The organism is Bacteroides sp. 214 (assembly GCF_010501015.1).
Lineage (GTDB): Bacteria > Bacteroidota > Bacteroidia > Bacteroidales > Bacteroidaceae > Bacteroides.
The window spans coordinates 185,115-225,802 of the sequence record NZ_QVML01000007.1; the positions used below are offsets into that span (position 1 = coordinate 185,115).

The following is a 40,688-nucleotide window of genomic DNA, read 5'->3' on the forward strand; positions in this document are numbered from 1 at the left end:
ATTTTTAATCAATCCTTAGATATCCTTTCTGCTGTTGTAGGACTTGGAGCTGCTGCCTTAATCAATTTTGTAGGAGTCGTCGTATTGTTGAGGAAGAACTTACATTGGAACTTCCTGTTGATAAAGTTTTCCTTATTAAAGGACTCTTATAGAGACATTTTTACGATTTTCGGCAATCAGGTTGTTGTTGTTGTTGTTTCAATATTTCCATTTTATATATTGTCTTGGCTGCATCCGAGTGTGGTGACAATTGCAAATTATGCCATAAAATTAGCGCAAACTCCGGTTAATATATTGATACATATATTTGCTGTGTTACAAATAAAGTTGAATGAGCTGGCTGTATCTGAAGCATATGAACAGATGAAAAAAATTTATCTGCGCGTTACAAGTGGGGCGGTGTTATTATCTATACTGCTTGTTGTAGTACTGTATATATTAAGGTCATTCCTGATTGATTTTTTGTATGGTATCGGTGGTATGGAAGGCGAGGCTCTTTCATCTCTGAAAGAAGTCTTTGGAATATTAATTTTTAGCATCCCACTTACAATAATTGGTGTTCCTTCTACAAAATTGTTTATTGCAACTCAAGAGGTGAAGTTTTATACAATTCTTATGTTTGTGGTGAGTATAATGGGTGTAGGAATTTATTCTTATTTAATACCTCGTATAGGAGTCAATGGTTATGCATACGCATTTGTAGCCTATGAGGGCTTATTAGCAATACTGTTTTCTTTTTTTGGATACGGGATTCTAAGAAGAAGAAGTAAAAAACTACATACTCAATAAAAATAGAACTATCATGAAGATACTAATCATTAACTCTATCCTTTATTCGGTGGAAAACAATACAGTACACGAGGTTAATTCCATAAAGGATACTATGATTGTTAGTTTAGCGAATGAATTTGTTGCTAAAGAACATCAAATAACGCTTGTTGCTGCTGAAGAGTATAAACCCATTTCAGAAGAAGGCTGTTCTTTTAATATTATTTACCTGCCTTCTAATCTAAAACGGATATTCAATCCATCGCTATTACCTTTACATCTCAATTTATTTTCTTATCTGCGTAAACACAAAGAGGAGTATGATTTGGTTATTACAAGCGAAGTGTTTTCTTTTAATTCTTTGTTTGCATCTATTGTTATGCCTCAAAAAACAATCATATGGCAGGAACTGGGTAAGTATAACAAAATGATGAAAGAAATACCAGCACGCATTTGGTACAATGTGATAGCTCGCTGTTTTATGAATAAGCCACTTATTGTTGCTCGTTCTCCAGTCGCAAAACGCTTTATTCAATCGTTCAATTTACGAGTATATGAAGATATAATTAGCCATGGCTCTAATTTAACTCTTCCCAAGAGTGGTGTGTCAAAGAAGAAGCAGTTTATTGTTGTAGCACGCTTAGTGCCGGGTAAGAATATTATTTCAATGATTTCGGTATACAAAAAATACATAACGACTTTTTCAAAGAAGGACTATAAACTTTATATAGCAGGAGATGGTCCTATGCGTAATGAAATAGAGGAATATGTTTTTGCAAATGGATTGGATGGACAGGTAGTATTACTTGGTAATGTTATTCACGATAAGCTAACTGATTACTTTGCATCTTCTTTATGTATGTTTTGTAACTCATCGAAAGACTTGAATATGATTGCTATTGAAGAATCCATATCGCTAGGGACACCGATAATAACGAATACAGTACCTTATAGTGCTGAGTGGATAAAAAATAACACACTGGGTATTGCAAAAGATAATTGGGACGAACATGATATACACGAAATTGTTGAGAACAGTAAGTTGTATATAAATAACTGCATGGAATATTCACCCAAGCTATCGCGCGCATATATTGTTGATAGGTTCATTAATATCCTTAAATCACCTTCCCCAGCACACTAAGAACAGATTTATATCGTTATATTTGCAACCATAGTTACTAATAACAAGAAACACACAATATAGTGAGAGTTACATTGACGAAATTCCTTTCCGGTAAAACAGACAAAACATTATTGCAATTAGTTCGCTATACATTCGTTGGTGGATTTGCTTTTATTATTGATTTTTCTTTATTGTGGTTTTTCACAGAAATTTGCCATCTCCATTATCTTATATCAGCAACACTATCATTCCTTGCAGGTTTAATAACCAATTTTATTCTTAGCACAAAATGGGTTTTCAATAACTCGAAGGTTGCTAATAAGAAATTGGAGTTTTTGCTATTTGGACTGATAGGAGCTGTGGGACTGGGATTGAATGACTTATTCATGTGGCTACTAACTGAATATGGAAATGCACATTATTTAGTGTCTAAAATAGGAGTAGTGTTTGTGGTGTATTTGTGGAACTTCTTTGCACGAAAGTATTTATTATACAAGAATTAGAAATGGAGAAATCAAAGAAAGTAATTATCATAGGAGCAGGACCTGCGGGCGTTGTTGCCGGATATGAGTTGTTGAAAGAGGACAAAAATCTAGAGGTTATCATTCTAGAACAATCACAAGCCATTGGCGGAATATCCCGAACCGTAAAACATAACGGAAACAGAATGGATATTGGCGGGCATCGTTTCTTCTCTAAAAATGATGCAGTGGTTAATTGGTGGAACGAACTAATGCCTATGCAAGGTAGCTTGTCTTATGATGATCTAAAATTGCATCGTAAGGTAAAATTAGAAAAAGGCGGTCCCGACCCCGAAACAACAGATAGAGTTATGCTGGTGCGCAATAGGGTTTCACGCATATTCTACCGCAAAGCCTTTTTTGACTATCCGGTAAAACTGAACTTCAATACCATTAAGAATATGGGATTGATTACTACTATTAGTGCCGGATGCAGTTATTTCTATTCCGTTGTGTTCAAGAAGAAAGAAGATTCTTTAGAGAACTTTTATATCAATAGATTCGGGCGAAAGCTTTACTCTATGTTTTTCGAATCTTATACAGAAAAGCTTTGGGGAAGACATCCCGAAAAGATATCTCCCGACTGGGGAGCGCAACGTGTAAAAGGTTTGTCTATCCGTGCGGTGTTGAAAGATATTTTCAGTAAAGCGTTCTGTAAAGAACAAGATAAAAAGAAAGTGGAAACTTCTTTGATAGAACAGTTCTCGTATCCTAAGTACGGCCCCGGACAACTGTGGGAAACAGCAGCCAACGAGTTCGAGAAAATGGGTGGAAAAGTGCAAAAAGGGCGTAGAGTCGTGGGCTTTGAAACAAGCAAAGGAAAACTAACTCACGTGAAATATGAATGTAACGGCGAAATAACAACAGAGGAAGCCGATATTGTCATTTCTTCTATGCCGCTAAAAGATTTAATAGCAGGTATGCCAGCTGTTCCCAAGGATATTCATCGTATAGCATCCGGACTTCCTTACCGGGACTTTATTACCATCGGGCTGTTGGTAAATAAGTTAGCGCTTAAAAACAAAACAAAGATGCCTACACTTGGCAATATTGTTCCCGATTGTTGGATTTACGTACAAGACAATAACGTTAAGTTAGGACGTGTTCAGATATTTAATAACTGGTCTCCTTACTTGGTAAAGAACCCGGACGAAACAGTTTGGATTGGTCTTGAATACTTTTGTGCTGAAGGAGATACGTTTTGGAATATGGATGAGAAAGAGCGTACTGCAATGGCAGTAAAAGAGTTGGCTTCTATAGGATTAATAGCCGAAACAGAAACAATCCTAGACTCTCATTGTGAGTTTGTTCAAAAAGCATATCCGGCATATTTCGATACGTATGGCGAAATAGATACACTTATCGATTACTTAAATACATTCGAGAATTTGTATTGTGTAGGACGCAACGGTCAGCATCGCTACAATAATATGGATCACTCTATGGAAACGGCTTTTGAGGCTGTGAAGAATATATTCACAAACAAAAAAGATAAATCAAACATTTGGAATGTAAACCAAGAAACAGAATACCATGAAGAAAAGTAGTTATGTTATTCCGGCTATAATAGCGGTCATCGTTCTTTTCTTTTCCGTAAACAGTTCGAGTATTTGGATTGACGAGATGATAACCTATCAGACTGTGCATGACAAAAGCTTTCTTCAGTTGTTGCAAGAAATTTGGAGTGCTAACGGTGCAGGTGGAGGAATGCCCCTTTACTTTATTTTTGAGTGGATGTGGACACAACTCTTTGGCTATAGCGAAATAGCTATGCGAAGCATAAACATTCTGTTTGCTATCATTTATTTTATTGTTTCGTGGCGTATAATACGTAAAACAGAGGCTCCTTCTTGGTTTTGCGTGTTGTTTTTCTTGAATCCATTGTTCCTTTACTATATGAATGAAGCGCGTCCTTATGCAATGCTATTGTGCATCGGAAGCATTTATACTTATTTGTTGTTTTTCTGCAACTTGAACAAATACAAAACATTATTTGCATTGCATTTTGTTTTCCTGATAGGTTCATTAACGCACATGATGTTTATGTTTATCATACTAATGTACTTCGTGCAATGCATTCGTTTGTATAAAATAGGGGAGTTCAAATTCAAAGAACACCTATCAGTGATGGGAGCTTTCGCACTTCCCTACATAGCTGTATTGTATCACTATTTGACTGTAATGAGTGGTGCAAGCGAAATAGGCGGAGTAGGAAATCTCGGCACCAACTGGAAAGCCAGCATCGCTCAAATAGTCTATTATTTTGTCGGGCTTGGCGGTCTTGGGTTGTCTCGCAATGACTTGCGTGCTATGCTCTTTTCGCAGTTGTCGTGGGTACATATTGCTTGCATACTGTTCCTATTCTTTGGCTACCTCATGCTCTTTATTCATTTTGTTAAGTATAAGCTATGGAAAGATAAATTCCTAACGACTACATTTTGGGCTTTACTTACTTGCTTTGGTGTGTTCTGTGTGATGAACATCCTCTTTCAAACTCGTTTTTGGGAGCGACACGTTATCTATCTTTTACCCGCATTGCTTATACTGCTTTGTGTTATTTTAAAATCAATGGTTGATTCAAAGAAGCAGTTCCCTATGCTGGGGGCAATGTTGGTAATCTGTATGATTTCATTCTCCGGGCTTCGCATTATGTTCGATAAATATCATCAAAAAGAGGACTATAAAGGCATATCTGCGTATGTAAGCAACACCGATGCCGAAACTGTTTTCCTGCAAGGCGACTCGTTGATTTATACCTATTACGGCATAGATATGAGTAATCCAAAGTATCGGATGATAAATAATCTTGGTGAAGAAGAGTTGAAAGATGCCTCTTCGGATAAACTACTGGTTCTTTCAAGCAGAGAAGAATTTGATGCCGAAGGTCTTTATCCGAAAATGTATGAAGCTAGAGAAGCCAAATATAATTCGTTCATCGTGGTGAGGTATAATCCCTAATTTTCTAATTGATAAAACTATGACAGAAACTAAAAGCCAGCTAGTTCAAAACGGAAAAGCTGGCTTTGTTGTTATACTCTAATTTTAATCAATTTGCATCCAATTGCCAGGTGCACCACTTTGTACACAACAGTACTCTGTTTTTGTACTAGTTGATGCTGAATATACTATTATCTTATCTCCTCTTTTCCATTCTCCATAATTTGGTGGGCGGTTCATCGCAGTGAAAGATGTGACAACGATATTTTCTCCATTATACTCTATATAGTCTGCACGAGTACCATCCATGGTTGCTTGACTCCCAAGTTCAGAGATAGGTCTCCATTTAAAAGCTCCTCCACCACAAGAAATGCCATCATCTACGATAAAATAAGCTCCGGCATAATGTATATCGCAGAACTCTGTGTAACTGCCACTATATTCTCCTCTGAAAATTCTTGCTGAATGATTTCGACCCATATAAGCAGAAACACAATAAATACAACCGACTTTTCCTGCTGTTCTTACGTATTCATTAGGGATTGCGCCTAATATTTTTCTTTTGCAATCCCACATGACTAAGGCTTTATAATAATAAGTTTTTGTCTCATTACCATGCCACGGATAAAATGGGTTACCAGTAAAATCTTTAGTATTCATAATATAAATAGTTGCATCTCTTGGGGTCTCAATACGTTTTGAGGAATTTATTCGATAATTAGTTGTTATATGACAGGAATCTGAAAAATAAGAGCTATAGTTATTGAAATTATCAAAAAGCGTGTTGTCTTCCTTCATAATAGTTAACCCCATTAACTGGTTATCTCCAATATTCCCTGAATGACAGTATACTTTATAACATTTTTCAATAGACAATGTAGTCATTGAATCTATTTTAATATCAATAGGAGATTTATCATTATTATCTGGCAAACCATGTTGGTCGCCATTTATATAGTATAAGAATGAAATGTTTTTCAAGACGACTGAAGTATTGTTAGAACCGCTTGTGTATATATTCAATATAGGGGGATTCTCCTCACCGCCGTTTTGCCACATAAACATATCTTCTATTGATATATTAGAGGATTCAATTAAGACATTTCCAACTTCTAAATGACCACCAAACATCTTCATTCCACGACAATTATGAAATTCAAAAGAACCTTGAATATTTCCCTCAATAGCTCCTCCATTGCAACAGAAGAAACGGACTGTCCCAAAAGTGTGGCAACCTCTCATCAAAAAGCCATCACCTAAGAAGCCACAATCTACTACAGGAACTGTTGCATTTACTTTTTGTGTGAAAGAACATTTTTCGATATGAAAAGAATCAATGTACAAGCTATTATTTTTAAGTAAAGCCTGTGATATATCAGCAAAAAATATATTTTCAAATTTTACACTATATCCCACTTTAAATCCATTACAAACATTCATTCCAAACCCAGCAATAATTAAATTCTTAATTTCCCCATTATGAGGAAAAAAAGGATAGAATACTTCATTAGTTGTGTTTTCTTTTTGGTTAATATGAAAAACGAAATTATCAATAAAGTATTCTCCAGCAGTTTGAACGGGATAGATTTTGGTTCCCATGTAGTCTTTTCTAACAATACCATCTTCAAGAGTAAATTCTTCATATGTTCCACAATCTCCTGATATTGAAACACCTGGAGGTATTTTTATAGTTGATGTTACTTTATACTTCCCCTTTGGAATGTGAACGTGTTTGAATTTGGAACAACATATTTGAATTGCTTTTGTATCATCATTTTCATAATCTCCTTTCGCGCCAAACCATTGTGGGTATGCTTTATCTATTTTTGCGTGAATATCAATATTTGCTGTATCATTGAATATTTGATATAGTGGAGCATCTATTCCGCAATTGTTCATTTTTAGTTCTATATTACTGGGGACGTTAATACATCCACCTCTGAAAAGTAAAATACAGTTGTTGGGAATTGTATGAGTTTGCGTGAGGGTGAATAAGTTCCTAACTTCGTACATTGTGTTTGGGTTAGTTACTTGGCTTTCGAATGAAGAGTCACTTTGTAAGATTACATAATTTAGATTGTTCATTGTGATAAGTTTTTATAGTTAATGAATTTTTCAAAGATAATTAATTTTTAATAATAAGCAACAAAACATGTGTTTTTACTTGTCACAAAATAAATTCAGTAGGTGTTTTATTCATCCAGGGGGGGTAATGTACACTCCAAATGCAGTTTTACTAAATAAGCCTTCACCTTCACAAAACGCTGTAACCAAATGGTAGTAAACAAGTTACGTGTGAAGTCACCCTCTTTTATCCTTCACAGGGCTTTCACAACTAATTTTCTGACTGTATTTGTAGTAAGAAACCAGTGAGAAATGCTTCGAAAACCAGTGAGATGTGAAGCAAAAATCAGTCAGAAACTACACAGCCTAAAGCTCTTATTTCAATGCTTATGGTATTTACCTCGTCAGCCATAAGCAAATGCCCCTTCGTCCATAAGCAAACGACCCTTCAGCCATAAGCAAACAGAGTGTTTGCCATAGGCAGATGGTTGGTCTGCCTATGGTTTGTGCCCCGTCAGCTATGGTTTGTCAAAATTATGGCTTTAGGTCGAAATAGGACTTTTGGACAATACTAACTAATATGCAATTAAGTCATATTTTGAACAGAAAAGAACTAATAATAATAATTCTGTAAACAATTTCTTTATTATTGTGTTATAGTTATAATGTCCACCATAAATAGTGCGACTATTATTAATCATTAAAAACTAAAATCATGGAAACAGACAGACAAGCGAAGAATTTGTTCGGGTAAACCTCACAACCGATTTTATCGAATTCCCAGATTCAGGAACATTAAGTGCAAACACGACTTACGTAGTACGGAAAGCACACAACGTATCAACCATGACATTTCCTGCAGGTGTTACTCTTTATTTTATTGGGGGTATGCTCACGGCAACTGCTGCCAGAACCCTAACTGGGAATAGAACCCGGATTATAGCTCCTATAGAACAAATATTTTCGGACAACATTACCGTAAATGGTTCTTGGGTAATAGACCGCGCGTATCCACAATGGTTTGGAGCAAAGGCCTATGCTGTAATAAGCGACTCGGCTATTGATAGTACTCCGGCAATAAACAAAGCTATCGTGATGAAGAAGAGAGGTGAAGTGTTCGTGCCACGAGGTGTTTATCGAGTTAATGGAACGATAGAAATTAAAGCGGGTATTGCTTTGGTTGGAGAAATAGGAGAGTATAATGATGATGAGTCAGAACAAGAAAACTTGGGAACAATATTACTTCCCGGTGCATCAAGTCTGTCTAGCTATACGGATGGATACCTTGTAAGGATGAATATGTTGGGTGATACATGGGAGATTCCTTATAATAAACCTGGAACGTTGATGAAGGATTTGGTATTTCAAAATACATGGAAGAAAATAGGAAACCTAAAAGGGGTATGTACTGCGGGAAGTTTTGAGATGAATTGCTGTAGCTGGTGGTATTTTAAGCAAGTCGTTTTTAATATTTTTGTTTATTCTGATCAAAGAAAAATAGTGAAGTGTTCATATAATGGTCCATGTAGTAACGATACAGGTGATGCTTTGTATGCTTTTGACTTTAATACTTTAGGGGATGCATTGATTTTTGAAGGCAATGCAATACATTCAGTAGACCCTAAAGTAAAAGGATTGCGTGTTACTTTGAGCAATGGAGGTTCTATTTCATCTAATATTATCAATAATGATGTACTAATAGAGGCATCTAAAGGGATAACCTTTGCATCAAATCATCTTGAAGGTGGTGTGCAGGTAGAAATAAGAGATTCAAATGTAACAATGATGAATAATTTTTTATGGAAAGGAACTCGTCCAAGTCTTGTCATAAAATCATTGAGCAATGGTCAAACTCCTGTAGTGAAATCGTCTGGTGATTTGTTCTTATACTACGGAAAAGAGTTAAATGACAGTACTGATTATGATATTTCGAATATAAATGAATATGATGTACAGATAGATAATAATTGTTCGCTTGAATTTTCTCAGACTTATCGATATTGGGTTCTTAGTGGACTTATCGGAGCAATGTATATTTATGGAATTAATATCTGCACCAATGACAACGAGATAACTCAACCATTTTCTATTTTTAATGAGCAAAGTTATCTTTTGTCTTCCAGTTGTAGAATTATGCCGGGATATACTGTAATGAAAATGGCTTCGATGGATAATATGCTTGAACCTAATGCGTATGGATACGGATCTAGTTCTTATGCTAAATGGTATTTGAATAGTGGTACATATCACTACAAATATCAAATTCTATGGGATAAAACACGTTTAATAGCTGGTCAGAGCGATATATTGACATGGTACACAACTGGTGGAAGTTCAATTAATATGACTAAAAATGGCGAAGGATTATTATTTCATCTTTCAAATGCAAGACCGTGTGGAAACCAAGCTATGCTTCGTCTATACAGAGGTACAAGTACTGATTATACTCACTATATTGATATACCAGTTGCAGGAGCGATACACCTATATGAAAACGGTATCTCCGTATCAGGATTCAAATGGAAGGAATTAACACCATCGGAGAATATATTGAACGCTAACACTAACATTACTTCTATCTTTTACAAAGGTAAAAATGTGGAATGTAAGGCACCAGCACAACCCCTATATGGCACATGGCAAGAAGGAGACGTTGTTTACAACAATAACCCTAATAGACTGACTTCTTATTGGATTTATTTAGGTGGCGCGTGGAGAGAAAGACTCTAAGAAACAGTTTTTGCATTTACTTGTTCTTTTATTTAATTCTGTTTTCAAAGTAATTAACGGATTGTTAAATAGTATAGGCGTGTGCTCCCAATACTTGACGCGTCAAGTATAAAGAGTACACGCTTCAAGTATAAAGAGTTGACGCGTCAAGTATTTGGGGGTGAAATACCCCTCTCAGAAGCGCCTTAGCGCAACGTTCTTTTTGGGGGAAATAAGCAGCAATGTAAAGGGAAGACAAGCATCAACAAAGATTTCTACTTGACGCTTTAAGAACAAATACTCAAGGCGTTGAGAATATATTCTCAACGCCTTGAGTATAATTGGGACAAGCTACGGATAGAAACAAAAAAAGGAGAAAACACAACTGCTTTCTCCTTTTCTGATTTCCTAACCTATGTATCTTAATACGCAAATAGCGGATATTTCGTCATTGTTTCGTTAACACGCTTTCTAACATCTGCAATAACTTTATCGTTACCGATGTTCGAAAGTACTGTTTCCATCATTTCGGCTATTTCTTCCATAAGTTCTTCTTTTGCGCCACGGGTAGTGATAGCAGGTGTTCCTACACGGATACCCGAAGTTTGGAATGCAGAGCGAGAGTCGAATGGAACCATGTTCTTGTTTACTGTAATGTCTGCTTCAACCAATGCTTTCTCGGCAACCTTTCCGGTTAGTTCGGGATATTTGCTGCGTAGGTCAACCAACATAGAGTGATTGTCTGTTCCGCCCGATACAATATCAAAACCGCGTTTTATCAATGCGTTGGCAAGTGCCTTGGCGTTTTTCATTACTTGTTTTTGATATTCTTTATATTCGGGTTGCAAACATTCATGGAAGGCAACAGCTTTAGAGGCAATTACATGTTCCAATGGCCCGCCTTGTATGCCGGGGAACACAGCCGAATCCAGTAGTTGCGACATCATCTTTATCTCGCCTTTTGGTGTGGTCTTTCCCCAAGGATTTGGGAAGTCCTTGCCCAATAAGATGATACCACCACGTGGTCCACGAAGTGTTTTGTGGGTGGTAGAGGTTACGATGTGTGCATATTCTAAAGGATTTTTCAATAATCCGGCAGCGATTAATCCGGCAGGGTGTGCCATGTCTACCATCAACAAAGCGCCAATCTTATCGGCAATTTCGCGCATGCGTTTGTAATCCCATTCGCGTGAGTAGGCCGAGCCACCACCAATAATCAATTTAGGACGTTCGCGCAAAGCTACTTCTTCCATCTGGTCGTAGTCCACGCGTCCGGTTTCTTTCTTTACATTATATTCGCAGGGAGTATAGATGATACCTGATGTGTTTACTAAAGAGCCGTGAGACAAGTGCCCGCCATGTGCAAGATTTAACCCTAAGAACTTATCGCCAGGGTCTAGTACGGCAAGAAAAACCGCTGCGTTGGCTTGTGCACCCGAGTGTGGTTGTACGTTTGCCCATTCCGCACCAAAAATCTCTTTCAATCGGTCGATAGCAAGTTGTTCACTTTCGTCCACTACTTCGCAACCGCCATAGTAACGTTTGCCGGGATATCCTTCAGCATATTTGTTGGTAAGACAGGTACCCATTGCTTTCATTACTTGGTCACTCACAAAATTTTCCGAAGCAATTAGTTCAATTCCTTTCAACTGGCGTTGATGTTCTCTTTCGATAATGTCGAAAATCAAATCGTCTCTTTTCATTCTATAAAATGGTAATTGGGTTATGATTCTTTAATGGCGGCAAAATTAGCTAAAAAGAATGGTATACCGAACCATTCTAGAACATTATTCCTAATGAAAAGCTCAGTATGTTGTTGCGTCTGTCGAATGTAATGTTCCCGCTTTCCCTTCCTTCGGGCTTTTCGTACGTTACCGATTTGGAAATATTCATCAAACCGATTTCGTAGCGGAAGTCGAAAAAAATGTGCGAAATGCGAACGCCTGTTCCCAACACAAATCCTGCATTGACCGGATACAACTCTTCCTGAATGCCATTCTGGTCAAAGTTATCAAAGCTAATCTTGTTGTTTTGTTCCCAAAGAAGTTTGATTACAGGGCCGGCAAAGACCGATAATCCATACGGTTTTTGTTTGATTATATTGTATCCATATAGTATGGGGAGCTCCAAACTGTGAATGGTGGCTTTGATGGATGCATAGTTGGGCTCAATTTCGGGATGTTGTGACCCCAGCTTGTCGAAAACAATCTCACTTCGACTCACTTGGTATACCAATTCGGGTTGCAGGTAATGTTTCTGCATGTTAATGCGCATGAAGAGCGTAGTAAACCAACCCACCCGGTAGTTGTTTTGAATATTCTTAATGGTGACATCGTTGATTTTGAAGTCATTCACCAGATATAATGAAGAATTAAACCCTGCCTTTGCTCCGAAGTCTACTGTAACACGGTCTTTTTCGTGATGCTCTTGCGCCACAACCACAGTAAACAAACTCAAAATCGTAAGGGTTAGTACAATTCTTCTCATATTGCTTCTATTTTGTTTTCTTTTTCTCTACCGACCAGCCGAACTTTCCTTTTTTATCGCCAAGTCCGAAGTAGTTACCATGCAGATATACCAGTGGGTGTGTTTCCGCCAGTTCAAACTTACCGGTTTCCTGGTTCATTGCATTTTCGTCTGCCCGCACATTAACCACGTCGGCTATAAACATATCGTGCGAACCCAGCGAAACAATCTCTTTTACCCGACACTCTATACTTAACGGAGCTTCCTTAATACCCGGCGCGCTTACAAACGTACTCTTATCGGGTGTTAATTTCATCTCCTTGAACTTGTTATAATCTTTGCCCGAACGAACACCACACCAATCGGTTGCGTAGGCAAGGTCTTCTGTCGTCAGGTTTATTACAAACTCCATATTCTTCTTGATAATACCATACGAGTGTCTTTCCGGACGTACCGAAATGTAACACATCGGCGGATTAGTGCAGAGTGTACCTGTCCAAGCAATGGTGATAATGTTATACTCTTCTTCGTTACTGCCGCAGGTTACCATAACGGCGGGTAGGGGATAGATGAGTGTTCCCGGTTTCCAATCTTGCTTCATAAAATAACAATTTCTTCTCTATTTTGTTCTTTCTCGCAATAATGGCATCTGATGACGCAGGTTTCTTTGTCAATAACATGAAAAAGCGTGGGCATCGGCTCGTTATTGGTAATACATTTAGGATTGGCACATTTGATTATTCCTTTCAAATCATCCGATAGCTGTACGTATTTCTTTTCAACCACTTCGTAGTCGCGAATGATATTCAGTTTTACATGAGGGGCTACTACGGCAATGCGGTTTATCTCTTCGTCATCAAAGAACTTGTCGGCAATCTTTATAATTCCTTTTTTCTTCAGAATTTTGCTTGTCAGGTTGAATCCAATGGTAATGTTACTTTCCATATTCTCTAGTCCGAGTAGTGATACAACGGTGAAGAGTTTGTCCGAAGGTATGTGGTCTATTACTGTTCCGTTCTCTAAGGCGGCAACTTGTAGTTCTTTATTTATCTTTCCCATAACTGTTGTTTTATTTTATAAGGATATCATCCATTGTCAACCCAAGTACGTCGCACAGTATAGCTTCGCGGGCGTAAATACCGTTTTGTGCCTGCTGAAAGTAGTATGCTTTGGGGCTTTCGTCCACATCGTAGGCTATCTCGTTTACACGGGGCAGCGGATGCAGGATGCGTAGGTTGGGACGTGTGTGTTCTAACATTTTATTGCGCAGGATATAGACGTTTTTCACACGTTCGTATTCCATAAGGTCGGTGAAGCGCTCTTTTTGCACACGTGTCATGTAAATAATGTCGGCTTCGGCAATGATTTCTTCATTGAACTCTATATGCTCCTCGTATTTAATGCCGTGCTCTTTGCAATAGAGTTTGTACTCTTCGGGCATTTTTAATTCCTCGGGTGCTATGAAGTGAAACGTGGGGTTAAAGTGCCGCAACGCCATAAGCAACGAGTGCACCGTACGTCCGTACTTCAAATCGCCTACCATATAAATGTTCAAATTATCCAGTGTGCCTTGTGTTTTGTAAATGGAGTATAGGTCGAGCATGGTTTGTGAGGGATGCTGATTGGCACCGTCGCCCGCATTGACGATGGGAACGGTAGACACTTCACTGGCATAACGGGCCGCTCCTTCGAGGTAGTGACGCATCACAATAACATCTGCGTAGCTTTCTACCATTTTTATGGTATCCTTCAACGTTTCTCCTTTAGTAGAACTGGATGATTTAGGATCCGAGAACCCGATAACTTTTGCTCCAAGTCTATTGGCTGCGGTTTCGAAACTGAGGCGGGTACGTGTAGAGGGTTCGAAAAAGAGGGTTGCGATGATTTTACCTTCCAGTAATTTACGGTTGGGTTGTTTTTCAAACTGTTTCGCCATCTCGATCATGTACAGAATCTTTTCTCTCGTCAAATCGGCAATGGTAACTAGACTCTTATTTTCCATTTTATGTAGTTGTTTGATTGTTCTGTGATATGTGTTGGTAAAGATAGAGATTATTTAGATGTCACTTGGCTGGTTAAGCGCAAAAAATGACATTATATACGGTAGAAAGATTATTAAGCCCACAATGGCTGCAGCAATGGCACATATCAGAACAGCCCCGGCTGCCAGGTCTTTCACTTTACCCAAAATGGGATGATGTTCGGTAGATACATGGTCAACAAATTTCTCAATAGCAGTATTGAAAGCTTCGGCGGCAAGCACCAATCCAAAACAGAGAATAACGGCTATCCATTCGGTAGCAGTAATAGAAAAAATAAACCCCAATGCGGTAACAGTTATTACTGCAAACAGATGAATCCACGCGTTGTGTTCGTTACGTATAAGAATGATAATACCCTGCCACGCATAGACGAAGCTACGCAACCTGTCTTTGAGTCGAAAAGGTTTATTCATATCGTTTTTTGTTTTTTAATTTCTGCTCACTTGCTTAACCCCCTTCACCGATTTCAGTTTCTTGATCAGTGCCGTTAGTTTACTGGTGTCTCCAATCATAATTGTCAGCATCCCCGAGAACAATCCGTCGTTGGAGTTTATACTGATAGAACGCAACGATGTGTCATTTTCTTTAGAGATAATGGATGTTATGTTGGTTACAATTCCGATGTCATCATGGCCTACTACGCGTAACGTAATGGGGTATTGTGCTCCTTGCGACTTTCCTGCCCATCGTGCTCTCACAATGCGATACCCAAATCGTTCGCGCATTTGTATGGCGTTAGGACAGTCCATGCGATGTACCTTGATACCTCCCGAAACTGTAATGAATCCGAACACGTCGTCTCCATATATGGGATTGCAACACTTGGCGAGCTTAAACTCTAACCCTTTCAGGTTTTGATCTATAACGAGTACATCTTCTTTTGCTGTTGTTTCGGGTAACTGATTCTGTAAATTGTATCCCTCGGCACTACGATATACAATATCCTCGTGTGCTTCGTTTTCTTTCTTTTGTAATTGAATGTACCTTTCCAGAATATCATTTACATCGAGTGTGCCATCGGCTATACGTTGATAGAATTCGGTTAACGTTTTGTGCCCCAGTTTTTTCATCACGCGCATCAATACCGCTTCATCGTACTCCATTTTGCGGTTCTTAAACTTACGCTCTAATGTTTCTTTGGCAAAGGCGTGTTGCTTGGCGGCAATTTCTTTGAGTGCCTGACGTATTTTGGTTTTTGCCCGCGATGTGGTTACTATATTTAGCCAATCTTGTTTGGGCGACTGATTGTTTGAAGTGGTAAGCTCTACTTGGTCTCCACTATTCAGTTTATGTTTCAGTTGTACGTTTTTGCCGTTTACCTTGGCGCCAATACATTTGCTACCCAGTTTGGTGTGAATATAGAAAGCAAAATCCAGTACGGTAGCTCCTTTGGGTAGCTTAAAAAGCTCGCCTTTGGGGGTAAACACAAACACCTCGTCCTCGTACAAATCCATTTTGAACTGGTCCATAACCTTCATGGAGTCATTCTCGTTCTGTTCTAAGGCTTCGCGCACAGCAGTAAGCCATTCGTCCAGTCCGCTTTCTCCTTTTACCCCTTTGTAGCGCCAGTGTGCCGCGATTCCGCGTTCGGCTATCTCGTCCATGCGTTGTGTACGTATCTGAACCTCTACCCAACGACCTTCGGGCCCCATCACAGTGATGTGTAAAGACTCGTACCCATTGCTTTTAGGGATAGAGAGCCAGTCGCGCAAACGTTTAGGGTTGGGTTGGTACATGTCCGTCACAATGGAGTAGGCTTGCCAGCATTCTTGCTTTTCTTTCTCGATAGGAGACTCCAATATAACACGGATGGCAAATAAATCGTAAATACCTTCGAAGGCTGTTTTTTGCTTCTTTATTTTGTTGTATATGGAGTGGATGGACTTTGTTCGTCCTTTGATGTCGAACTTTAAGCCCGCCTCTTTCAATTTCTTTGAAATAGGTTCGATAAACGCCTGAATGTATTTCTCGCGCGATGCTTTTGTTTCATTCAGTTTATCTTTGATGAAATAGTAGGTTTCTTTCTCTAAGTATTTGAGTGACAAATCTTCCAACTCCGATTTTACCTTATATAAGCCGAGTTTATGCGCAAGAGGAGCATACAGATAAGCTGCTTCGTTGGCTACCTTTTCGCGATCTTCGTTGTTGGGCGAGTTCTTTATCTGGCGCATGATGTTAAGCCTGTCGGCAATCATGATCAGGATAACACGCATATCTTCGGCAAAGGATAGGAGTAAGTTGCGGAAGTTTTCGGATTCTATGGCAGGACTTTTGGCGTAGAGTTCATTTGTTTTTACCAAACCTTTGATGATGCTTACGGCGTCTTCGCCAAACTCCTCGCGTACTTTTTCAATGGGTAGCGTGCCACTTTTTACTATTTCGTGCAACAATATCGCTGCCAGGAACGACCCCTTCACACCCATTTCTTCGCTTACAACAACAGCGGTTTGCATATCTCTTATCACGGGATTCATTCCGAAGTTATTGCGTACGAGCAATTTGCTGTTTACCGCACTGATAAGATGTTTTTTAATTTTGGTGACTTCTTTGGGGCTAATGGTATCTCCGGAGGATATTATCAGCTTTTTATATAAGGCAAATAGTTCTTCCTTTTCGGTTGAGGTGAAAAACGAGGGCTTGTCCATGATTATATTGCATTATCTTTCCGAGCGTAAAATTACGGTTTTTATATTACATATTTAACGATAATCAGTAAAAATGGTTTGCAAACATTTCCTTCATTCCTTCTTCGAGTGTTCGTGGCAAGTAATTCAGCTCTTTCTTTGCTTTCTCAATACTTAAACCGCTAAAACGGGGACGGGGAGTTTGTTCCTGCATCTCTATAGTGGTAACGGGCTGAATTAACGAACGGTTCAGTTGCAGAAAATCGGCAACGCGGAAGGCTATTTCGGCAATGCTGAGACACTCTGCACCGCAAATGTGGAAGATTCCATTTTGAGGATAATGGATAAGCTTTTCCACACCCACCGATATGTCGCCCACAAAGGTAGGTGTGCGCCACTGATCGGATACTACACGAATGGGGTCGTTGTTGCGTAGCTTATTGGCTACCAGTTGTAATACATTACCATGTTGCCCGGCAAGGGCTTTACCGTAAACAACTACTACGCGAACTATTGCGTAACTATCGCAAACAGAGGCTACTACTTCTTCTCCTTGCAGCTTGGTAACACCGTAGTAATTAACCGGATTGGGGGTGTCGAGCTCGGTGTATAGCCTATTAGTATTACCATCGAAAACAAAGTCGGTAGAGAGGTGTATCAATCGTGCGCCATGTAGTTTGGAGTAAGTTGCCAAGTGCTTGGTGGCGGTTACATTTGTGTGGTAAGCTTCGGCATGATGTGTTTCGCAATAGTCGGGCACCGAAAGGGCAGACGTGTTGATGACAACATCAGGCTGCACAGTATTAAAGAGCACTCTTACTTCCTCCTCAAGCCGAATGTCGGTCTGCATAAAGCGGTATCCTGCTGTGGGACGAATATCTTGATGAAGCGACGCAGCGGTAAGAGCGTAGGAATCGTTTGAAACTAAATCAGTCAAAATTCTTCGTCCGGTAAATCCGTTGGCACCAATAATAAGTATCTTCTTCATACGCTAAAAGGGTGGGGCTAAATAATGATTGTTGGTTTTCATTTCCATGCGGAAGCTAAAGCCACTATTGAACTTTAATTCAAAGCCGCCCATGAAATTATCTCTGTTCCACGGAAGCGGGTTGGTATTGGCGGCTTTGCTGCCGTCATACTTGTATTGCCCATAAGTGCTTAATGTTATTCGGTCGGTGAGTCTGAATGTGGCTTGTTGCAGGTTGTAGGTTGTGGATAACTGCCTGCCTCCTATACTAAACGAACTCAGCGTGGAAAGGGTTAACTTGTTGTCGGCTTGGAAAAGATAGCTATAATCTCTGGCCGGACTCTGAGGTAACATCTCTCTCAAACTCATCTGGGAAATGGCAATGGGCTCAAAGAGAGTCATATCCAATAGGAAATCACCAAATTGGCGGACTTGGTTGTCGAAAGTAATACGGATACTGTCTGTCGGCAATTCTTCTTGCTGAGCATATAAAGTAACAGGGAATACAGCCAGTAGTATAATAATGTATCGGACTATTCTTTTCATGGCAAATTACTTATTACCACCCCGCTGCGGGGTATATCAAACTAGACAAAAATAGTAAAAAAAAGCGCAACCATACAATCTGGTCGCGCTTTTATACTTTCTATAACATTGATTATATAATGTATTGTGTACTGATCGACTCGTTGTTCATCACCCGTCTGATTGTTTCGGCAAACATATCTGCTATGCTTAGTTGCTTAACTTTAACACACGATTTGCAGTAGGGGATGCTATCGGTGAATACAATCTCGACAAGTGCCGAATCTTGCACACGTTGCGATGCCGGGTCGGACATGACGCAATGGCTGGCAATGGCTCTTACCGACTTAGCGCCTGCTTCGAGCATTACATTGGCTGCTTTTGCCATTGTACCTGCGGTATCTACGATATCGTCTACCAATACTACATTTTTACCTTCTACATCACCGATAATTTGCATACTGGCAACCTCATTGGCTTTTACGCGCGATTTGTTGCACAATACCAATGGAACACCCAGATACTTAGAATAGGTGCTGGCTCGCTTGGAACCGCCTACGTCGGGTGTTGCAATTACCAAGTCCTCCAACTGGAGCGACTGAATGTAGGGCAAGAACACAGCCGAACCATATAGGTGATCTACAGGAATGTTGAAAAAACCTTGAATCTGGTCGGCATGTAAATCCATCGTTATCAATCGGTCTATGCCGGCAACCGACAATAAATCGGCTACTAGTTTTGCCCCGATAGATACACGCGGTTTGTCCTTTCTATCTTGACGTGCCCAACCGAAATAGGGGATTACAGCTACAATTGATTTGGCAGAAGCCCTTTTAGCGGCATCAACCATCAGTAGCAGTTCCATTAAGTTGTCGGAGTTGGGAAAGGTAGATTGAACGAGAAAAACATGAGATCCACGAATGGACTCTTCGTAAGAAACGGCAAATTCGCCATCGGCAAAATGTGTTACATTCATATTACCGAGAGGACAGTCCAAACTTGCGCAAATCTTCTCTGCAAGATATCTCGAGTTTGTGCCCGAGAATACCATAAAAGGTGCTTTATTGCTCATTGTTAGAATTGTGGTGGTTACCCGATTGTAATTTGCACGCAAAGGTATAAATTCTCTTTGCATAATAAAAAGGTTGCAAAGGAAATATTATACCATTTTCAACATTTGCTCATTTTCAATATTCTACATGTACAATTATATAACCATTCAACAACACTTCCAGGAGTGATTTATTTATAGACTATTAACTTTTAAGTTTCTATAAAAAAAGTGGTGTTTACTTTGGTTATATCACAGAAATGGCAGTACGAAAGATTTTATTTTCCGATGCAGCATTTTAAACTTTGTGTTAACCACTAAGAGTGGCAGTGGTTACCATATTGGGTGTCGGTGGTTACCACTTCGGGTAAAAATGGTAACCGTTTTTAGTCTATTTTGCACAAAAATAGAGGCGAAAAACCCCGTAGTTTCCCGCCTCTATATGTATATACTATCTGTATATCTTTGCTATACTAAAGATAACCTTTTTTCATGACATTTCCAAATCCGAATTAACGTTCTACAACCTATCTACAAGAAGATTTGTGTGATATTTATACTTTTCCAGTATTATTTTTATAACTTGCCACTGTTTATTGATAAATCGACCTAATATGGAAACAGAAAAAATGAAAGCAAAAGCAGGCAAGCTGTATGATGCCAATTTTGATCAGGAATTATTGCATGAAAGAGCTGTTTGCGCAGATACAACCTATGAGCTAAATCAGTTACGCCCATCTCAAACAAAAGAACGAGAAAGTATCCTATGCCGTTTGTTAGGGAAAACAAAAGGACAATTTACAATAATATCTCCGTTCTTCTGCGATTATGGTTACAACATCGAAATCGGAGAAAACTTTTTTGCTAATACCAATTGTGTAATCCTTGATGGTGCAAAAGTATCATTCGGCGATAATGTGTTTATCGCTCCTAATTGTGGATTTTACACAGCAGGGCACCCACTAGACAAAGATTTACGAAACAAAGGGCTCGAATATGCCTATCCTATAACTGTTGGCAACAATGTGTGGATTGGGGCAAATGTGAGTGTGCTTCCCGGTGTTACGATTGGAGATAATTCAGTTATTGGAGCAGGGAGCGTGGTAAATAAGGATATACCGGCTAATGTCTTAGCTGTAGGAAACCCATGTAAAGTCATCCGGGAAATAAGAGAGAAGGATTAAAAATCTGTTGTATTTGAAACTGGATTTCTGCCTGTTATTCTTATCATAATGGCAGCAGACTGTAAAAATCACAACTTAATATTGCTCTGAAATTGACAAATTGACAAATATTCCTTGCTGCAAAATGTTTTTTCTTCTCTTAAAACAGAAACAAAAATGAAATATAACGCATTTTTTGTTTTTTAAATTCCCGTTTACAAATCACAGAACGCATTTTCTTGTTTGAATGTTATAGTTGTTGAAAAAAAAGGGTGGGAATCTTGGGCTCAAGAGAAAGAATATTAATATATTTGCCTGAATAATTAAGATTATCTATTTATCTATTTAACAAAATTTATTAACGAATAGAAAAGTTATGAGAAAACGTTTGACTCATTTTCTGCTAGCTGCATTAATGTCTGTTACATCAGTAGCGGCATTTGCACAGGTTACTGTAAAAGGCCAAGTTATTGATGCCGAAACAGACGAACCTATTATTGGTGCAGCAGTTGTTGTTGTTGGCACCACAGTAGGTGTCGTAACCGATATCGATGGTAACTTTACGTTGAATGCACCGCAAGGCGCTACCATCCATATTACTTACCTTGGCTATAAAGAATTTAAGAAGAAGATCACACGTAGCGGACAAGAAGACCTCGGTGTTATCAAGTTGGCGGTAGATGCTTATGCATTGGACGACGTGGTGATTACCTCTTCCATCGCGGTGGCAAGAAAAACACCGGTTGCCTTGTCTACAGTAGATGCTGTATTTATTACAGAGAAGCTGGGAACACAGGAGTTTCCTGAAATATTAAAATCTACCCCCGGTGTACACGTTAACAAACAAGGTGGTGGTTACGGTGACTCTGAGCTCACTATGCGTGGCTTTGGACAAGAAAACGTAGCTGTAATGGTAAATGGTGTACCTGTGAATGATATGGAATGGGGCGGTATTTACTGGAGCAATTGGATGGGTATGAGCGATGTTACTCGCAGCATGCAGACTCAACGCGGTTTGGGTGCCAGTAAGATTGCAGCTCCTTCTGTAGGTGGTACGGTTAATATCATTACCAAAGGTATTGAGGCCAAAGAAGGCGGAAGCGTTTCTTACGCCATGGGTAACGATGGTATGAACAAAATACAGTTTAATGTATCTACAGGTTTGACCGAAAGTGGATGGGCCGTAACTTTGTTGGGTGCTAAGAATTGGGGAGACGGTTATGTACAAGGAACCAACTACGAAGGCTACAATTGGTTTATCAATGTAGCTAAGCGTATCAGCGACAAGCACCAATTACAGTTTATGGCAACAGGCGCTCCTCAAAAACACGATCAACGTGCCAGCGGAGCAGCTTTAACTATCTCAGACTGGAAAATGACTCAGGATGTATTTGGCATTCGTGATAATAAATACAATCCAACTTTTGGTTATCGCAAGAATGGTCAGGCTTACAATAGTGCTCATAATTACTATCACAAGCCGCAAATCAGTTTGAACCACATTTGGCAGATTGACGAAAAATCTTCACTTTCTACATCTGCTTATCTATCTATTGGTCGTGGTGGAGGACAATCCGGTCAAGGTAATAATGACTTCTCTGAGTACGGCTATTCTGCTTGGAATGGTGCTTACAGAGGAGTATTGCAAAACACATTCCGCAACTCTGATGGTACATTTGACTATGCTGCTATTGAAGACATGAATGCCGCTAGCGAATATGGCTCTTTGATGGTAATGTCTAAGTCAAAGAACCACCACATGTGGTATGGCTTGCTCTCTACTTATACAACCAAGTTTAATGAGAATTTCGATTTTTATGGTGGTATAGATGTTCGTTACTATAAAGGTACACACACTAATGAGATCTCCGACCTTTTTGGTGGTCAATATTATATGGACTCTCCCGACCGTAAACTGGTTAATCCAGCCAACAATGCGGCAGCTGCCGATCCTAATTGGAAATACGAGAAATTGGGTGTAGGTGATGTGGTTTATCGCGACTACGATGGCTTTGTGGCACAAGGAGGTGGATTTTTCCAACTGGAGTATAACAAAGACAAGTTATCTACTTTTGTATCTGGTTCACTTTCTAATACCAGCTATTGGCGTGTAGACCGTTTCTACTATGACAAGGAACACGAAAAGTCTGAAACTGTAAATTATCTGGGTTTCACAGCAAAAGCTGGTGCCAATTACAACTTGACAGATAATCATAATGTATTCTTTAATTTAGGTACTATTAGTCGTGCTCCTAAGTTTTCTTATGGCGCGTTTATGCAAGCTACCAGTAATAACACAACTAATCCGGACGCTGTGAACGAAAAAGTTTACTCAGCGGAGTTGGGTTATGGATATCGCAGCAAAATCTTTACTGCCAACCTTAACCTCTATTACACTAAGTGGACAGATAAGACCATGACCACTTCTACTACATTTAATAATGTAAAAGCCAATATTAATATGTCTGGTGTAGACGCGCGTCACATGGGTGTAGAAGTAGACTTAAAATTCACTCCAACGCCATGGGTGGAAATTTCGGGAATGTTCTCTTATGGCGACTGGCAATGGGATAGCAAAGCTAAAGGATATTACTTCACAGAACAAGGACAACCTATTACTAAGGATGGACAAGTTACGCAACTGATGTCAGAAGACCATGCTTGGGCTATCATTGATATGAAAGGCGTTCGTGTAGGAGGTTCTGCTCAAACTACTGCTAACGTGGGAGTTACTGTGATACCTATGAAAAATTTACGTGTAGGACTTGAATGGACTCATTATGCTCGTAACTATTCATACTATGCTGTAGACGGAACCTTGCTTAGTGCCAATAAGGAAAATAAATTGGACAATCCATGGAAGATTCCTTCCTCCAGCTTGTTTGACTTTAATGCATCATATAAATTTAAATTCAGTGGACTAGATGCGACTCTTTCTGGAAATGTCAATAATTTATTTAACTATCAGTACATTTCCAAAGCATGGAACCCGAAAGGTAAAGTTGCTACCGACGAGAACGTATATGTGTTTTATAATACCGGACGTACCTATAGTATTCGTTTGGGAGTTAGATTTTAATCAAAATTATTATGAGAATTATGAAGAAAAATATAATTGTTTCGTTGACATTGCTGGCACTGCTGAGTGCTTGTAACGATGATTATAATGACCAATTCGATATTGACAACAAAGTTACTGATGTGAAGAGTATTGCTATGACATTGAGCGCATCGGACTATGCTGTTATTGCGGGCGATGCTACCAATCTGGAAATAGCTTTGAGTAAAGACCCGGAAGAGGGTACTGGCGTAGATGCTTTGAAAGCTGTAGGTGCAAATAAGTACTTCACTCCTGAAGCATCTGCTGAAGAGTACATTCCGGCATTTATTGCTAATAAATATCCCAATGCAGATCTTGCTTCTAAGTTTACAGTAACTTATATGCAGTATCAGGCTCCATCCGGGTATTTGGCTGATTTCACCAATATTTCTACTTATCAACTTACCTCGGAAGATTACCAAACAGTTTGGGGAGATAAAGTAAAAGCTTCATTCCTTTCTCCTGCTTCAGTAAGTAAGATACCTTCTCTATTGACAAGCAATGTTAATGGAGCCGAAACGGGTGATATGGTGGTTGTGAATTACGCTTATTCTGATGTAGAACCGAGTATTGGTGGAGGATCTGGTACAACAGAACCCACTTGGACTCCGGTAGTCTCAGTGCCTGTTCGTTCTGCTGGTAAAGACTGGAACTATGTTAATTTAGGTCCTATCGATCTTTCAGAATATAAAGGTCAGACCATAAACATCGGTTTTAAATACACAAGTACAGCTACTGCTGCTGCTACCTGGGAACTGAGAAATTTCAAAGCTCTTAAGGTGCCTTATCTGGATGTATGTATCTTTAACAAACAGGAAGATGGCTCATTCAAGAAATTGGTGAAAGCCAGTGAGTTCAGTGGAGCCGGTGATTATGTAATTGCAACAATTGGTGTTAATGGTGAGTACTATCCTTTTGGTCGTTTGGCTGAAGGCAAAACTTATGGATACATGTATCCTGATCCTATTGTAGTAACGAATGGAGTGATTGCTGCTGATGCTGCTGCTGATTTCATAATTACACTAGAGGCTTCTACTGCAGGTTATAATATAAAGAATGTTCTTGGGCAGTACTTCTATATGTCAGGAACCTACGATAGTTTTAATGTGACTGAAACAGTTGGAGCAGAGGGATATGATTGGACTGTGGAAACTGCTGGTAATGCAGACGTTTTCACTATTACAAACGTAGAAAAGAATAAGTCTGTGAAGCTGAATTATTATAATGGTAGCTATTCTTATGGTAGTTATGCTGCTTCTAAAATTGAAGGTTACACTTATGCTGCTAATTCGTTAGTAAATGATGAAGGTGGTTTTACCGTTTATGATGTCAATATTGATGGCTTGTCTTTTGTTTGGAAAAATGTAGATATTTATGGCTGGAAAGCTTCAGCTTTTGTAAGTAGTGTGAATCATGCTACGGAAACTTACCTGGTATCGCCTTCAATAGAAATCACAGAAGATGCTGTATTGCCTTATTTCACTATTGACGAAGCATTCAGATATGGTGCAGGAGACGCTAGTGATATTACTATTTATATATCTACGGATTATGTGCCGGCAGCAGGAACCAGAGCTATGACACGTGCAACTGTAAATGCAAACACCTCTAGACTTTATCGCTTTGATGGTACTGTATGGAGTGAATATACTAGTAATGATGCAAAAATAACAGTAGTTGAACCTGAGGTTTATGCTTCGCTAGGAACTTCAAGCATTTCTGAACCTGATCAGATTTTACCTCTTTACTTGAGTCAGAAGTATCCTTACGCATTGGCTGGCGAACGTGCAACAGTTGTTTACAACAAGAGTGCTGATAAACCTGCGTTTATTGAATTTACGAAAGATGCCGCTACATGGATAGTAACTCCTGCTGCAGTAGAACAAGTTACTACTTTCACTAAAGATAACGATGGGATAACAGCTAAAATTAGTGTTTATATGGATGAATCTTTGTTAGGAAGCACTGGCGGATTTGTTGCGCAAGATGTAAAACTAGTTGGTGGATTAAGCTATGTATGGCAGAATACTGCTGCTTATGGCTGGAAAGCTTCTTCATTCTACAACAATACCAACAACCCAGCTGAAAGCTGGTTAGTATCACCAGCATTGGACTTCAGAAAAGGAACTGCTCCAGTTATTACCCTTGAGGAAGCTATCAATTACCTGAATGGTGCTAATGTAGAAGAGTATTGTGGCATAAAGATTTCTACTGATTATAAAGACAATGTACAGAATGCCACTTGGACTCCGCTTATTTTCCCAACTCGAGCCGAAGGTACAAACTGGAGTTTCATTAGTGTAGGTGAGATTGATTTATCGGAATATGTAGGACAGATTGCACATATTGCATTTGTTTATATGGTTCCCGAAGGTTCTACTATTGCTCCTACATGGGAATTCATGAACATTCTGGTAAAAGAGAAAACAGAGGAATAATTATCTAAATAATAAGGGTGGCAAGTTTGGAGTATAGCCAAGCTTGTCCCCTTTTTTTATCATATACATATGAAGAAATTTAATAGTTTAACGCTCATTCTTGGACTCTTAATAATGAGTCTTGTGGCTTGTGGCGAAGACCCCAAACTGCCTAATGGTTATATCGAAATCACACAAGATGGTACAACAACTATGGTATTGAAGGGTTACAACAATCCCTCCGAAGGATTTAGCGTATTGAAACCAACTGGTTTTGCTACTCCTTTCTATATCAAGGATAAAGAATTTTATGGAAAAGCTTACCGCTTTATAGTGGCTCCGGAAAAACGTTTGGACGAAATGACCACCATTCCTAAGGATGGTAATTGGCAAGAAAAAGCTTCGATCGTTCCGGGTATTGCATACTGGGTTCGCTATGGCGACTTGGTGGCTTATCGCTACATTAAGTTTCGTGTGGGTTATGTAGAGGGCAATAATGTTGGCATTGAGTATCTTGTTTCAGAGGAAATCACTACACGTCCCAATATAAACGCTAATACTTTACTCGTTGATTATGCCACGAATTGGGAAATGCCACATATAAATACATCGAATACTTTTGTGGCTCATGACCTGACTGTGAGTGGTAGTAAAGTGCTGAATTTTGCTTATGAGTGGAATGCGACAATGAATCATACTGAATGGGTAGCTTTTTCTTTCGATGAACTTACCTGTAAAGATGTTACAAAACGTACTGATGCATGGGATGTTGACCCGTTGTTGCCGGAAAGTATGCGGACTTCAAACGCTAACCATACGAATGATGGTTTTGACCGTGGACATATCTGCGCTTCTGAAGATCGTGTGTGGTCGGTAGATGCTAATAAGCAAACTTTTTATTTTAGCAATATGTCACCACAATTGGCTTCCTTCAATCAGAACTTTTGGGTAGCAATCGAAAATCAGGTTCGTTTGTGGGGACGTGCTATACCTAATACTTATGATAAAGTATATGTTACCAAAGGCGGTACAATGAATCATCTACTTAAAAACTTTACAAGTAATGTAGCTGGAGCTGATGGTAAATATCCTACGACTGATGAAAACGGATTTACTATCAAAGGGTTGGCTTGTCCACAGTATTATTTTACTGCTGTTTTGGCCGATAAAAATGGCGAATATAAAGCCATCGCTTTCCTTGTTGAGCACAAAGAAGGGCTGCCTAAAAAACCTACTGCAGCAGAAATGCAAGAATATGTAGTTAGTATTGATGAATTGGAAAGTTTTACAGGTATTGATTTCTTCTGTAATCTTCCTGATGATATAGAAAATGTAGTAGAAAGTTCGTATTCTATTGATGATTGGGCGTGGTAATATAACCCCAATCTAAAAGAATGGGTTTTCGTAAAGAATGGTTATTCATTTACGGAAACCCATTGTTTTTGATATAAACTCTTACCTTTGCATGTAGAAAACGATTCTAATTATGGCCAACGATACCTACAAAACCATATCCGACCTTTCTGAAGCCATTTTCACCGAAAAGCGTAGCAAATTTTTGGCATTCGCCATTCCGGTGCGTACTGTGGAAGAAATAAAAGAACATATCGATTTCTATCAGAAGAAGTATTACGATGCCCGACATGTGTGCTATGCGTATATGTTGGGGGCAGAGCGTGAAACCTTCAGAGCGAATGATAATGGAGAACCGTCGGGCACAGCGGGGAAACCTATTTTAGGACAGATTAACTCTAACGAGCTGACGGATATACTCGTAGTGGTAATTCGATACTTTGGTGGAATAAAACTGGGTACAAGCGGACTTATTGTAGCCTACAAAGCCGCCTCCGCCGAAGCAATTGCCGCTGCCGAAGTTATTGAGAAAACAGTGGACGAAGAAATTACCGTGGCGTTTGAATACCCTTTTATGAACGATGTGATGCGCATTGTGAAAGAAGAGGAGCCGGAGATAATCCGGCAATTCTTTGATATGGATTGTGAAATGACGCTGCGCATTCGCCAATCATTAATGCCAAAGCTACGGGCAAGACTAGAAAAGGTAGAAACAGGGCGAATTTTAGAAAAATAAGATAAACAAGTAATTAAATAGAATAAGATAATGGCATTTGAAGCAACAAAACAAGAATGGAGTGAACTATATACTTTTTTTCGTTTATTAAGTGAGGGCAGTGTACAAGTGGGTACAAAACAAGGAAAAGCAAACGAAAGTGCTGCCGCTTGGAGTATTGCACAAATAGTACGCGATGAGCACGATGGCAAACGTAACTACATCATTAATGAAGACAATATAACCATCAAAGGAGAGAATATCAGTTTAGTGGTTCCTCGCGAGTATTTTGGGAAAATAGCCGATTTGATACTCAGCACCATAAAAGAGTCGAAAGAAGATGAGGTGCCCTCGCCCGATGTGGTGGAAACTTTCTTGGATAAACTCAATATCTATGATTTGCAGGCAAAGACAGAAGACCGCACAGATCTTTCCATTGCCTTTTTCCATATTGACGCACCGCTGACGGGAGTTACTATTCGTTCGCGCATGGGGCGAATGAATCCTATCTTGGATGGGGGCAGAACTGCCAACCTGAAATTTGAACAGGTAGGAGTGAAGTTTCCTAATCCGTTAGTCAATAAAATAAATGCCATAGAATCTGCTAATGGTGTAGCCGAACGTATATTGGCTATCGAAACCAATGGTGGAGTATTGAAATACTCCGATGTTGCCGACAAAGTATTCCGTAGTAACCTGCTGATGATTGACCTGCACTTTCCGCGTATGCTGGCAGAGATGTTGCGCATTCTCTATCTGGATGACATTACGCGTGTGAGCGAATTGACTGAGGCTATCAAACAGCTTAACCCTTTGAAGATTAAAGACGAATTGATTAATAAGCATCTCTTTTACGAACACAAAATGAAACAATTCCTTTCGGCGCTGACGCTTGGCATGCGTCCGGCGAAAATTTACAATGGAGAAGATTCAGCGGTAGAAGGATTACTATTAATAAATGGAGATGGTGGAGTGGTGTTATATCATAAATCGCAAAAACAAGTGTTTGATGATTTCTTATTCTTCAACACCCGCTTTGAGAAAGGAAGCACAGAAAAAGATAAGTATGGATACTTGGAAAAAGAGAATGGAGTTTGGTTCTTTAAACTGAACGCGAAGATTGGTATAGTAAAGCGCTAGAGCCGATTAAGCTATTTTTCCGAAAAAATATTCACTATTTCTTAATTATACACTATCTTTGCGCTCTTTAATTAACAGTGTATAACAAAATGAAAAAAATCACGACAATCATTCTTTTAGGTTTAGTCGTAATGCAACCTATTCGCTTAGCAGCTCAAGAGTTTTCAATCGGTGCCGACCTAGTAACCACTTTTATGTGGCGCGGTATGAAATGTGCCGATGCTTCGTTTCAACCCTACATGACAATTGATATGGGTAAGTTCTCTTTCATGGCATGGAACAACACAAACCTGAATGATTTCGGGCAAGATGTTGACCTTTTCTTAAGCTATGAAGACAAAGGGTTTCGTATTGAGGTAGCCGACTACTTTGTAGAAGCCGCCGGCGAAAAGTTTAATTACTTCGACTACAAAGCTCATAGCACCAACCACATGTTTGATGCTACGGTTTCTTACCAACTCAGCGGAAAATTACCCATAAAGTTTTTGTGGAGTACAATCTTTGCCGGTGATGATTACTGCAAAGTAAATGGTGATCGCGCTTATTCTTCTTACTTGGAAGTTTCGTACCCCTTCACTGCCAAAGGCATTGATTTCAACGCCGAAGTAGGTATCACCCCATGGGAAGGTATGTATGCCGATGATTTCAATCTGGTAAACATTGGCTTAGAAGCTGCCAAAAAGGTGAAAATTACCGAAACAATTTCGTTGCCTATCTCTATTAAGTTTATAGCCAACCCTGCCGAGGAGCGCACTCACATAGTATTTGCTGTAAACTTCTAATAATAAAATAAGATGAAAAAGAGCGATTTTATTTTTATACTAGTTTTATGTATTATGTTCTTGCCATTTGTTTTCAGCAAGGACGCGTACAATTTCTATATGCACATGTCGGGTAATCATGCTATGATTATGGGCTTTATTCAATATGCATTGTTGGCAACCATTGGCGAAATGCTGGGATTGCGCCTTCAAACAGGTGTGTATGTAAATAAAGAGTTGGGTGTATTTCCACGTGCTTTGGTATGGGGAACATTGGGACTTACTATTGTAGCCGCTATTCGTATCTTTGGTGTAGGTACGCCGGTATTTCTAGATTATGTATTTGGTCTTGATGCAGGTACATTCAATGGTGCTATTTTTGCTCCCGAGTTTAGTGGTTTAAAACTGTTAGGCGCATTCTTCATGGCTTTCTTTATGGATGTGTTCTTTTCGCCGTTGTTTATGATTGTTTTTACAATTTATGATATGCACATCAAGCAAACAGGTGGAACTTTGAGCGGTTTCTTTACCAACAAGGTACAATACAGCAATAATCTGCAGAGTTTCAATTGGAAAGTGCAGTGGCAATTCGTGTTCATGAAAACAATTCCATTCTTCTGGATTCCGGCACATACTATTATGTATTTGATTCCTACAGAGTTTCAAGTATTGATGTCGTCTATGCTGGGAATTGTATTGGGAGTAATACTTTTCATTGCCAATAGAAAATAGAACTCATTTTTTATTTTTGAAAGATATCAGAAAGGGGTGGCACTTGTAATAAGTGTCGCCCCTTGTTTATTGATTCTTACAATATGTATATGGTGAAATATGCTTCTAAAAATGCAGTGAAAGAAGAACCATTTTTGACTTTGTTTTGATTCAAAATGAAGTCAAAACGTACTCAAAATGAAGTCAGTTTTTCTACTTATAGCATTTGATGCAAATGCCATAAGCAGAAATTCTTCTCTCGTATTTAATCCAGTATTCCGTAACGGGTTGGCAATAGTTTCCTGTCGCCCAATGTATTGTCTACCCGAGCTACATTTATCCAGAACTTATTCTCGCGTACCGAGTCAATAGGGTAATAAGCCTTTTCGCGCGAATAGCCGTGATTCCAATCACTGGAAATAGCTTCGTATTCGGGGTGTGGTGAGTTAATCAACACATTATCAGCTTTATCCGCTTCTCCTGACTTCACTTCTTGTATCTCTTGGTAAATATTCAACATTACGTCAATGAAGTTGTTCAGTTCCGCCAAACTTTCGCTTTCCGTAGGCTCTACCATTAGCGTGCCGTGCACAGGGAATGAGAGAGTGGGGGCATGGTAACCATAATCCATCAAACGTTTGGCGATGTCGGTTTCGGAGATACCGGTTTCCTCATGAATCTTTCTACATTCCAGAATAAGTTCATGTCCAACAAAACCATTTGCACCTCTGTAAACGACTCCGTATGTATCGTTCAAACAAGCTGCCATATAATTGGCACTAAGAATAGCAATGCGTGTAGCTTGTGCCAATCCTTCCGAACCCATCATCCGGATATAGCCATAAGTAATAGGCAAGATACCCGCACTACCGTAGGGAGCCGAAGAAACTTCGTTTTGTGGATTCCCAAAGAATGTATGCCCCGGCAGGAATGGTACAAGATGTTCGGCAACACCAATCGGTCCAACACCCGGCCCGCCACCACCATGAGGTGAAGCAAAGGTTTTATGTAGGTTGAGGTGGCATACATCGGCACCGATATATCCCGGATTGGTTAGCCCTACCTGTGCATTCATATTGGCACCATCCATATATACTTGTGCTCCGCAGTTGTGGATAATGTTACATATCTCAGCAATATCCGTTTCGAAAATTCCATGTGTGGATGGATAGGTAATCATCAAAGCAGCAAGGTCTTCACGATTGGCTTCCGCTTTTTCGCGTAAATCGTTCATATCTACATTTCCATTCTCATCACACGCACAGATCACAATACTGTATCCTGCCTGTATAGCCGAAGCAGGATTTGTTCCATGCGCCGATGAAGGAATTAATATTTTATTACGATGCCCCTGACCAATATTTTCAAGATAAGCACGAATCACACGTAGTCCGGCATATTCTCCTGCTGCTCCCGAGTTGGGTTGGAAACTAATGCCGGCAAATCCGGTAATTATCTTCAACTCTTCACCCAGTTTTTTGATAAGCTCCAAATAACCTTCGGCTTGTTCTACCGGTACTAAGGGATGAATGCCCATTAGCTTAGCGTTAGAGAGGGGAAGCATTTCCGAAGCAGCGTTTAGTTTCATGGTACACGACCCTAATGGAATCATGGAATGTGCCAATGAAATATCTTTTCTATCCAGGCGTTTGATGTATCTCATTAGTTCGGTTTCCGTATGGTATTTACGGAAAACCTCGTGCGTAAGGTACTTACTCTGGCGTTTAAACTCTTTTCTAATGGTGGTGGTTGCAGGAATTTTATCAATCTTAATCGCGTCTTTCTCGGCAGCTATACAGAAAATGTATAGTAAAGTATTTACGTTGGCAAGCGTTGTGGTTTCGTCCACACTTAAACCTACATCACCATTTTCGAAGTAGCGTAGATTAACCTCCTTGCTCAAGGCAATAGTGCGAATGTCTTTGGCCGATATATGTTCGGGCAATACGAAGCGCAGTGTGTCAAAGTACTGTTCATTAACTTGTATGTAGCCCAGTTTAATCATATTTTTTTCCAGGCAAGCTGCTGTTTCATGAATACGCGTAGCAATCGCTTTAATTCCTTCCGCACCATGATATACTGTATAAAAACCTGCCATGGTAGCCAATAAAGCTTGTGCGGTACATATATTAGAAGTTGCTTTGTCGCGTTTAATGTGCTGTTCGCGTGTTTGCAATGCCATGCGGTAACATGCTTTTCCGTATTTATCTTTGGATAAACCAATAATACGACCGGGCATATTACGTTTGTACTCTTCGCGCACAGCGAAGTAGGCTGCCGAAGGACCACCATAGAATAAAGGCGTACCCCAACGTTGTGTTGTGCCAAATACAATATCTGCTCCCCATTCTCCCGGAGGAGTAAGTAGTGCCAAACTCATTAAATCGGCAGCTACAGCTACCTTGCAGTTGGCTTCGTGCGCCTTTTCGGTAAAGGTGCGATAATCTTCTATGTTTCCATTTGAGTTAGGGTACTGTATGATGCAAGCATATATGTCAGGGGTAAACTCAAGATCTTTGTAATTGCCTATTTTGACAGTAATACCTTGTGGAATGGCACGCGTATTAATCACGGCGATAGTATGGGTAAATACTTTCTCGTCGATGAATATCACATTGGCGTTTGATTTTTGCTGCTCGCGAGTGCGTAGCGCAAACATCATACTAACAGCTTCGGCAGCTGCTGTTCCTTCATCCAGTAGCGAACAGTTAGCAAGGGGCATACCGGTAAAGTCGCTTACTGCTGTTTGAAAATTCATCAATGCTTCCAATCGTCCTTGTGACACCTCGGCTTGATAAGGAGTGTAAGAAGTATACCAAACGGGGTTTTCAAATACATTTCGTTGAATAACCGAAGGTGTAATTGTATTATACCAACCTAAACCAATATAGGAAGTAAACAATTGGTTCTTGGCTGCAATCTCTTCAATATGGGCAGCAAAGGCTGACTCTGTAAGTGTTTCCGAAAGTTTCAAAGGTTCTTTCAGCAGAATATTTGCCGGGATTGTCCGTTGAATTAGTTCGTCCAACGAGTTAACACCTATTTTCTTGAGCATTATCTGTTGATCTTCTTCCGTGATGCCAATATGTCTTTCGGCTAAGTGATTTGTTTTCATTGATATTTAGTTTTATAGGGTAGATTATCTAAAAAATGGATTCTCGGCTTTCTCTATACCAATTGTTGTTGGATTACCATGTCCTGGATAAACAATTGTCTCGGCAGGTAAGGTGAAAAGGCGGCTGCAAATTCCGTCTTTTAGTTCTTCGAAGTTACCGCGAGCTAAATCTGCCCGTCCAATGCTGCCTTGAAATAATACGTCGCCCGAGAAAATGCAATTGTCTGCCTTAGCATAGTAAACTAAACTCCCCGGCGAATGTCCCGGTACATGAATAGACTCCAAGGTAGTGTTACCAAAAGTAACTAAATCGCCGTCACATAAATATTTCCCCAACAGAATCAACTCTTCTCTTAGCTCAAAGCCAAACGACCGCGACTGTTGTGGAGCTTTCTCAATCCAAAATTCATCAGCTTGGTTACCCTCGGGAGAGAGTCCAAACTCTTGTTTCATAAATGTATTACCAAAGATATGGTCTAAATGCATGTGCGTATTGAGCACATGTTTCAGTGTCAGTTGGTTGGAGATGATGAAATTTTTCAGCGTTTGTTTCTCTTCGTCATAGAAACAACCAGCATCAATAACCACTGCCTCTTTGGTTTCGTCCCATAAAACGTAACAGTTTACAGGGAACATATTAAACTCAAATCTCTTTATTTTCATATGATTATATCGTAACGTATACTACTTTTTTTGTTTCGAAGAAAGGTTCCTCAAACGAATCCTTAAGATCATATATAATTGTTTTGTTCTTAAAAGGCATCGTCTCATTCTCCAATTCGCCTCCTTTCAGGCAAATCAGACCGTTTGGAAGTGCATTTGTTTGTTTTACAGCAATATTTTTGCGAATGATTTTTATCAAATCGGTGAGTGGCATTACTGCGCGGCTTACCACAAAGTCAAATTTTTCTTTCTCTTCTTGTGCGCGTGCATGTCTAAAGGTTACATTCTTCAGATTAATAGCATCTGCAACTTCATTCGCTACACGTACTTTCTTGCCGATGCTATCTACCAAATGAAACGTTACTTCGGGAAAAAGTATTGCCAGTGGAATACCAGGAAATCCACCACCTGTTCCTAAATCCATAACGGTTGTCCCGGCACGGAAGTTAATAATCTTTGCTATTCCAAGCGAGTGAAGCACATGATGTTCGTACAAATTTCCAATGTCTTTGCGCGATATTACATTAATTTTGCTATTCCAATCGGTATATAAATTCTCCAACGCATCAAATTGCTTGCGCTGCTCTTCCGTTAAATCAGGGAAGTATTTAGTAATAATGTTCATTAAAGGTAAAGTGAGGTCTATTTCTTTATTTGACTGATTATTTTATTACTAACCATCAAATGTTTGATGGCGTCGTAGGGCAATTTGATTTCTACCGCACCCATTACATAAGGAGTAAATTCGTAAATATTGTAATGGAACAGCATGCCATCTTCTTCTAAACAGAAGTTTTCGGTAGGGAACAGATCATCCATTAATCCATAACCCATATCTTTCAAAGCTTCGCGTGAAGCTACATTTTTATCCAACATTAACTGGTTCCAAAGTAAGTCGGTCAGCATCTCTTCGTAGCCTTCTGCGAAAAAATCAGTTAACCCTAATATCTTTTTTTCGGAAAGGTCTATATTTAGAAACATCGTGCGATACGAAGGATGTGCCCCACCTGTGTACTCATTGAAATGCACACTATACGTCAGTAGGTCTCCTTTATATAATAGAATTTTGCTCTCTATATCTTTGTAATAAGAGTACCATGACCTTACATAATCGGTATTGTCTTTATCTTTAATATCTTCAAGATACATGGGTTCCAACTCTTTGTGGTAAGTATCAAAGTAGTTGTTAGCATAGAGGCGGATCATATTTTGGGGCTCGCCCACATAGAGTTCATCTTCAAAACAGGCAGATGCAAAGATTTTAATAAGTGTGTCTTTCAGCACTTCGTCATTTGACTTTAGAGGATAAGCAAACTTAATGGCAAGTGTAGCTCCCGGTTTTGCTGTATCTCCAAACATGTGTGTCTCTTCGTTGAGTTCTACTTTATCAAATATCAACGCACCTGTGGCTGATTTGTTACCACAAGAAGAATAAATCAAGCTTGTGTAAACAAGAATTGCAAACAAAGTTACATATTGTTTTTTCATAAAACAGTTTCTTTTAAAAGTGAGAATTTAGTCATAAAACTATACGCACAAATATAGAATTTATTCATGACATAGCTTCTATAAAGAAATAAAAAACGGCATCTTACATGTAGATTAATTAAAACTCTCTACCTTTAGAAACTGTTTTTATAATACCTTAAGAAGTATGCCTACCAAAGAAACCTATATAGACTGGGGCACAATACCTTATGCCGAAGCTTGGGAACAGCAGACAAAACTGTTTACCTCCGTTATTGAAGCCAAGAAAAGTGGGAAGCTACATCCTGATTACCTTATTATATGTGAGCACCCGCATGTGTATACTTTAGGTAAAAGCGGAAAAGCAAACAATATGTTGCTCAGCGAGGAGCAACTGCAACGGATGGATGCAACGCTTTATCATATCGACAGGGGAGGGGATATTACTTATCATGGGCCGGGACAGGTTGTTTGTTACCCCATTCTTGATCTTGAAGCCTATGGTTTAGGATTGAAAGAGTACATACATCTTTTAGAAGAAGCTGTTATTGCTGTGTGTGCTTTATATGGCATTACGGCCGGAAGAATGGAAAAAGCAACCGGTGTGTGGCTTGATGTCGGTACTTATAAAGCTCGAAAAATATGTGCTATTGGTGTGCGAAGCAGTCACTATGTAACCATGCACGGACTCGCCTTGAATGTAAACACTAATCTGCACTATTTTAGTTACATTAACCCATGTGGATTTATAGACAAGGGGGTAACTTCTATGCAAAACGAATTAGGAAAAGTATTGGATATCAATGAAGTGAAGAAGCAACTATATACAGAAATCAAGTGCCTTTTGCAACAACGTATTTAAGAAAAATAAACAAATACACCTGTTTTTTCAAAGATAATTTGTAGCTTTGGCAGATATATTGAAAAACAACCTTATTTATGGAGCGATTTATTATTCTGATAACTTTATTCGCGGTAACTACTACTTATTCTTTTTCGCAATCAAATGACAATGATACGACATCTCTTTCGTTGGATAGTCTGTACATGGAACTTCCCGAAGTGCTCATAAAAGGTGAGCGCCCCATAGTAAAAGCCAAAGAAGGTAAACTTATATACAATCTTCCTCAACTGATGGAAGGTAAACCTGTAGATAATGCGTACGAAGCTATCAAAGAGCTTCCCGGCATTGTAGATATGGGTAGCGGATTAACACTGCTCGGCAAAAAAGTAAATGTGGTTATTGACGGAAAAGTGTCTACAATGAGCGAAGAGCAACTCATCAATCTGCTGAAAACCATCCCTGTGTCTACCATAGAAAAAGCCGAAGTAATGGCTGCTGCCCCTGCACGTTATCAGGTACGTGGCCCGATGATAAACCTTATACTTAACACCTATAGCGCCACCGCTCCTTATTTACAAGGAGAAGTCTACACCTCTTGGGTAAAGGATTACTATGCGCAATATCAGGAACGAATTAATTTGCAATTCACAGCATCGAAGTTTTCGGCGGATTTACTCTATGGTTACCATCATGGCAAGCAACGTTCGGGTATTAATAAAGAGGCGAGGCATATTGTAGATGGTATCACATATCCTATCCAAAACTCGGAAATAGCCAAAGGGTGGGGCAATACCCACACCATTCGCTATGGTATGAACTACAGCTTCGACGAGAAGAACGTACTATCTCTTGTTTACAATACAGAGATACACAACGGCAGAAGAAAGGGAACCACCACAGGTACCGAAGAGTCTTTCGTACGAAATGTCTATGACGACCAATTGCATAATTTAAAATTGGATTACACCTCTTCTTTTGGACTAACAGCAGGTAGCGAATTTACTTTTTATCAATCGCCCAGTACTCAGGATTTGCATAGCTTATTGAATAATGAAGAAATAAATGTGTATTACGAAGAAAAGCAACGCATCAACCGTTGGCGCTTTTATGCTACACAAGAACATGCGCTAAAAAATAACTGGGCCATAAATTATGGTGCAAACTACACTACCACGCTCGATAATAGCTATCAGTATTACTATGACAGTCAGACGGGGATGTTTGATCCGGACAAATCCATGCAAGCACGTAAACAAGAACACACATTTAATGTATTTGCCGGATTCAGCACCACTTTTGGTGAGAAACTATCCTTGGATGCTTCTTTTGCTGCCGAGCGTTATAAGACCACGGTTTGGGATGAGTGGGCGTTTTATCCCACACTGAATTTATCATACTATGCCGCTCCCGAGCATATCTTTCAATTCTCTTTCTCGGGCGACAAACAATATCCTCCGTTTTGGAGTGTAAATAATGCTATAGCTTATACAAGCGCGTATACAGAGATTCATGGTAACCCGGAGTTGAAACCCAATTCAGAATACCAGGCAACTCTTACTTATATTCTGAAAAGTAAGTACATGTTTTCGGCATTCTATAATTATGAACCCGATTACTCCACACAGGTTCCTTACCAACGTCCCGATAGATTGGTTGAAGTCTATAAAAATCTTAATTTTGATTACAAGAAACAGCTTGGTTTACAAGCCTCTATACCCTTAAAAGTAAAGAATATATTAAATTCAAGATTTACTGTTGTAGGCTATTATATTCGCGAAAAAGACAAAGATTTTTGGGATATTCCTTTTGACCGGAGCGATTATTCGTTCATACTTGTGATGGATAACTCATTGAAACTATTCACCAAACCCAATATAACATTAAATGTTTCGGGCTTCTATCAGAATGGAAGTATTCAGGGTATTTATGATTTGGGACGATCGGGCAATCTGGATGCATCGTTGATGTGGAGCTTCCTAAAAGATAAAGCAAGACTTACCTTAAAAGGGGCGGATTTGTTTGATACTTCTTCCATTACCCCACGCATTGACTTCAAAGGACAATATACGGTGAATCGTTTTATTCAGCAGAACCGTTCGCTTCAAATATCCTTTAGCTACCGTTTTGGCAGTTACGAAGAGAAGCAATACGAGGAAGTAGATAGATCGCGGTTCAAATAAGAAGCTGTTTTTATTTCTTTTTCCCTTGTACTGCTGCCCGCTGTTTGGCTTGTGGCTTTCCAGTCTTTACTCTCGATTTTCCTACACGCGGACCGGTTGCGTGTCTTTTAAAGGATTTCTTAGGTTTTGCAGGCTCTTCCTCTTCTACAGGTTTAACAAATCGCGGTTTGTTGGGGTTTGCCTTTTTGGGTTGCTTTGCTACACTTGTTGCCTTGCGATAGTCCGTTTTGATGTCATATTCGTGCAAGGCTTTGTTCATCGCCTTGTTACTGTTGCTAGGTTTCTTTGCATTAGCAATGCTTTTTGATTCTTCTAGCAAATCAAATAACTCTTCCATTTCGGCATCAGTAAGGTTACGCCAGTTTCCTTGACCTAAGTTGCCCAATTTAATATTCATTACTTGGATGCGTTCCAGTTTCAGAACTTCATAATCAAAGTATTCGCACATGCGGCGTATTTGTCTGTTAAGCCCTTGTACCAGAGATATTTGAAAAGTATAAGGGTTTATCTCTACGATTTCGCATCCGCGAGTTACTCTATCCAGAATAGGTACACCTTGTGACATCTTGGTAAGAAACTCCTTAGTAATGGGTTTGTCTACCTTTACGATATATTCCTTCTTATGATTGTTGCCTACACGGAGTATTTTATTCACAATGTCACCATCATTAGTCAGCAGAATCAACCCTTGTGAATCTTTATCTAATCGACCAATAGGAAAAATTCGCTGTTCGTGGCTGATAAACTCTATAATGTTGTCTTTTTCCTGCAAATCGGTAGTAGTAACCACACCCACAGGTTTGTTGAATGCAATATAGACCGGCTCAACTTCGTTCACAATCAACTCGCCACGTACACGTACTTTTTGCCCGGGCAGCACGCGCTGACCAATGACGGCTTTCTTTCTGTTTACCGTTACTTGTCCTTCTTCAATAAGTCTGTCTGCTTCTCTACGTGAGCAAAAGCCTGAAGCACTGATGTATTTATTTAATCTATATTCCATGATGGGCATTGTTATTCAAGGCACAAACTTACGCAAAAATATACGATAATTAAGCGGGTAGGGTAAAAGAATAGCTATTTTATCATCTCTCATTGCACTTCTTCTCTCTTCAAACTATCTCTCTTTGCCGCAGAGACACTGACATGTTGTGCTTTTGTCTGTCTTATACGGGATTTGGTTGTCACCTTTTTGCTGCATAATATTTTCTTATTTATGCATAAAACCGTACAACATCGCTACAGTGAAACTTTTAAGT

General features: G+C 39.4%; 32 protein-coding genes (1 of these 32 only partly in view). 16 read left to right on the top strand and 16 right to left on the bottom strand.

What is annotated here, in order from left to right:
• The 5 genes from D0T50_RS07785 to D0T50_RS07805 form a co-directional block, all read left to right on the top strand.
• Positions 1-789, top strand: partial view of a lipid II flippase MurJ gene (locus tag D0T50_RS07785; RefSeq protein ID WP_163222956.1) — the 3' portion only. 531 nt of this gene lie to the left of the window's left edge; only the last 789 of its 1,320 coding nucleotides appear in the window; its start codon lies beyond the left edge, outside the window; the stop codon is at positions 787-789.
• Between the two features lie 13 nt (positions 790-802).
• The gene (locus D0T50_RS07790) at positions 803-1,912 is read left to right on the top strand and encodes a glycosyltransferase (protein ID WP_163222957.1); all 1,110 of its coding nucleotides are present in this window, start codon (positions 803-805) and stop codon (positions 1,910-1,912) included.
• A gap of 62 nt (positions 1,913-1,974) precedes the next feature.
• Entirely contained in the window at positions 1,975-2,397 is a 423-nt protein-coding gene (locus D0T50_RS07795; protein WP_163222958.1) for a GtrA family protein, read from the top strand.
• 2 nt (positions 2,398-2,399) lie between these two features.
• Positions 2,400-3,962 (top strand): NAD(P)/FAD-dependent oxidoreductase, encoded by a 1,563-nt coding sequence (locus D0T50_RS07800; protein WP_163222959.1) that lies wholly within the window; start codon positions 2,400-2,402, stop codon positions 3,960-3,962.
• Complete coding sequence (locus tag D0T50_RS07805; RefSeq protein ID WP_163222960.1) at positions 3,949-5,373, top strand: glycosyltransferase family 39 protein; 1,425 nt, start codon at positions 3,949-3,951, stop codon at positions 5,371-5,373. Before D0T50_RS07800 ends, D0T50_RS07805 begins: the two co-directional genes overlap by 14 nt.
• A gap of 84 nt (positions 5,374-5,457) precedes the next feature.
• On the opposite strand, the gene D0T50_RS07810 is transcribed toward D0T50_RS07805, so the two are convergent.
• Positions 5,458-7,251 carry a glycosyl hydrolase family 28-related protein gene (locus tag D0T50_RS07810; RefSeq protein WP_163222961.1) on the bottom strand — a complete coding sequence of 598 codons (1,794 nt, stop codon included), beginning with the start codon at positions 7,249-7,251 and terminating at the stop codon, positions 5,458-5,460.
• A 1,011-nt stretch (positions 7,252-8,262) separates the two neighbouring features.
• On the opposite strand from D0T50_RS07810, the gene D0T50_RS07815 reads away from it, so the two are divergent.
• Positions 8,263-10,146 carry a glycosyl hydrolase family 28-related protein gene (locus tag D0T50_RS07815; RefSeq protein WP_163222962.1) on the top strand — a complete coding sequence of 628 codons (1,884 nt, stop codon included), beginning with the start codon at positions 8,263-8,265 and terminating at the stop codon, positions 10,144-10,146.
• A 401-nt stretch (positions 10,147-10,547) separates the two neighbouring features.
• Here D0T50_RS07815 and glyA read toward each other — a convergent pair whose 3' ends face one another.
• The 10 genes from glyA to D0T50_RS07865 all read right to left on the bottom strand — a co-directional run bounded on the left by glyA (position 10,548) and on the right by D0T50_RS07865 (position 19,821).
• The gene (glyA, locus tag D0T50_RS07820; protein WP_163222963.1) at positions 10,548-11,828 is read right to left on the bottom strand and encodes a serine hydroxymethyltransferase; all 1,281 of its coding nucleotides are present in this window, start codon (positions 11,826-11,828) and stop codon (positions 10,548-10,550) included.
• Positions 11,829-11,904: 76 nt separating this feature from the next.
• A complete protein-coding gene (locus D0T50_RS07825; RefSeq protein ID WP_163222964.1) occupies positions 11,905-12,612 on the bottom strand; it encodes a porin family protein in 708 nt (235 codons plus the stop codon).
• 7 nt (positions 12,613-12,619) lie between these two features.
• Entirely contained in the window at positions 12,620-13,192 is a 573-nt protein-coding gene (locus D0T50_RS07830) for a flavin reductase family protein (protein ID WP_163222965.1), read from the bottom strand.
• Positions 13,189-13,650 carry an aspartate carbamoyltransferase regulatory subunit gene (pyrI, locus tag D0T50_RS07835; protein ID WP_163222966.1) on the bottom strand — a complete coding sequence of 154 codons (462 nt, stop codon included), beginning with the start codon at positions 13,648-13,650 and terminating at the stop codon, positions 13,189-13,191. Before pyrI ends, D0T50_RS07830 begins: the two co-directional genes overlap by 4 nt.
• Positions 13,651-13,660: 10 nt before the next feature.
• Positions 13,661-14,593, bottom strand: coding sequence for an aspartate carbamoyltransferase (pyrB, locus tag D0T50_RS07840; RefSeq protein WP_163222967.1), 933 nt, complete (start codon positions 14,591-14,593; stop codon positions 13,661-13,663).
• Between the two features lie 54 nt (positions 14,594-14,647).
• Positions 14,648-15,046 carry a diacylglycerol kinase family protein gene (locus D0T50_RS07845; protein ID WP_163222968.1) on the bottom strand — a complete coding sequence of 133 codons (399 nt, stop codon included), beginning with the start codon at positions 15,044-15,046 and terminating at the stop codon, positions 14,648-14,650.
• Between the two features lie 15 nt (positions 15,047-15,061).
• On the bottom strand, positions 15,062-17,278 hold the full coding sequence (locus D0T50_RS07850) for a bifunctional (p)ppGpp synthetase/guanosine-3',5'-bis(diphosphate) 3'-pyrophosphohydrolase (protein WP_163222969.1): 2,217 nt from the start codon (positions 17,276-17,278) through the stop codon (positions 15,062-15,064).
• 64 nt (positions 17,279-17,342) lie between these two features.
• Positions 17,343-18,245: an SDR family oxidoreductase gene (locus tag D0T50_RS07855; protein ID WP_163222970.1), complete on the bottom strand. Its 903-nt coding sequence runs from the start codon at positions 18,243-18,245 to the stop codon at positions 17,343-17,345.
• Between the two features lie 3 nt (positions 18,246-18,248).
• The gene (locus tag D0T50_RS07860; RefSeq protein ID WP_163222971.1) at positions 18,249-18,770 is read right to left on the bottom strand and encodes a hypothetical protein; all 522 of its coding nucleotides are present in this window, start codon (positions 18,768-18,770) and stop codon (positions 18,249-18,251) included.
• Between the two features lie 112 nt (positions 18,771-18,882).
• Positions 18,883-19,821 carry a ribose-phosphate pyrophosphokinase gene (locus D0T50_RS07865; RefSeq protein ID WP_163222992.1) on the bottom strand — a complete coding sequence of 313 codons (939 nt, stop codon included), beginning with the start codon at positions 19,819-19,821 and terminating at the stop codon, positions 18,883-18,885.
• Between the two features lie 593 nt (positions 19,822-20,414).
• On the opposite strand from D0T50_RS07865, the gene D0T50_RS07870 reads away from it, so the two are divergent.
• The 8 genes from D0T50_RS07870 to D0T50_RS07905 all read left to right on the top strand — a co-directional run bounded on the left by D0T50_RS07870 (position 20,415) and on the right by D0T50_RS07905 (position 31,181).
• Complete coding sequence (locus D0T50_RS07870) at positions 20,415-20,984, top strand: sugar O-acetyltransferase (protein ID WP_163222972.1); 570 nt, start codon at positions 20,415-20,417, stop codon at positions 20,982-20,984.
• 355 nt (positions 20,985-21,339) lie between these two features.
• The gene (locus D0T50_RS07875; RefSeq protein WP_163222973.1) at positions 21,340-24,042 is read left to right on the top strand and encodes a TonB-dependent receptor domain-containing protein; all 2,703 of its coding nucleotides are present in this window, start codon (positions 21,340-21,342) and stop codon (positions 24,040-24,042) included.
• 20 nt (positions 24,043-24,062) lie between these two features.
• The gene (locus D0T50_RS07880; protein ID WP_163222974.1) at positions 24,063-26,501 is read left to right on the top strand and encodes a choice-of-anchor J domain-containing protein; all 2,439 of its coding nucleotides are present in this window, start codon (positions 24,063-24,065) and stop codon (positions 26,499-26,501) included.
• 570 nt (positions 26,502-27,071) lie between these two features.
• Positions 27,072-27,854 (top strand): DNA/RNA non-specific endonuclease, encoded by a 783-nt coding sequence (locus tag D0T50_RS13980; protein ID WP_370520895.1) that lies wholly within the window; start codon positions 27,072-27,074, stop codon positions 27,852-27,854.
• 109 nt (positions 27,855-27,963) lie between these two features.
• Complete coding sequence (locus D0T50_RS07890; protein WP_370520896.1) at positions 27,964-28,569, top strand: YigZ family protein; 606 nt, start codon at positions 27,964-27,966, stop codon at positions 28,567-28,569.
• Positions 28,570-28,599: 30 nt separating this feature from the next.
• On the top strand, positions 28,600-29,688 hold the full coding sequence (locus tag D0T50_RS07895) for an HpaII family restriction endonuclease (RefSeq protein WP_163222977.1): 1,089 nt from the start codon (positions 28,600-28,602) through the stop codon (positions 29,686-29,688).
• An 89-nt stretch (positions 29,689-29,777) separates the two neighbouring features.
• Positions 29,778-30,470 (top strand): hypothetical protein, encoded by a 693-nt coding sequence (locus D0T50_RS07900; protein WP_163222978.1) that lies wholly within the window; start codon positions 29,778-29,780, stop codon positions 30,468-30,470.
• A 12-nt stretch (positions 30,471-30,482) separates the two neighbouring features.
• A complete protein-coding gene (locus tag D0T50_RS07905) occupies positions 30,483-31,181 on the top strand; it encodes a hypothetical protein (RefSeq protein ID WP_163222979.1) in 699 nt (232 codons plus the stop codon).
• Between the two features lie 244 nt (positions 31,182-31,425).
• Here D0T50_RS07905 and gcvP read toward each other — a convergent pair whose 3' ends face one another.
• Genes gcvP through D0T50_RS07925 form a run of 4 tightly spaced genes read right to left on the bottom strand, consistent with a single transcriptional unit; the run spans position 31,426 to position 36,426 of the window.
• Positions 31,426-34,275: an aminomethyl-transferring glycine dehydrogenase gene (gcvP, locus tag D0T50_RS07910; protein WP_163222980.1), complete on the bottom strand. Its 2,850-nt coding sequence runs from the start codon at positions 34,273-34,275 to the stop codon at positions 31,426-31,428.
• A 24-nt stretch (positions 34,276-34,299) separates the two neighbouring features.
• Positions 34,300-34,938, bottom strand: coding sequence for an MBL fold metallo-hydrolase (locus D0T50_RS07915; protein ID WP_163222981.1), 639 nt, complete (start codon positions 34,936-34,938; stop codon positions 34,300-34,302).
• A gap of 4 nt (positions 34,939-34,942) precedes the next feature.
• Positions 34,943-35,563 (bottom strand): 16S rRNA (guanine(527)-N(7))-methyltransferase RsmG, encoded by a 621-nt coding sequence (gene rsmG / locus D0T50_RS07920; RefSeq protein WP_163222982.1) that lies wholly within the window; start codon positions 35,561-35,563, stop codon positions 34,943-34,945.
• A gap of 17 nt (positions 35,564-35,580) precedes the next feature.
• Positions 35,581-36,426, bottom strand: a complete 846-nt coding sequence (locus D0T50_RS07925) for a DUF3298 and DUF4163 domain-containing protein (protein ID WP_163222983.1) — start codon at positions 36,424-36,426, stop codon at positions 35,581-35,583.
• Between the two features lie 166 nt (positions 36,427-36,592).
• Between D0T50_RS07925 and lipB the strand changes: the two genes are divergently transcribed.
• Positions 36,593-37,267 (top strand): lipoyl(octanoyl) transferase LipB, encoded by a 675-nt coding sequence (lipB, locus tag D0T50_RS07930; protein WP_163222984.1) that lies wholly within the window; start codon positions 36,593-36,595, stop codon positions 37,265-37,267.
• 77 nt (positions 37,268-37,344) lie between these two features.
• A complete protein-coding gene (locus D0T50_RS07935) occupies positions 37,345-39,429 on the top strand; it encodes an outer membrane beta-barrel family protein (protein WP_163222985.1) in 2,085 nt (694 codons plus the stop codon).
• A 10-nt stretch (positions 39,430-39,439) separates the two neighbouring features.
• Here the strand turns inward: D0T50_RS07935 and rluF are convergent, their stop codons facing one another.
• Positions 39,440-40,432: a 23S rRNA pseudouridine(2604) synthase RluF gene (gene rluF / locus D0T50_RS07940; RefSeq protein WP_163222986.1), complete on the bottom strand. Its 993-nt coding sequence runs from the start codon at positions 40,430-40,432 to the stop codon at positions 39,440-39,442.
• Between the last annotated feature and the right edge of the window lie 256 nt (positions 40,433-40,688).

Coding starts and splice junctions, on each gene's coding strand:
- D0T50_RS07790 (WP_163222957.1), top strand. CDS start 803: ATGAAGATACTAATCATTAACTCTATCCTTTATTCGGTGGAAAACAAT.
- D0T50_RS07800 (WP_163222959.1), top strand. CDS start 2,400: ATGGAGAAATCAAAGAAAGTAATTATCATAGGAGCAGGACCTGCGGGC.
- D0T50_RS07805 (WP_163222960.1), top strand. CDS start 3,949: ATGAAGAAAAGTAGTTATGTTATTCCGGCTATAATAGCGGTCATCGTT.
- D0T50_RS07810 (WP_163222961.1), bottom strand. CDS start 7,251: ATGAACAATTGCGGAATAGATGCTCCACTATATCAAATATTCAATGAT.
- D0T50_RS07815 (WP_163222962.1), top strand. CDS start 8,263: ATGACATTTCCTGCAGGTGTTACTCTTTATTTTATTGGGGGTATGCTC.
- glyA (WP_163222963.1), bottom strand. CDS start 11,828: ATGAAAAGAGACGATTTGATTTTCGACATTATCGAAAGAGAACATCAA.
- D0T50_RS07825 (WP_163222964.1), bottom strand. CDS start 12,612: ATGAGAAGAATTGTACTAACCCTTACGATTTTGAGTTTGTTTACTGTG.
- D0T50_RS07830 (WP_163222965.1), bottom strand. CDS start 13,192: ATGAAGCAAGATTGGAAACCGGGAACACTCATCTATCCCCTACCCGCC.
- pyrI (WP_163222966.1), bottom strand. CDS start 13,650: ATGGGAAAGATAAATAAAGAACTACAAGTTGCCGCCTTAGAGAACGGA.
- pyrB (WP_163222967.1), bottom strand. CDS start 14,593: ATGGAAAATAAGAGTCTAGTTACCATTGCCGATTTGACGAGAGAAAAG.
- D0T50_RS07845 (WP_163222968.1), bottom strand. CDS start 15,046: ATGAATAAACCTTTTCGACTCAAAGACAGGTTGCGTAGCTTCGTCTAT.
- D0T50_RS07850 (WP_163222969.1), bottom strand. CDS start 17,278: ATGGACAAGCCCTCGTTTTTCACCTCAACCGAAAAGGAAGAACTATTT.
- D0T50_RS07855 (WP_163222970.1), bottom strand. CDS start 18,245: ATGAAGAAGATACTTATTATTGGTGCCAACGGATTTACCGGACGAAGA.
- D0T50_RS07860 (WP_163222971.1), bottom strand. CDS start 18,770: ATGAAAAGAATAGTCCGATACATTATTATACTACTGGCTGTATTCCCT.
- D0T50_RS07865 (WP_163222992.1), bottom strand. CDS start 19,821: ATGAGCAATAAAGCACCTTTTATGGTATTCTCGGGCACAAACTCGAGA.
- D0T50_RS07870 (WP_163222972.1), top strand. CDS start 20,415: ATGGAAACAGAAAAAATGAAAGCAAAAGCAGGCAAGCTGTATGATGCC.
- D0T50_RS07875 (WP_163222973.1), top strand. CDS start 21,340: ATGAGAAAACGTTTGACTCATTTTCTGCTAGCTGCATTAATGTCTGTT.
- D0T50_RS07880 (WP_163222974.1), top strand. CDS start 24,063: ATGAAGAAAAATATAATTGTTTCGTTGACATTGCTGGCACTGCTGAGT.
- D0T50_RS13980 (WP_370520895.1), top strand. CDS start 27,072: ATGCCACATATAAATACATCGAATACTTTTGTGGCTCATGACCTGACT.
- D0T50_RS07895 (WP_163222977.1), top strand. CDS start 28,600: ATGGCATTTGAAGCAACAAAACAAGAATGGAGTGAACTATATACTTTT.
- D0T50_RS07900 (WP_163222978.1), top strand. CDS start 29,778: ATGAAAAAAATCACGACAATCATTCTTTTAGGTTTAGTCGTAATGCAA.
- D0T50_RS07905 (WP_163222979.1), top strand. CDS start 30,483: ATGAAAAAGAGCGATTTTATTTTTATACTAGTTTTATGTATTATGTTC.
- gcvP (WP_163222980.1), bottom strand. CDS start 34,275: ATGAAAACAAATCACTTAGCCGAAAGACATATTGGCATCACGGAAGAA.
- D0T50_RS07915 (WP_163222981.1), bottom strand. CDS start 34,938: ATGAAAATAAAGAGATTTGAGTTTAATATGTTCCCTGTAAACTGTTAC.
- rsmG (WP_163222982.1), bottom strand. CDS start 35,563: ATGAACATTATTACTAAATACTTCCCTGATTTAACGGAAGAGCAGCGC.
- D0T50_RS07925 (WP_163222983.1), bottom strand. CDS start 36,426: ATGAAAAAACAATATGTAACTTTGTTTGCAATTCTTGTTTACACAAGC.
- lipB (WP_163222984.1), top strand. CDS start 36,593: ATGCCTACCAAAGAAACCTATATAGACTGGGGCACAATACCTTATGCC.
- D0T50_RS07935 (WP_163222985.1), top strand. CDS start 37,345: ATGGAGCGATTTATTATTCTGATAACTTTATTCGCGGTAACTACTACT.
- rluF (WP_163222986.1), bottom strand. CDS start 40,432: ATGGAATATAGATTAAATAAATACATCAGTGCTTCAGGCTTTTGCTCA.